Annotated in this window: 49 protein-coding genes, 1 tRNA gene and 1 pseudogene (1 of these 51 running past the window's edge); 30 read left to right on the top strand and 21 right to left on the bottom strand. The window is 59.1% G+C overall.

From position 1 onward, the window contains the following. The 5 genes from ACN0X7_RS17805 to ACN0X7_RS17785 form a co-directional block, all read left to right on the top strand. Nucleotides 1–2,399, top strand: the 3' portion of a protein-coding gene (locus ACN0X7_RS17805; protein WP_417519767.1) for a molybdopterin-dependent oxidoreductase. Its footprint begins 271 nt before the window's first position; only the last 2,399 of its 2,670 coding nucleotides appear in the window; the start codon falls outside the window, past its left edge; its stop codon occupies nucleotides 2,397–2,399. Nucleotide 2,400: 1 nt separating this feature from the next. After that, nucleotides 2,401–3,873: a siroheme synthase CysG gene (cysG, locus tag ACN0X7_RS17800; RefSeq protein WP_417519765.1), complete on the top strand. Its 1,473-nt coding sequence runs from the start codon at nucleotides 2,401–2,403 to the stop codon at nucleotides 3,871–3,873. 818 nt (nucleotides 3,874–4,691) lie between these two features. Further along, on the top strand, nucleotides 4,692–5,339 hold the full coding sequence (locus tag ACN0X7_RS17795; protein ID WP_417519763.1) for a TetR/AcrR family transcriptional regulator: 648 nt from the start codon (nucleotides 4,692–4,694) through the stop codon (nucleotides 5,337–5,339). Between the two features lie 101 nt (nucleotides 5,340–5,440). Further along, the gene (locus tag ACN0X7_RS17790; protein WP_417519761.1) at nucleotides 5,441–6,292 is read left to right on the top strand and encodes a TauD/TfdA dioxygenase family protein; all 852 of its coding nucleotides are present in this window, start codon (nucleotides 5,441–5,443) and stop codon (nucleotides 6,290–6,292) included. A 100-nt stretch (nucleotides 6,293–6,392) separates the two neighbouring features. Then, nucleotides 6,393–8,273: an alkyl/aryl-sulfatase gene (locus ACN0X7_RS17785; protein ID WP_417519759.1), complete on the top strand. Its 1,881-nt coding sequence runs from the start codon at nucleotides 6,393–6,395 to the stop codon at nucleotides 8,271–8,273. 115 nt (nucleotides 8,274–8,388) lie between these two features. On the opposite strand, the gene ACN0X7_RS17780 is transcribed toward ACN0X7_RS17785, so the two are convergent. Further along, nucleotides 8,389–9,483, bottom strand: a complete 1,095-nt coding sequence (locus ACN0X7_RS17780; protein WP_417519757.1) for a TauD/TfdA family dioxygenase — start codon at nucleotides 9,481–9,483, stop codon at nucleotides 8,389–8,391. Between the two features lie 250 nt (nucleotides 9,484–9,733). Here ACN0X7_RS17780 and tauD point away from each other — a divergent pair, with 250 nt between their 5' ends. The 6 genes from tauD to ACN0X7_RS17750 all read left to right on the top strand — a co-directional run bounded on the left by tauD (nucleotide 9,734) and on the right by ACN0X7_RS17750 (nucleotide 16,430). Then, the gene (tauD, locus tag ACN0X7_RS17775; protein WP_417519755.1) at nucleotides 9,734–10,579 is read left to right on the top strand and encodes a taurine dioxygenase; all 846 of its coding nucleotides are present in this window, start codon (nucleotides 9,734–9,736) and stop codon (nucleotides 10,577–10,579) included. Between the two features lie 85 nt (nucleotides 10,580–10,664). Continuing rightward, nucleotides 10,665–11,696: a TAXI family TRAP transporter solute-binding subunit gene (locus ACN0X7_RS17770; protein ID WP_417519753.1), complete on the top strand. Its 1,032-nt coding sequence runs from the start codon at nucleotides 10,665–10,667 to the stop codon at nucleotides 11,694–11,696. 682 nt (nucleotides 11,697–12,378) lie between these two features. Then, a complete protein-coding gene (locus tag ACN0X7_RS17765) occupies nucleotides 12,379–12,894 on the top strand; it encodes a hypothetical protein (RefSeq protein WP_417519751.1) in 516 nt (171 codons plus the stop codon). Beyond that, entirely contained in the window at nucleotides 12,894–15,065 is a 2,172-nt protein-coding gene (locus ACN0X7_RS17760) for a type IV secretory system conjugative DNA transfer family protein (protein ID WP_417519749.1), read from the top strand. Before ACN0X7_RS17765 ends, ACN0X7_RS17760 begins: the two co-directional genes overlap by 1 nt. Next, the gene (locus ACN0X7_RS17755; protein ID WP_417519747.1) at nucleotides 15,066–16,040 is read left to right on the top strand and encodes a replication-relaxation family protein; all 975 of its coding nucleotides are present in this window, start codon (nucleotides 15,066–15,068) and stop codon (nucleotides 16,038–16,040) included. It begins immediately after the preceding gene. 180 nt (nucleotides 16,041–16,220) lie between these two features. Beyond that, nucleotides 16,221–16,430, top strand: coding sequence for a hypothetical protein (locus ACN0X7_RS17750; protein ID WP_417519745.1), 210 nt, complete (start codon nucleotides 16,221–16,223; stop codon nucleotides 16,428–16,430). A gap of 76 nt (nucleotides 16,431–16,506) precedes the next feature. Here ACN0X7_RS17750 and ACN0X7_RS17745 read toward each other — a convergent pair whose 3' ends face one another. The 3 genes from ACN0X7_RS17745 to ACN0X7_RS17735 form a co-directional block, all read right to left on the bottom strand. Next, the gene (locus ACN0X7_RS17745; protein WP_417519743.1) at nucleotides 16,507–16,887 is read right to left on the bottom strand and encodes a YkvA family protein; all 381 of its coding nucleotides are present in this window, start codon (nucleotides 16,885–16,887) and stop codon (nucleotides 16,507–16,509) included. A gap of 163 nt (nucleotides 16,888–17,050) precedes the next feature. Continuing rightward, on the bottom strand, nucleotides 17,051–17,527 hold the full coding sequence (locus tag ACN0X7_RS17740) for a hypothetical protein (protein ID WP_417519742.1): 477 nt from the start codon (nucleotides 17,525–17,527) through the stop codon (nucleotides 17,051–17,053). A gap of 16 nt (nucleotides 17,528–17,543) precedes the next feature. Beyond that, nucleotides 17,544–17,894: a helix-turn-helix transcriptional regulator gene (locus tag ACN0X7_RS17735; RefSeq protein WP_417519741.1), complete on the bottom strand. Its 351-nt coding sequence runs from the start codon at nucleotides 17,892–17,894 to the stop codon at nucleotides 17,544–17,546. Nucleotides 17,895–18,874: 980 nt separating this feature from the next. On the opposite strand from ACN0X7_RS17735, the gene ACN0X7_RS17730 reads away from it, so the two are divergent. Next, complete coding sequence (locus tag ACN0X7_RS17730) at nucleotides 18,875–20,602, top strand: ParB/RepB/Spo0J family partition protein (RefSeq protein ID WP_417519739.1); 1,728 nt, start codon at nucleotides 18,875–18,877, stop codon at nucleotides 20,600–20,602. Nucleotides 20,603–21,154: 552 nt separating this feature from the next. Here ACN0X7_RS17730 and ACN0X7_RS17725 read toward each other — a convergent pair. The 7 genes from ACN0X7_RS17725 to ACN0X7_RS17695 form a co-directional block, all read right to left on the bottom strand. After that, a complete protein-coding gene (locus ACN0X7_RS17725; protein WP_417519737.1) occupies nucleotides 21,155–22,339 on the bottom strand; it encodes a hypothetical protein in 1,185 nt (394 codons plus the stop codon). Between the two features lie 98 nt (nucleotides 22,340–22,437). Next, the gene (locus ACN0X7_RS17720) at nucleotides 22,438–24,315 is read right to left on the bottom strand and encodes a hypothetical protein (protein ID WP_417519735.1); all 1,878 of its coding nucleotides are present in this window, start codon (nucleotides 24,313–24,315) and stop codon (nucleotides 22,438–22,440) included. Between the two features lie 13 nt (nucleotides 24,316–24,328). Further along, the gene (locus tag ACN0X7_RS17715; RefSeq protein WP_417519733.1) at nucleotides 24,329–25,522 is read right to left on the bottom strand and encodes a T6SS phospholipase effector Tle1-like catalytic domain-containing protein; all 1,194 of its coding nucleotides are present in this window, start codon (nucleotides 25,520–25,522) and stop codon (nucleotides 24,329–24,331) included. A 156-nt stretch (nucleotides 25,523–25,678) separates the two neighbouring features. Then, on the bottom strand, nucleotides 25,679–27,208 hold the full coding sequence (locus tag ACN0X7_RS17710) for an SAVED domain-containing protein (RefSeq protein WP_417519731.1): 1,530 nt from the start codon (nucleotides 27,206–27,208) through the stop codon (nucleotides 25,679–25,681). Nucleotides 27,209–27,217: 9 nt separating this feature from the next. Then, nucleotides 27,218–28,162, bottom strand: coding sequence for an AAA family ATPase (locus tag ACN0X7_RS17705; RefSeq protein WP_417519729.1), 945 nt, complete (start codon nucleotides 28,160–28,162; stop codon nucleotides 27,218–27,220). After that, nucleotides 28,162–28,674, bottom strand: coding sequence for a hypothetical protein (locus tag ACN0X7_RS17700; protein WP_417519727.1), 513 nt, complete (start codon nucleotides 28,672–28,674; stop codon nucleotides 28,162–28,164). Before ACN0X7_RS17700 ends, ACN0X7_RS17705 begins: the two co-directional genes overlap by 1 nt. A gap of 9 nt (nucleotides 28,675–28,683) precedes the next feature. Next, the gene (locus tag ACN0X7_RS17695; RefSeq protein ID WP_417519725.1) at nucleotides 28,684–29,649 is read right to left on the bottom strand and encodes a CBASS oligonucleotide cyclase; all 966 of its coding nucleotides are present in this window, start codon (nucleotides 29,647–29,649) and stop codon (nucleotides 28,684–28,686) included. A gap of 126 nt (nucleotides 29,650–29,775) precedes the next feature. On the opposite strand from ACN0X7_RS17695, the gene ACN0X7_RS17690 reads away from it, so the two are divergent. Beyond that, the gene (locus tag ACN0X7_RS17690; protein ID WP_417519723.1) at nucleotides 29,776–30,675 is read left to right on the top strand and encodes a helix-turn-helix transcriptional regulator; all 900 of its coding nucleotides are present in this window, start codon (nucleotides 29,776–29,778) and stop codon (nucleotides 30,673–30,675) included. 482 nt (nucleotides 30,676–31,157) lie between these two features. Continuing rightward, entirely contained in the window at nucleotides 31,158–31,445 is a 288-nt protein-coding gene (locus ACN0X7_RS17685; protein WP_417519721.1) for an integration host factor subunit alpha, read from the top strand. Between the two features lie 27 nt (nucleotides 31,446–31,472). Here ACN0X7_RS17685 and ACN0X7_RS17680 read toward each other — a convergent pair whose 3' ends face one another. Further along, the gene (locus ACN0X7_RS17680; RefSeq protein WP_417519719.1) at nucleotides 31,473–32,135 is read right to left on the bottom strand and encodes a hypothetical protein; all 663 of its coding nucleotides are present in this window, start codon (nucleotides 32,133–32,135) and stop codon (nucleotides 31,473–31,475) included. An 80-nt stretch (nucleotides 32,136–32,215) separates the two neighbouring features. After that, nucleotides 32,216–33,157 (bottom strand): nucleoside hydrolase, encoded by a 942-nt coding sequence (locus ACN0X7_RS17675; RefSeq protein ID WP_417519717.1) that lies wholly within the window; start codon nucleotides 33,155–33,157, stop codon nucleotides 32,216–32,218. 325 nt (nucleotides 33,158–33,482) lie between these two features. Between ACN0X7_RS17675 and ACN0X7_RS17670 the strand changes: the two genes are divergently transcribed. Next, nucleotides 33,483–34,100, top strand: coding sequence for a tyrosine-type recombinase/integrase (locus tag ACN0X7_RS17670; protein WP_417519715.1), 618 nt, complete (start codon nucleotides 33,483–33,485; stop codon nucleotides 34,098–34,100). A gap of 117 nt (nucleotides 34,101–34,217) precedes the next feature. Here the strand turns inward: ACN0X7_RS17670 and ACN0X7_RS17665 are convergent, their stop codons facing one another. Continuing rightward, nucleotides 34,218–34,598 (bottom strand): DUF3768 domain-containing protein, encoded by a 381-nt coding sequence (locus ACN0X7_RS17665; protein WP_417519713.1) that lies wholly within the window; start codon nucleotides 34,596–34,598, stop codon nucleotides 34,218–34,220. 254 nt (nucleotides 34,599–34,852) lie between these two features. Between ACN0X7_RS17665 and ACN0X7_RS17660 the strand changes: the two genes are divergently transcribed. The 5 genes from ACN0X7_RS17660 (at nucleotide 34,853) to ACN0X7_RS17640 (ending at nucleotide 41,895) form a co-directional block, all read left to right on the top strand. Then, on the top strand, nucleotides 34,853–36,067 hold the full coding sequence (locus tag ACN0X7_RS17660) for a type IV secretory system conjugative DNA transfer family protein (protein ID WP_417519711.1): 1,215 nt from the start codon (nucleotides 34,853–34,855) through the stop codon (nucleotides 36,065–36,067). Next, a complete protein-coding gene (locus ACN0X7_RS17655; protein ID WP_417519709.1) occupies nucleotides 36,064–36,210 on the top strand; it encodes a hypothetical protein in 147 nt (48 codons plus the stop codon). The genes ACN0X7_RS17660 and ACN0X7_RS17655 overlap by 4 nt, the downstream gene beginning before the upstream one ends. Before the next feature lie 19 nt (nucleotides 36,211–36,229). Continuing rightward, nucleotides 36,230–37,741: a recombinase family protein gene (locus tag ACN0X7_RS17650; protein ID WP_417519707.1), complete on the top strand. Its 1,512-nt coding sequence runs from the start codon at nucleotides 36,230–36,232 to the stop codon at nucleotides 37,739–37,741. Nucleotides 37,742–37,993: 252 nt separating this feature from the next. Continuing rightward, the gene (locus ACN0X7_RS17645; protein WP_417519705.1) at nucleotides 37,994–40,054 is read left to right on the top strand and encodes an ATP-dependent nuclease; all 2,061 of its coding nucleotides are present in this window, start codon (nucleotides 37,994–37,996) and stop codon (nucleotides 40,052–40,054) included. 5 nt (nucleotides 40,055–40,059) lie between these two features. Next, nucleotides 40,060–41,895 carry a UvrD-helicase domain-containing protein gene (locus tag ACN0X7_RS17640; RefSeq protein WP_417519703.1) on the top strand — a complete coding sequence of 612 codons (1,836 nt, stop codon included), beginning with the start codon at nucleotides 40,060–40,062 and terminating at the stop codon, nucleotides 41,893–41,895. 865 nt (nucleotides 41,896–42,760) lie between these two features. Here ACN0X7_RS17640 and ACN0X7_RS17635 read toward each other — a convergent pair. Next, nucleotides 42,761–43,863, bottom strand: a protein-coding gene (locus ACN0X7_RS17635; RefSeq protein ID WP_417519701.1) for an IS3 family transposase whose coding sequence is annotated in 2 segments (ribosomal slippage) — nucleotides 42,761–43,611 and nucleotides 43,611–43,863 — 1,104 coding nt in all. Because the reading frame shifts where the segments join, the coding sequence is not laid out codon by codon here. A 276-nt stretch (nucleotides 43,864–44,139) separates the two neighbouring features. Between ACN0X7_RS17635 and ACN0X7_RS17630 the strand changes: the two genes are divergently transcribed. Continuing rightward, entirely contained in the window at nucleotides 44,140–44,892 is a 753-nt protein-coding gene (locus ACN0X7_RS17630) for an inositol monophosphatase family protein (RefSeq protein ID WP_417519699.1), read from the top strand. An 18-nt stretch (nucleotides 44,893–44,910) separates the two neighbouring features. Here the strand turns inward: ACN0X7_RS17630 and ACN0X7_RS17625 are convergent, their stop codons facing one another. The 4 genes and pseudogenes from ACN0X7_RS17625 to ACN0X7_RS17610 all read right to left on the bottom strand — a co-directional run. After that, nucleotides 44,911–45,666, bottom strand: coding sequence for a phosphoribosyltransferase (locus tag ACN0X7_RS17625; protein WP_417519697.1), 756 nt, complete (start codon nucleotides 45,664–45,666; stop codon nucleotides 44,911–44,913). Between the two features lie 4 nt (nucleotides 45,667–45,670). Next, on the bottom strand, nucleotides 45,671–46,834 hold the full coding sequence (locus tag ACN0X7_RS17620) for a DegT/DnrJ/EryC1/StrS family aminotransferase (protein ID WP_417519695.1): 1,164 nt from the start codon (nucleotides 46,832–46,834) through the stop codon (nucleotides 45,671–45,673). Then, nucleotides 46,831–47,796, bottom strand: a complete 966-nt coding sequence (locus ACN0X7_RS17615; RefSeq protein WP_417519693.1) for a Gfo/Idh/MocA family protein — start codon at nucleotides 47,794–47,796, stop codon at nucleotides 46,831–46,833. Before ACN0X7_RS17615 ends, ACN0X7_RS17620 begins: the two co-directional genes overlap by 4 nt. Nucleotides 47,797–48,125: 329 nt before the next feature. Further along, nucleotides 48,126–48,416, bottom strand: a pseudogene (locus ACN0X7_RS17610) (integrase core domain-containing protein); the annotation flags it as partial. A gap of 137 nt (nucleotides 48,417–48,553) precedes the next feature. Between ACN0X7_RS17610 and ACN0X7_RS17605 the strand changes: the two are divergent. Next, the gene (locus ACN0X7_RS17605) at nucleotides 48,554–49,807 is read left to right on the top strand and encodes an IS110 family transposase (protein WP_417519691.1); all 1,254 of its coding nucleotides are present in this window, start codon (nucleotides 48,554–48,556) and stop codon (nucleotides 49,805–49,807) included. A gap of 128 nt (nucleotides 49,808–49,935) precedes the next feature. Here the strand turns inward: ACN0X7_RS17605 and ACN0X7_RS17600 are convergent, their stop codons facing one another. Both ACN0X7_RS17600 and ACN0X7_RS17595 read right to left on the bottom strand, forming a co-directional pair. Continuing rightward, entirely contained in the window at nucleotides 49,936–50,265 is a 330-nt protein-coding gene (locus tag ACN0X7_RS17600) for a DDE-type integrase/transposase/recombinase (RefSeq protein WP_417519808.1), read from the bottom strand. 805 nt (nucleotides 50,266–51,070) lie between these two features. Next, nucleotides 51,071–51,146, bottom strand: a tRNA-Phe gene (locus ACN0X7_RS17595). 156 nt (nucleotides 51,147–51,302) lie between these two features. Between ACN0X7_RS17595 and infA the strand changes: the two genes are divergently transcribed. The 8 genes from infA (at nucleotide 51,303) to ACN0X7_RS17555 (ending at nucleotide 57,597) form a co-directional block, all read left to right on the top strand. Next, on the top strand, nucleotides 51,303–51,521 hold the full coding sequence (infA, locus tag ACN0X7_RS17590; RefSeq protein WP_417519689.1) for a translation initiation factor IF-1: 219 nt from the start codon (nucleotides 51,303–51,305) through the stop codon (nucleotides 51,519–51,521). Nucleotides 51,522–51,542: 21 nt separating this feature from the next. Beyond that, on the top strand, nucleotides 51,543–52,127 hold the full coding sequence (locus ACN0X7_RS17585; RefSeq protein ID WP_417519687.1) for a Maf family nucleotide pyrophosphatase: 585 nt from the start codon (nucleotides 51,543–51,545) through the stop codon (nucleotides 52,125–52,127). Further along, on the top strand, nucleotides 52,124–53,497 hold the full coding sequence (locus ACN0X7_RS17580) for a ribonuclease E/G (RefSeq protein WP_417519685.1): 1,374 nt from the start codon (nucleotides 52,124–52,126) through the stop codon (nucleotides 53,495–53,497). Before ACN0X7_RS17585 ends, ACN0X7_RS17580 begins: the two co-directional genes overlap by 4 nt. A gap of 2 nt (nucleotides 53,498–53,499) precedes the next feature. After that, nucleotides 53,500–53,694, top strand: a complete 195-nt coding sequence (locus tag ACN0X7_RS17575; RefSeq protein ID WP_417519684.1) for a DNA gyrase inhibitor YacG — start codon at nucleotides 53,500–53,502, stop codon at nucleotides 53,692–53,694. 73 nt (nucleotides 53,695–53,767) lie between these two features. Beyond that, nucleotides 53,768–54,541: an enoyl-CoA hydratase-related protein gene (locus ACN0X7_RS17570; RefSeq protein WP_417519683.1), complete on the top strand. Its 774-nt coding sequence runs from the start codon at nucleotides 53,768–53,770 to the stop codon at nucleotides 54,539–54,541. A gap of 10 nt (nucleotides 54,542–54,551) precedes the next feature. After that, nucleotides 54,552–55,622 carry an acyl-CoA dehydrogenase family protein gene (locus ACN0X7_RS17565; protein ID WP_417519806.1) on the top strand — a complete coding sequence of 357 codons (1,071 nt, stop codon included), beginning with the start codon at nucleotides 54,552–54,554 and terminating at the stop codon, nucleotides 55,620–55,622. A gap of 108 nt (nucleotides 55,623–55,730) precedes the next feature. Continuing rightward, on the top strand, nucleotides 55,731–56,675 hold the full coding sequence (locus tag ACN0X7_RS17560; RefSeq protein ID WP_417519681.1) for an AAA family ATPase: 945 nt from the start codon (nucleotides 55,731–55,733) through the stop codon (nucleotides 56,673–56,675). Between the two features lie 28 nt (nucleotides 56,676–56,703). Continuing rightward, the gene (locus tag ACN0X7_RS17555) at nucleotides 56,704–57,597 is read left to right on the top strand and encodes a DMT family transporter (protein ID WP_417519679.1); all 894 of its coding nucleotides are present in this window, start codon (nucleotides 56,704–56,706) and stop codon (nucleotides 57,595–57,597) included. The last annotated feature ends 74 nt before the right edge of the window (nucleotides 57,598–57,671 follow it).

Genomic DNA, 57,671 nt, shown 5'->3' with positions numbered 1-57,671 from the left:
CCATCGAACAGCATGGGCCAGACTCGGTGGCATTCTACGTCTCCGGCCAGCTTCTGACCGAAGATTACTATGTCGCGAACAAGCTGATGAAGGGCTTCATCGGTTCGGCCAATATCGACACCAACTCGCGACTGTGCATGGCCTCTTCCGTCGCCGGTCACAAGCGTGCTTTCGGCTCGGATACCGTACCCGTTTCCTATCAGGATCTTGAGCAAGCCGATCTTGTGGTGCTCTCGGGGTCGAATCTTGCCTGGTGCCACCCGGTGCTGTTTCAGCGCCTGCTTGCCGCGCGTGATGCGCGGCCTGAATTGAAGATCGTCGTCATTGATCCGAGGCGGACCGTCACCGCCGAGCAGGCCGACTTGCATCTGCCGATCCGGTCCGGCGGAGACGTGGCGCTGTTCAACGGCCTGCTCTTCTGGTTGCTGGATCACGGCAAGGCCGATTTCGATTTCATCACGCGACATACGAATGGTGCCGAAGCGGCGATTGATGCTGCGGGCGGTCAGGATCTCGCAGAAATTGCCTCAGGAACCGGCCTGAGCGAAACACAGTTGCGATGCTTCTACGACCTGTTTGCCGAGCACGAGAAAGTGGTCACCGTCTACAGTCAGGGCGTCAATCAGGCCGCCGACGGGACCGATCGTGTCAACGCGATCATCAATTGCCATCTGCTCACCGGTCGCATCGGCCGTGAAGGCGCGGGACCATTCTCCGTGACGGGACAGCCGAACGCTATGGGTGGCCGGGAGGTCGGTGGTCTCGCCAATCAGCTCGCCGCCCATATGGACATCGAAAACCCCGAGCATCGAAGTCTGGTTCGGGATTTCTGGTGCTCTCCGACAGTCGCAGCCACACCGGGTCTGAAAGCCGTGGACATGTTCGGTGCTGTTGCCGACGGTCGGATCAAGGCGATCTGGATCATGGCAACCAATCCGGTCGTCTCGATGCCAGACGCAGATGTCGTGCGTGATGCGTTGGCGGCATGTCCCTTCGTTGTGGTCTCGGATGTCGAACGACACACCGACACGACCGATCTGGCGCATGTGCTGTTGCCGGCGGCAGCCTGGGGTGAAAAAGACGGTACCGTCACCAATTCCGAACGCCGCATTTCCAGACAACGCAGTTTTTTACCCTTGCCGGGCGAGACACGTCCGGACTGGCGGATCATCTGCAATGTGGCGCAGGCGATGGGCCATGGCGCAGGATTCGACTACGCTGACCCGCATGCGATATTCGACGAGCACGCCCGGTTGTCCGATGTTGCCAACCAGGGACGGCGTGATTTTGACATCGGGGGTCTCTCCGGGTTGGACCAACTTGACTATGACGGTCTGAAACCGGTCCGGTGGCCGGCACCAAAATCGCCAGAATCTGCTGCGCAGATTTTCTCTGACGGGCATTTCTTCACGGCAGATGGCAAGTCCCGATTTGTCGCTCTGCGCGTTGCCGCAATCTCCAAACCGTGTGCTGGCTCCTTCATTCTCAGCACCGGTCGCATACGGGATCAGTGGCACACAATGACCCGCACAGGACGTTCGGCCCGGCTGTCGCAGCATCTGGCGGAACCGTTTGTGGAGATCCACCCCACCGACGCATGGAGGCTCGCCCTTCGTCCTGCAGATTTGGTCCGCTTGTCGCGACGGGGGCGTCAGTATCTTGCCCGCGTTCTGATCACAGACGCTCAGCAGCAGGGCATCTTGTTCGCACCCATGCATTGGACGGCTCAGGGCAGCAGCGCAGCACGCGTGGATGTGCTCGTGGATGACATCACCGATCCCGTGTCTGGCCAGCCGGCGCTCAAGTCGACGCATGTCAGGGCCTCTCGACTAGAAGCAGACTGGTTCGGATTCGGAATAAGCCTTTCCCGGCCGGACCTGCGGCAGCAGGTCTATTGGGCGACCGCCCGCATTGAAACAGGTTTCCGCTTCGAATGTGCGAGCACAGGCCCGCTGCCAATTACCGATTCCACCGAAGCGTTCCTTGGTTTTGAACCGGATGCCGCCTGCGAGGTGCTGAACTATTCTGACCATCACCGGGGCATTTACCGGTTTGCCCTGTTTCGGAAAGATCAGCTGGTCGGCGCCTTCTTCTGCGCCGATACCGCGGTCGCCGTAGAGCGTGAATGGCTGATCGGGCAACTGGGCCAGACCATCACAGACCCTGCCCAGCAGCACAGGATTCTCGCTGGACGTCCGGGTGACGGCAATGCCGGACCGGGCGCCATGGTGTGTGCCTGCAACAACGTCGGTGCGCAGACGATAACCGAAGCCATTTCAGTTGGTGCGAATACGGTCAGATGCGTGGGCGAACGGACAGGAGCCGGAACAGGGTGCGGTTCATGCCAGGGCGAAATCGGAAGGATGCTCAGGCATTCCCGGAAATCGGAGACAGTCTGAAATGACGCCCAATCGAATAGAAGAATTGTCGATATTGCCCGTCTTCATGCGCCTCCAGGGGCGGCAGGTACTCGCAATCGGCGGAACGGAAGCAATGGCATGGAAGCTGGAGCTCGTGCTGGCTGCCGGTGCGCGGCCTGTACTCGTGGCAGATGCAGTCGACGAAGAAGTCCGGGCCCTCGTTGAAGCACATCACATTCGGGTTCTGGAGCAGATGCCGGGCGCGATGGATTTCGGACAGTTCGCGCTAATTGTTGCCGATATCGAGGACAAGGCGTCTGCAGCAAGTCTGCATGCGCGGGCCTTGTCCTGCGGTGTGCCGATCAATTTGATCGATCAGCCTGAGTTCTGCACGGTTCAGTTCGGGTCCATCGTCAACCGTTCCCCAGTGGTGGTCGGCATCTCGACGGACGGAGCAGCGCCGGTTCTTGGACAGGCCATCCGCCGGCGAATCGAGGCCATGCTGCCCAGAGAGTTGGGGGCATGGGCGCAACTCGCGAGGTCCTTGCGCAGGAAGGCTGCATCGCATTTTCCGTTGGCCAGCCTGCGCCGTGCCTGGTGGGGGCGCTTTGCAGAATCCGCCCTTTCCGGAGATTGTATTCCGGAAGAAGCAGAACGTCTGCCGGACTTCGGCGATCGCGGCGGCCATGTCACCCTGGTCGGTGCCGGACCCGGCGACCCGGACCTGCTCACTGTCAAGGCGATAAAGGCGCTGCAGAATGCCGACGTGATCCTGTTCGATGCGCTGGTTTCAGACGAAGTGCTGGACCTTGCACGGCGTGAGGCACAACGGATGCCCGTTGGAAAGCGAGGCGGCAAACCATCCTGCAAGCAAGAGGAAATCAATCGCTTGATGATCCGACTGGCGCGGGAGGGAAAGCACGTCGTTCGACTGAAAGGCGGAGATCCAGCGATCTTCAGCCGGGGCAATGAGGAAGCGCGCGCTCTCAGAGCGCTTGGAATTCCAGTGCGTATCGTGCCGGGCATCACTGCAGCTTCAGCCGCCGCGGCCAACCTCGGCCTGACGCTCACCGATCGGGCGCTTGGCAGGCAGCTTCTCTTTATATCCGGCCATGGCCGCAACGGTGAAACCGCCTCGGTCGACTGGACGGCCATCGCAGCAGGATCGACGACTGTTGCGCTCTACATGGGCAGAGAGCGTCTCACAGCGTTCGCACGACAGGCGATCGCGAATGGCGCTTCACCGGACCTGCCGCTTTCCTGTGGAGCCAGCATCTCAAGCCATAGGGAAAATTGGCAGCATACCAACCTGGCGGCTGCGGCCGGCAATCATTTGGCCGTGTCGAATGCGAAGCCCACCCTGATCCTCATCGGAGAGGTGCTCAGGGGGCTGGAAATTTATGAGCTCAGTTCCTCATTTACTTATTCAAATCGAGTGGTTTTTGCCTGTGAGTCTGCGCAGATCGCTGCAAAGCTACCTCTCGCTGGTTTGACCTTATCATCGGGTAGTTGAGGTAACGGAACGCAGCCTGAAGCGAGTCGATCATGACACTGCTTGAGCGTGTAGCGGACTTTGTGTTTACCGCTTTGCCGGTGCGAGATCTCGCTGTCCATCCTGGGGAGATACCGTCGAGAATCTTGCGCGGCACCTGTATCCCCCTTTCTCCGCGGCTCCGATCCCCCACCATCCATGCTCAAGGCTGACCACGGCGTCTCAGGTCCGGTCAGGCATGCTCCGCGACTTCATACACTTCTTCAGCTTCTGAACACCCGCCCGCCACCCTTCTTGCACGTTTCTCCCGCAAGAGCCTCACTTTCCATCTTGACGATCATGATCACTGTTTCACACTTCGTAAGGGAGGCTGTGACGAAACCCAAATCAGCGGGTTCAAGTTTCGAGTCCTTGTGCGCCCACCAATCTTTTCAGCGGGTTAGGGATGTTGTCTCAAGAGCTTAGGCTCTTTCTAGGCTCGGAAATGGCGTGCGCACGAACGCGCAGCTATGACAATCGATTTTCAGATTTTCGTTGGATGTACCGAAAGGACGGAATCTCGCGATGCTTCTCCGATACAGAGCCTCGTGATGAGGATGCTGTCGAATTGTCGGTTGAAGGAGCGGGCTCCATGCTTGCCTCAACACGTCGCGATGGAGACATTGGCCGATTTCATTGCGACCATGAGCCACTCAATTTACGATAAACAATGCCGTCCTCCGCAGAATTGACGGTTTAGAAGCCAAAACCAACAAGATGACGAGACTTCGGCACTGGACGAACTCATAGGCCGCGTTTTCCAGTAGCTCGAATCTGTTCATTGCGGAAAAGGACACGAGATGAATGTGAACGAGAAAGTGCAGGACAAACGGAAACTCCGTTCGGTGCGAACCCGAAATGCGATCATCGAGGCGCTGGCGGCCCTGCAGTCGGAAGGCAATCCCAAACCGAGTGCCGAACAGATCGCGGAGCGCGCCAAGACGTCCCGGCGGACGATCTTTCAGCACTTCTCCGACCGTGAAGAGCTGACGGCGGCAACGTTCGAGCATCTCCTCGAGAACGTATTGCCGCCTCAGAGCCGCGATACTGCTGCCACCGGCGACCTGACGTCCAGGCTCGATGAATTTCTCGATTTCCGCATTCCGTTGCTCGACGCAATCGCGCCGCATCGACGTGCGGCCAACCTGATACTTTCCAGTTCGACTGCCATCGCCGGCCGGCGAAGCGCTCTCAGGAAAAAGATGCGAGACGACCTGTCCAACTGGTTCATGCCGGAGGTCGAGTCCTGGCCAGACGACTGCCGCAACGCACGGTTGAATGCGCTCGCCACTCTCACCGACTGGGAAGTCTGGGACAGCCTGCGGCATCAATGGGGACATGACGCAAAGGATGCCCGCTCGATATTGAAGCGCCTTTTATTCGCAGCCCTCTGGCCCATGGATAGTCACGGTGGGCAGCAGAACAGCGAAGAGCCATCGGGTTCCTGACGGCGAGCCGTCGCGCTCGACCTTCCCATATAATATTGCACATATAGTGCAAAAATATTATCCTGCCTCCACTTGGCCGTAATGTTCGGGAGGAAACAGGCATGCCGTCATCCAGTGAGATCGCATTCGAACCGTCCGGCGGGGGTGTTGGCGCTTTCGTTCGGAACATTGACCTCAGCGAAAACCCGAGCGGCAACGTCGCCGGTGCCTTGCGAGCCGCACTCGGCGAGTACGGCGTGCTCTTCTTCCGGGACCAGCGGCTGTCGCCCGAACAGCACCTGTCGTTCGCAAGGAGCATGGGTCCCATCAACGTCAACCGTTTCTTCAAGCCGGTCGATGGACATCCCGAGATCGCCGAAGTCCGCAAGGAACCGGATCAGCGCGCCAACATTGGCGGCGGCTGGCACACGGACCACTCCTATGACACCGAGCCCGCCATGGGATCGGTTCTGCTTGCGCGTGAAACCCCGCCGCAGGGTGGCGATACGGCATTCGCAAACATGTATGCCGCCTTCGATTCTCTCTCGGAGGGTCTGAAGCAGACCCTGCTCGGCCTCCGCGCCGTACACTCCAGCCGCCACGTGTTCGGTGCCAACTCGGCACGCCGGACCGGCAAGGACATCGGCGAACGGGTCGGCAACGAGGATCTCGCCACCCAGGACGCGGTCCATCCGGCGGTCATCCGGCATCCGATCAGTGGTCGCCACGCCCTCTACGTCAATCCGGGCTTCACACTTCATTTCGAGGGCTGGTCCGTCGAGGAAAGCGCGCCACTGCTGAACTACCTCTACCAGCATGCCGCGCGGCCCGAGCACACATACCGGTTTCAATGGGAAAACGACTCCATCGCCTTCTGGGACAATCGTGCGACGTGGCACTACGCGGTGAACGACTATCACGGTGCCCGACGGCTGATGCACCGCATCACCATCGACGGCGGCCCGCTCTCGTAGGGCCGCTGCGCGCTGTCAACGGGCGCAAGCCCAAGACGGAAAATCCATCGAAGAGGGGGAGGCCCTAGTGGACCCGAAACTGCAAAAGGATGCCCAGGCCATGACGCGGGCGGTTCATGCCGCGCTGGCCGATACCCTGGACTTCACCGACCGCCGCGACGTCGAGAACGCGAACCGTGGCCTGGTGGCACCGGCCCCGGACGGCGGCCTGATCAGCATGGAAGACGGAACCGCGGCATGGAACCTGCGGAACTACGACTTTCTGGACGGCGAAGACGACATCGACACCATCAATCCGAGCCTGCTGCGGATCTCGCGTCTCAACATGGCGAACGGCCTGTTCAAGGTGACCGATCGGGTCTACCAGATCCGCGGGATGGATCTGGCCAACATGACCATTATCGAGGGCGATACAGGCCTCATCCTGATTGATTGTCTGACAACGGCCGAAGTCGCAAAGGCAGGGCTGGACCTCTACTACGCGAACCGTCCGAAGGTGCCGGTGAAGGCGCTTCTCTACACCCACAGCCACGGAGACCACTACGGCGGTGCCAAGGGGGTTCTCGATCAGGCCGAGGTGGATGCGGGGCGTGCCGTCGTCTACGCGCCTGACGGATTCATGGAAGCGATCGGCGGCGAGAAGATCCTTGCCGGCAATGCCATGGTGCGACGGGCGCAGTTCCAGTTCGGTGGTCTCTTGAAGCCGGGGCCCAGGGGGCAGGTCGATGCGGGTATCGGCAAGGTTACCCCTCGTGGCACGACCACGCTGATCGCTCCGACGCACATTGTCACCGAGTCCGTCGAGACCCATGACATTGATGGGGTGCGGATACAGTTCCATCTGGCACCCGGAACCGAGGCACCGGCGGAAATGCACATGTTCCTGCCGGAGATGGCTGTCCTGAACATGGCCGAGAACGCGACGCCGCTGTTGCATAACTTCTGTCCGCTTCGAGGCTCCGAAGTCCGCGATCCGCGCATCTGGTCCCACTATCTCGCCGATGCGGTGGAGCGGTTCGGCGACAGGACGGACGTGTTGATCTGTCAGCACCACTGGCCGACCTGGGGGCGGGAGGAAATTGTCGCCTTCCTGGAGCGTCAGCGCGATCTCTACAAGCACATCCACGACCAGACGGTCCGACTGATGAACAAGGGCTGGCGACCGGCCGAGATAGCCGAGGCCATGGATCTGCCGCAGTCGTTGCGGACCGACTGGCGGATGCGCGGCTATTACGGAACGGTCAGTCACAACGTCAAGGCCGTCTTCCAGCGCTATCTATCCTGGTATGACGGCAATCCGGCGAACCTGAATCCGCTGCCGCCGAAGCAGTCTGCTCTGAAATATGTCGATTACATGGGCGGCGCCCCGGCTGTACTGAAGCGCGCCCGGGACGACTTCGAGAAGGGCGAATACCGTTGGGTCTCACAGGTGCTTTATCACGTGCTCTTCGCAGATCCGGCAAACGAGGCCGCACGACATCTCGCGGCCGATGCCTTCGAACAGCTGGGGTATCAGGCCGAATCCTCGACATGGCGCAACGCCTACCTGTACGCGACCCAGGAACTGCGCCACGGAGTCATCCAGCTGCCGCCGCAGCCGATGATCAGTCCCGACCTGCTCGCGGCGGTCTCCACCGACATCATTTTCGACTTCATGGCTGTCCGTCTCGACGCCGAGAAGGCCTTGGGCAAGAACTGGCGGATCAACTGGCGGATCGAGGATCGCAATGAGGACGTATGTCAGACACTCGCCAACGAGACATTGACCCAGATCATTGGCAAACGCGCCCCGAACGCGGTGGCGACCGTGACCGCCCCAGTCAGCATCGCGGTGAGCCTGATCGTCAGGCAACTCTCCTTCGCTGACGCGCTGGACAGGGAGTTGCTGAAGGTCGAGGGCAGCAGCGATACCGTCGCTGATCTCTTCGAGATGCTTGATGACTTCGAGCCTCAGTTCGACATCGTTGCGCCGTCCGGCTGAATAGTGACCAGGGGTGAGCCACTAAGCCAACCGGTTCATCCCAAACGGAGGCCGGGCCTCTTCCCATCCTGCGGGGAGAGGCCCGGCTGCATGCCATGATCAGCAGCCTGTCAGGCTACTCGGCATCAAGAGGCGCGGAGAGCGGCACGCCGGGAACCAGAATGCCGTTCGGCCGTCCGCCTTCGGTCAGTCCCTCGTAATTCTCGATCAGGCTTTCCGGCAGGACAGGTCCGTCGTCACATGCCAGCCACAGGCGCAGCAGATGCCGCCGGCGTTCCGGCTCCGGCCAGTCCTCATAGGCCGTCCGGCTGTGAAAGACGTTGTAGTTGCACAGGAGCTGGATGTCCCCGGGCCGCAGTTCCATCTCCAGCGCGATGCCCTCCTCGGCCGTGATCTCATCGAGCAGATCCATGGCTTCGACCTGCTGGTCCGTCATTTTCGGAACACCTGGCAGATCCTGACCCTTCTGGATGCTGCTGCGGACATACCTGGCGACCATCCGTTTGCCGCTGGGCATGAAGATCGGCGCCTCGGCCCAGGGTTGCTTGCCCTCGGGAATCTCGCCCCACCGCGTCTGGCAGTAGGGTGCCATCAGAACACGCGCAAGGTCAGGTCTGCGGGCGGCAAGGACATTCCAGATCGCCGTCGAACTGGCGATGGAACTCAGGCCGCCGGACTTGCTGGCGCGCAGCGACAGAAGACCGACAATGTCGGAGAGATCCGTGTGGTAGTGCAGTCGGGCGTTGGTCTGATAGCCGCGGGTCTGCGGATCACTGTAATCCAGCCCCAGGTTCTTCACATGGCCGATGACGTGATTCTTGCCGTTCTGCGGACAGGGCTCGCCGAGATGCAGGCCGATACCCCAGAACGCGATCGCAGACTGCCGGTCACTCCATCGATCGACTGGCAGACCTCTGATCAGCACGAAACCACGACCGTGCAGCACGTCCTGCTTGAGCGCGGAAATACGCTCCGACGCAAGCTCTAGCGGGAAATCGTCTTTCGCGATATCGAGCAGATCAAGACCCCGCGTCTCGACCGCGCCAACCGCGTTTTCGATTTCCAGGATTTCATCCTTGGACCATTCCAGAAGCCATTCGTTCCGGCGCGTTTCCAACTCCGTTCCCATCCACGCCTGCTCGGTATCGTAGGCGTGCAATCCTTCCTCCAGTGCCGGGTCGCGCTTCGCAAGCGTCGCATTGATGTTCATCGCCATCCTCCTTCGGTTGGTGCTGCCCGGCTCGCGTGTCTTGAAGACAGTCGCAGCGACCAGTTTCATGGTTCGCATTCAGTCTATATATTTGCACTGGAAGTGCAATAATATTCATTGTCCAGGGTGACGCAGGGTGAGGAAAGTGTCGCCGCATTGAATTGTAATTGCACTGCAAGTGCAATTATATTAGATTGCAGCCTGCGGCGCGACGATCGTCCGCACCGGCCTTCAAGCGAGGAGATGTCATATGGGCTATGACCTGATCAATGTTCGACCGATTGCAGGGGCGCTCGGCGCCGAGATCGAGGGCGTGGACATGTCGAGGCCGCTTGGCAATCAGGCCTTCAAGGAAGTTCACGACGCTCTGATGGCACATCAGGTGATCTTCTTCCGGGATCAGGACATCTCGCCTGCCGACCACGTCGCGTTCGGACGCCAGTTCGGAACGCTGCATATCCACCCGTACTCACCATCTCTCCCCGAGCAACCGGAGGTGTTGATTCTCAAGTCATCGAAGGCCAACCGCTATTCCGCCAACGCCTGGCACTCTGACGTCACCTACCAGGAAGAACCGCCCCTGGGCTCGATTCTTCTCGCCAGGGAAGTGCCGGCGTACGGCGGCGACACGATGTGGGCGAACATGTACGATGCCTATGAGGCCCTGTCGCCCCCCATGAAGCGTTATCTCGAAGGCATGAAGGCCCGGAACACCGCGGGGCAGGCGAACTTCGAGAAGTTCTACGAGAAGATGTCGGAACGTGAGCGTGAGGAGATGCGCGCCCGGCGCACTGCGGAAGAAGGCTTCGAGCACCCGATCGTTCGGACGCACCCGGTGACTGGACGCAAGGCCCTCTACGTCAATTCGATCTTCACGCGGAAGATCGTCGGCGTGTCGGGCAAGGAGTCTCGCGCCGTTCTCGACTACCTCTTCGATCATCTCAAGAAGCCGGAGTTCACCTGTCGGTTCCGCTGGGAAAAGGGGTCGGTGGCGTTCTGGGACAACCGCTGCACGCAGCACTATGCGATCGCCGACTATGGCGACGAGACACGCCTTATGCATCGGGTGACGCTCTGCGGCGACCGCCCCGCCTGATCACGGCCGGGCCACTTCCGCAGACGCGCTGATTGGCCGATGCCAGAAGTACTGAAGACAACAATCTGAAACAGGGAGAAAACTGGTGATCAAGAGACGAGCATTCATGTCTGCCCTGGTCGCGTGCGCCGCGGCCGTGGGGCTTTCGCACGGAGCGGCTGCGCAGGAGAAGAAGTTCTTCACCATGGACAGCTTGCCGGCCGGATCAGGACCCGGACAACTGAGCATTGCCTTCTCACAGGTTGTGCAGAAGCATCTGCCTTACGAAATCCAGATCTCGATCGGGAAGCCGGCCACCAAGTCGGCGGTGGACGCTGCAAAGGGGCAGGTCGACTTCTTCCTGAGCGCGACCGGGATCAATCACTACATGCAAACGCAATCGGCGATGTTTGCGAAGGTGAACAACGCAAAGGAACTGAATTCGAAGCTGCGCTTGATCATGAACTACCCGATCGGCCCCTTCCATGTCGTCGTGTATGAAGAGTCCGGCATCACCTCGATGAAGGATCTGAAGGGCAAGAAGGTCTTTCTGGGACCGCCCGCCGGCGCGGCCACCAAGGTCGCCATGCAGTTTGTTGAGGGGGCGACCGGCCTCAAGCCTGGCGAAGATTTCGAAGTCATGCGGTACGATTGGCAGTCGGCCGAGACCGCGTTCCTCGACAAGCAGATGGACGCGTACATGATCCCGACGACACTGCCGAGCCCGGTCATCCAGCAGTTTGCCCTGGTGTCGAATATCCGGCTTCTGAGTATTCCCGATGACGCGTGGGACAATGAGGTCATGCAGAAGATGCTGGAGGTGCCAGGCAGGACGCCGACGACGATCCCTGCGGGTTCATACGAGAATCAGGTCAACACCGAGGACGTGACTACGGTGACCGGCTGGGTTGGCCTCGGCGTGGGCAGCCACGTGAATGACGAAGATGTCTACCGGATGACGAAAGCCTTCTGGGAAAACATCGACGAGGTCCATCAGACCGCGCCATGGATGAAGGTGTTCAAAAGGGATACGATTTTCACCGAAGCCAACCTCCCACTGCACGTCGGTGCCTACAGGTACTACCGGGAAATCGGCTGGGCGGTCCCCGACGACCTCGTTCCGCCAGAGGCGAAGTAAAAAACCGTCCCGGGGCGAAGCGTCCTTTGTCCCGGGACGAGTGCTGCGACGAATTTTGGCGACGAACAGCAGCCTTCGTTCTCGGCACATCAGCGGCTGGGCCGAGGTCTTGAGACATTTCTATAGCATACGTCTCGTTCGACACTCTTGACGTGACCCCCGACTTTTTAAGAGCCGGGCGATTTTTGCACCGAGCCCATGCATGAACCCATTGTTTGGACCGCCGGATACGCACCTGAGTAAATTGAATCTGCATGTAAGTGACCTGTGCTCCGCTCCCCAAGTCTGGACCGCCGGGCAATCTGAGTTGGATAGAGTCGCAGCTCTGACCACTCCGATCCTTCGGCTCATTCTCAGCCTGACATTGATCCTTCCGCTTCACTCCCGACGCTCAGAGTACCAGATCTCGCTGATCTTCCAGGGGAGATGCCGTCGAGAATCTTGCGCGGTAGCTGTATCCCCCTTTCTCCGTCGCACCGATCCCCCACCATCCATGCTCAACGCTGACCACGGCGTCTCAGGTCCGGCCGGGCATGCTCCGCGACTTCATACACTTCTTCAGCTTCAGAACACCCACCCGCCACCCTTATCTCGCGCGTGATCTGCCGGAGCTTCACTTTCCCGCTTGACGGTCATGCAGGCGAGCATGTTGAATGTTTTGCATCTTAAGAGGGTGGGTGTGATGGATCTGTTGTTTGGACGGTCGCAGACCGAGGGAAGATTCTCGAAGGTCCGGTTCAATCTCTGGTGCAAGATTGAGCTGGACGAGACGGAGGATGCGCTGGTCGGTCGCTACGGTTTCGACAATGCGGTGCTGATCGAGGCCTTCCAGCCCAGACTGTTGCGCACTGCCACGCTCATCGGGGTCGCAGTCTTCCTGATCGCCGGCGGCTTGCTTTCGGCCGTTGTCGGCACAAGCATCGCCGTCGCGCTCGGTCTGGCTGCGGGGGCCGGTGCCGGCTACTGGTTCTTCCATGAGAAGCGCGAGACCATCTTCGTGAAGGACCTGCTGCACGGACGGCATTTCGCCTGTCCGAGCGTCATCGAGCTGGCCCGCAAGGAAGCCTGGCTCGAGACCATCACCGGCTATCTCCGGCAGGTCATGGAGAGCGCCCGGCACTGGGATGGCACACAGAGACACAAGATCGAGCCCTTGCCGAAGGACGAGGCCCGGCAGGTGATCCTGAAGGGCCTCTGATGCCGCTGCATCTCGCCGCCCGGACCCACGCCTTCATCCACGGGCTGTTCCGGCCGGGCGACCTGCAGGAAGTGCAGTCTCTCCATGACGATGTCCGCCGCCTGTTCCGCCGTCACGGCCTGCTGCAGCCCCAGGGCAGGGACGGGCTGGTCCAGAACCTGGCCACCGAGGTGCTGCTGCGGCTCGGCCTGCCGGAGACCCACGTGCAGCGGGAGACCGTCGCCGGTCTGATCGACCGCTGCCTGGCCTATGAGACCCTCTTCATCCTGCCGGAGACCGGCTTGAGCGCACGGGCTTCGGTCACAGAGCTCTGGGACCTGCGGGACCAGCTCACGGCACAGAAGCACCTGCTGGAGAACTACCCGACCGTCAGAGAACAGCTGGCCGACACCTTCGCCGGGATCACCCAGCTGATGCACGACGCCTGTCCCGCACTGGCCTCCGATGCGTGCACGGCCGACGGCATGCGCATGCCGGTGCCGCTGATCCGCAGCCTCGGGGATGTCGGCCGCATCACCGAGGCCGTCTGCGCGTCGGTCTTCCGCGATGAGCTGAAGGCGCTCGGCCTGTTCAGCCGCCACAGGGACCGGCTGGAGCGCAACCTGATCGCGGCCTCGGGCGGCAACCCGGCGGCCGACCCGCGCAGCTTTCAGCGCACGCCCCGCCTGCCGTCGAAGTCCGACATCGCGGATCCCGCGGAACGGGTGAGCGCCTATCTGGGCGGCACCCCCTTACTCGATGTCTTCGATCAGGCAGTGCCTTTCACCATCCCGGCGGCCGCCCGCTTCGAGCATCACCACATCATCGCCGGTTCCGGACATGGCAAGACCCAGACCCTGCAATATCTCATCGGCCACGATCTGGAAGCGGTGGCGCGGGGCGAACGCAGCGTCGTGGTCCTCGACAGCCAGGACGACCTGATCCGCACCCTCTCCGGCCTGGCGGAGTTCGCGGAAGGCGGGGCACTCGCCGACCGCATCGTCATCATCGATCCGACCGATGTCGAATGGCCGGTCTCGCTCAACCTCTTCGATGTCGGCATCGAACGGCTGCAGGGTTACGCGCCGCTGGAGCGGGAGCGGCTGACCAACTCCATCCTTGAGCTCTACGACTTCGTGCTGGGCTCCCTGCTGGCTGCCGAGATGACCCAGAAGCAGAGCGTCATCTTCCGCTATGTCACACGGTTGATGCTGCATATCCCCGATGCCACCATCCACACGCTGCGGGAACTGATGGAACCAGGCAGCGAGGTACGGTTCGCCGCGCACATCGACAAGCTGACCGGCACCGCACGCCACTTCTTCGAGACCGAGTTCGCCTCCAGGGAGTTCGAACAGACGAAGAAGCAGGTGCTGCGCCGCCTCTGGGGCATCCTTGAGAACCAGACCTTCGAGCGGATGTTCTCCCATCCCAGATCGAAGCTCGACCTGTTTGCCGAGATGAATGCCGGCAAGATCATCCTGATCAACACGGCGAAGGACCTGCTGAAGGAACAGGGCACGGAGATCTTTGGGCGGTTCTTCATCGCCATGATCGCCCAGGCCGCACAGGAACGGGCGACGCTACCGGAGAGGGAGCGCATGCCGACCTTCGTCTATGTCGACGAGGCGGCGGACTATTTTGACCGCAACATCGGCATCATCCTGAGCCAGGCGCGCAAGTACCGGGTCGGCATGGTGCTGGCGCATCAGTATCTGGGACAGCTGGAGCCGAAGCTGCAGGACGCCTTCGCCGCCAACACCGCGATCAAGTTCGCCGGCGGGGTCTCCGCCAAAGACGCCCGTGCGCTCGCGCCGATGCTGCATTGCGATCCCGCCCTGATCGAGACAAGGCCCAGGGGCAGCTTTGCCGCCTTCGTCAGGGGCGAGACCCCGAATGCGGTGCCGCTGTCCTTCCCCTTCGGCGCGCTCGAGGATCGCGCGACGATGCCGCCGGAGGCACGGCAGAGCCTTCAGGCGCGGATGCGGGCCCGCTATGCGATCCACCACACCGAGCTCGGGCGGCCGAGTGTCGACACGATCCCCGCGGACGGCACTGCGGACATGGTCGATACTGACGACACGGCCGGCACCACCGGCACGGACGACGCGCCCGGCGTGTCTGCAGAAGAGTCCCCTGCCGCGACAGAGACCGGTGGCGCATCATCGACCGATGCGACAACGGACTGGTAGATGGCCGAGCCGGCACCCGGGTTCGACACGATCCGGCGCCGCAAGCGGTTGCAGCCGGTCTCGACGGGCAAGCGCATCCGTCCGCGGCCCCGCGATCTGCTCTGGTTCCGCAAGATCCACGAGCACGGGCCGTTGCCATCGTCATATCTCCACGCATTCTCGGCGCGTGAACACCGCAGCGAGAAACGGGCGAAGGAACGCCTGACCGACCTCTTCAACGAAGCGGAGACGCCGCACGGCGGTACCTATCTGTCGCGGCCGCTGCAGCAGTTCCGGACCATCGACAGCCGCTATAACCAGCTGGTCCATGATCTGACCCCTGCGTCCCTTGCCGCCCTGAAGCAAGCCGGGCTTCACTCGGACCATGTGTCCCGCCCCTCCGGGCCCTGGCTGCACGGCTTCATGACCGCCTGCATCACCGCCTCGATCGAGCTGGCCACCCTGGCGCGCGATGATCTCAGCTTCATACCGGGCTGGCAGGTGCTGGAGCGGGCAGGGGCGCCGTTGCGCTTCCCCACCCCGATCCGGGATCCCGGAACCGGCAGGACCGTCATCAAGGATCTCATCCCCGATGCGCTCTTCGGTCTGCAGTATCTGACAAGCGAAGGACCACGATACCGGTTCTTCCTGGTCGAGGCCGACCGTGGCACCGAGCCGATGCGGACGGCCAACGGGAACCGCAAGAGCTGGATGCGATCCCTGGCCCAGTACCGGGCCTATGTCGGCGGCGGCCTCTACAGGGACCACCTCAGGCTCACCGCCCCCCTGCTGGTGCTGATCGTCGGGACCGAGGAAAGAAAGATCGACCGGATGGTTCGGCTGACGCGCAATGAAGGCTCTGCCGAACCCTGGTTGCTGTTCACGGCCCTCGAGGGGTTCGGGCCGGTGTTCCGACCGCAGGACCCGATCGCCGACCTGCTGGACCGGCACTGGCTGAGGGCCGCGTCCGGCAGCTTCGATATCAGTCGGGTGTAGTGCGAGGGAGATGGATCGAGACTTGGTTCTGGTCCAAGCGTGATGTGCCAACCTCTGAGCGGGAGGAGTAAAGGCGGGCACCGGAAGTCAGTTTGGATATGTAGAATACAACACATGGTTGCAAATCATTGTGGTTTCACACATGATTGCAGGATCGAAACTGCAGGTATGAGGTATGAGATGCCCAGCTACTACGTGAACAAGAACGCGCAGGACAACGGTGACCATGAAGTCCATCAGGTTGATGTTTGCCCAACGCCCGCCGACGAGAAAAATCGTCTTTATCTTGGCAATTTTTCGGGCTGCCAAGGGGCTGTACGTGAAGCCAAAAAACATTACTTGAAAGCCAACGGATGCGCAAACTGCTCTCCAGCCTGTCACACGTCGTAGTCTCGCGAGCGAGAGGGAGCGGTAGGAAAACCCTTGAATACCGCGACCTGCATCAACGCTTGGTCTCTCCAGTGTTTCACAGAATCCGATATGCGGCTTGTATTGCTGCAGCGGAGAGGCCGAACCAGATCAGCACGACGACACCTGCCGCGACGCGACCGCCGGGGTACCCGGCCAGGTTCGTATCCTGGCGGCGGCTGTCTTCCATGACATCCGGCGGAATCAGTCTTATTGCCAGCCAGATCCCGAGTGGAACCAGCAGGAGGTCGTCGAGATATCCGAGTACCGGAATAAAATCCGGGATCAGATCGATTGGTGACACCGCATAGGCCACCGTCGCGATTGCCACGCCTTTGGCATACCAGGACGTACGTGGGTCGCGTGCTGCCAGATAAAGCGCGACCAGTTCCTGTTTGATCCGATTTGCCCAGACAATGATTTTCCGGCGCACACTCATTCTCCACAACCAACCGTCACACCAACGGGCCGATATTTCTGTGAACATGTCTGCATGGGGTCTGACCCTGGCAGAATATCCAAATGTTGTCTGCCGATCCCCGGCAGCCACCTCCATCTTCGTGCCAGCGGTACAGGAAGCCGCGCCATGATGCGGTCGTGGACTATGGCGTGCCGGTCGGGACGGCAGGCGCGGCAAGACCTGGATTGTCGAGCACCTGTGCGGCCATGGCCAGGGCCTCGAAGTAGAGAATGTCCCGTGGCGGGTTGGTTCGGGGCGGCCAGGGCTTCGGGCAGTGCGGCGCAATCGGCGGGAACCTGAATGCCATCGCCCGCGCCTCGGCCAGCCGGTTCTGGTAGAGCCGCAGCCGGCGCAGCCGGATCACGTGGAACGCCTCATCCTCGACGGTCTGGATCAGCACCTGCATGAGGGACCGGGACTTCAGGCCCTTGCGGCAGTGATCGAACGGGTTCTCGATGACAAAGGCGTCGATCTCGAACCTGAGGGCCAGCAGGCGAAGGCCCGAGCGCGCCTTCTGATGATCGGCCAGCAGCGCTCGCGAGAGCTGCCAGTGCTTCAGCGTCGCGCCGCTCAGGCAGACCGTCGCCAGGCCCTGGGTCGAGATGGCACAGACGATCATGCGCGGTCCCTTCGCCCTAGCTGCCATGGTCCCGGGCGTTATCGTCCGCCAGGCGCTCGGCGAGCGAGGAAAGCGTGAGCTGGCGGTTGTAGGTGGCGATCCAGTGCGACGGCGGTGGCGGCAGGGTGCCGAGGCGCGCGTCGAGCAGACGCACGGCGTCGGACAGGACCGCGGCGAACAGGCTTTCGAAGGAACGGTTGTAGAGCACACACAGGATTGCGGCCTCTTCTGGAGTCGGCCGGCGTTCAGCCTTTTCGATCCTGGAGACGAGCTGCTTGCTGAGGCCCAGAAGATGGGCGCAATCGGTCTGCGTGAGTCCCGCCTGACGGCGGGCGACCCGGAGGTCGAGTGACAATTCATTGAACATGGTTGAAAGAACGGGTTAGGGGCTAATGCCTCCCAGTGTACCGCCTGCCGGTGCATCCACAGCCCCGCCGCAGTCCCCATGGTGTTGACTGCGGCATCGTTGGTGGTGCTGTGCCCGGAACAGGAAGCAGCAGCTGAATGCCTGTCGGCGACGATGAACACCTCCGGTGTGCAGACCGCTACCGGACCCCGCCGGCCGCCACGGTCATGAAGGTGGCGAGAAGTGCGGGGCTTGCCGCCCCGCACCTCCGGTCCCGCAGCACCCGGCGGTTCCGGAGCGTCATCAGAAGTTCCTTCAGCCTATGCCGGCAGACAGCGCTGTCCAGACCGCCGCAGTCAACGCTGCGGGGACCGCCGGTCAACAGCGGCATGTCTCTGTTGTCGAAAGGCATGCCGTCCCGTCAGATAGCCCCTGTTCCAGCCCTGCAACCGGATGCGCCGGTCGCCGGAGCATGGCCCGGCACTCTCCCGATCGACGTGAAGCAGGCCGCCGCCGAAGGCGGTTATCCACAGTTTGTCACGGGTGCCCCGGCGTGTGCGGGCATCAGCACAGACGCAGGGGCCGATCGCTGACCGGCCAGGTGCCACCGTCCCGCCGGGCCGGCGTGGTCAAAGAAGGGCTTTCCCGGTGCGGCGGTATGGGCGGCGCGTCCTTCTGGACCGGGCCCGCCGTCCGGCAACTCTCCGCTCCGGCGTTCCGCCGAAGCGTCAAGTCCTCCGCTGGCGCTGCGGCCCCTGCGGGGTGCAGGCCGGCTCCCTGGCCCGGTCCGCCGGGACTTTCTCGCCGCCCACCCCGCCTGCCGGGGAAAGCTGCGGAGCGGAAGATGAGATGGCGTGCGACCCCATGGTCCGACTGCGGGACAGCCGAGAGGCGATCCTGCGCGGTGACAAGACATGGGGACCTACCCAGCCGAACTCATCCCTTCCGCACTCATCCGCAGACCGGAGGCGGCGCAACACCAACGGTAAGGAACCTGTCCCATGCAGCTCAGACACATCCCCCTCGATCAGCTCGACGTCTCCAGAGTGAACATGCGCCACGCCCGCGCAAAGCCGGAGATCGGCGATATCCTGCCCTCTGTCAGAAGCCGGGGTGTCCTCCAGCCCCTGCTGGTGCGGCCAACGGACTGTGAAGAACGCTATGAGATCGTCGCCGGACGACGGCGCTACTTCGCGGCCCTGGCCGTTGCGGAGGAGAACAAGGGCACGCCGGAACCGCTGCCCTGCGCGGTGATGGAACCGGGTGACGACGCGGCAGCGCTGGAAGCCTCCATCCTCGAGAATGTAGCGCGTCTCGCCCCCGACGAGATGAGCCAGTACGAAGCCTTCGCCAGACTTGTGAGACAGGGCCGGAGCGTCGGAGAGATCGCCGCGACCTTCGGCGTGACCGAACGCATGGTCGAACGGCGGCTGGCACTCGGCAATCTTGTGCCCGGCATCCGCAGCGCCTTCCGGGCGGGCAAGATCGACGCCACCAGCATCCGCCATCTGACGCTGGCGTCAAAGGCACAGCAGAAGGCATGGCTGGCGCTGTTCCGTGACCCTGAGAACCATGCACCGCGTGGACCGGCGCTGCGGGACTGGCTGTTCGGCGGTCAGTCGATCCCGGTCGCCGCCGCGATCTTCGATGTGGCAGCCTATGACGGTGGGATCGTCACCGACCTGTTCGGCGACGAGCGCTACTTCGCCGACACGGCGCTGTTCTGGCAGATGCAGAACGCGGCGGTTGCTGCACGACGGGAAGCACTGCTGGCCGACGGCTGGCAGGCGGTCCACATCCTCGAGCCGGGCCGCTACTTCGCCGGCTGGGAGCATGCTGAGGCGTCGAAGGCGGATGGCGGCCACGTCTTCATCGAGATCTCGCACCGGGGCGACGTGAGTGTCCATGACGGCTGGATCAGCCACGCGGAGGCCCGCAGGCGGGCGGCGGCCTCAGACGGGTCGGCAGCAGGTGCCGGAGAGGCGCAGCCGAAGTCCGAGACCACACGGCCCCTGCAGGACTATCTCGATCTGCACCGGCTGGCCGCCGTGCGGCTTTCGCTGCTGGACGATCCTTGTGTGGCGCTCCGGCTGCTGGTGGCCCACGCCGCCGCGTCCTCCGGTCACTGGCAGGTCCGGCCCGAACCGGGTACCAGCCGCAATGAAGCTGTGGCGGAAAGTGTGGCGGCAAGCCCTGCGGCAGCTCTGTTCCAGGCAGAGCAGAACGAGATACGGGCTTTGCTCGAGCGACCCGAAGGCGAGGGGCCTCTAACTCGGCCCGGCCATGAAGTCGCCCCCACCGTCGAACTGTTCGCACGGCTGCTGCGGCTCGACGATGCGGACGTGGGTCGTGTCGCAGCGCTGGTGATGGCCGAGACCCTCGAGGCGGGCAGCGCCATGGTCGAGGCGGCGGGCAACCGGCTGCAGACCGATCCCGCGCAGCACTGGCAGGCCGACCGGGGCTTCTTCCAGCTGATCCGGGACCGCACGGTCATGCAGGCCATCCTGACCTCGATCGGGGGCACGCAGGTGGCGGACGGCAACGCCGCAGAGAAACTGAAGACCCAGCGCCGGATCGCGCTCGATCTGGCCGAAGGCACCAACGGGCGGGCAATGGCAGAAGGCTGGCTGCCCGGCTGGATGCGCTTCCCGGCAGAGCGTGTCACCGACGACGGCGCGTGCGAGGCGGTGAGCCGTTGGGAAAGCGTTAGCGGGTTCTTCGAAGGCTAGCCGTTCGACGACAGAGCACTTGGCAGACGAAGCGCGAGGACCGGGTGGCGATGTCGTCGCTCGGCCTTTCGTGCACTCTCGGGTACGCCGGGTGTAAAGTATAGGCGGTATCACAGCATCCGTGTCTTCGCCCTGCCTGTCTGGAAAGGTGCTCGTATGCGTCACTGCCGTCCCATAAGCGCGCCGACCCGGATGAAATGTAAATGATCAGCGGAGTCTGCTTTCGGCCCAAAGCCGCCACTCATTGATCCAACCCGGGAAGCCTGTTATCGGCGGCAAAGCCGCCGTAAGGAATCGGTGTTTTCGGCAGAACTGCCTTTCGATGGTGGCCAAGATTATCGCGGCTCGGCGCGCTGTGCCGGCTCGTTATTCAGCTGCGCACGTATCGATATCGCGAGGCCGTCCGGAAAAGCGTCTTCTATATTTACTCCAAACTTCACTACGGCGCTGGGCCCAGAAAAATGAGAAGAGATTCCAACCGTCGGTTGCGAGACAAAATGATGAATTACAGAATAAACGAGACTGGCGAATATCGTTCCATGAGGCGTAGCATCAGAGCAGAAGCCTCGCGGCCCGTACATCCCAGAACACTGGCTCAAACTTCAACTTGATCCGAGCTCGGTCAAGGATTGCAAGTCCGTCAGGGAATACCGCCCCTTCGCCATCTTCCTCGCCCCGGTGTTCGCCCGCCGCACGTCTAACGCCTTCTTCAAGTGGCGAAACCTCTTCGGCGCCTGACGATCGGTCCCGCCCAAGAAAAGTCCGGAGGGCAGCAACCGCAACCGTCTCCTCGACGGCAAAGATGAGCGGCCCGCGCCAAGGCAATGAACTGGCATTCATCCCAAAGAAGTAAAGTAACTCGAAATCCAGCTCCACGTAACGCCGCAAATCGGACATACCCAGACCAATATAAGTGAGCCAGTACCGGCCTCGCCAATGTGTCCTGAGAAAGCCGATCCGTGAATAGCGGCTTTCGCCCAGCCGCAACTCAGCACCCAGCTGGGGACTGTGCGCCAGTGAAAAGGCGGTAGCGAAATTATGCCGCTGAATTGTTGCCAAAGGCGGCCTGGCGCCGGTGCCACCAGGCGTTGCCGGAACCTTGGTGTAGTGAACGCGAAGCTCGGCCTTGGTAGTCGACTTAAGCCAAGCGCCGATGCAGTAGCCATGCGTCGCAACCGCGCCGCCAACTGTGGAGCCCAGGTGCGGTTCGATCTGGCTAGTGTAACCGTCGAGCACGTCCCTATCGAACCCCGCAAGCGTTCCGCTCCGCGAGCCCTTGGATTCCATCAAGGCGACGCCAACACCATGGCCGCCGAATACGAAATCCGGCTTGCGTGTGTGGTTGGCCTTCCCTCCGCCTGCATTTTCGAAATGATCGCTCCAGACATAGCTCTCATTGATCATGGCGAGATAGGCCAATCCCGTCGCAACGGTCCCCGTGAAGTAGCTTTTGACGAAATCTTTCAACTTGTCGGCGGAAGCGAGAATGGCGAAATCATGGCTGATGTCATCCACATGGGGTTCGACCAGCTTCTTGACCGTGTCGGACTCGGCAGTAGAAATCGATGGATTGACAAAACTGAGGTGGCTGCAGCGAGCCGTAGCTCCATATAGGTCTAGTGGCGTGAATCTGACACTCGTGTTGGCAGGAACACGCCCGATGATATTGGGATCTGAACTCACATGACCGACAGTGTCAGTCGTGGCGAGGTTCTTTGGTTTGCTGGTCCAGGCCATGTTTCTCCCTTCCGAAAAGTATCAAGAACGCTGCGCCGCTCACTTTCCATTTAGCTCGCAACCAACCCTCCAGTAGACCCGGTACGGTTCAGTCGAGGTCAGGCTGCGTCGCTGACCACGATTAACTCGGCACCGAGGCCGAAGCAGTCAGCGGCGGCTCCTTGCAGGAGGGTATCGAGTTGTTTGAGACGCCGAGCATTAGCGCTGTCGTCACTGCCGTTTGCGATATTGTTTCGCAATGCGCTCCAGTAGGTTTGTCGAATCCTAGGTTGGAGGATGTAGACCTTGACGTCGTAATTGCTGCCGAAACTGGCCAGCACGTCCAAAAACCCGCTTCGATTAGCCTGGCGAATGCCATTGTGCCAGACGGTGTCGGCCAATGCATCGCCTTCATAGCTGGTCAGTTTTTGATGAAGGATACCCTGATCAAGATGCCGCAGGTTCTTGACCGACTGCCCAACGACGATTTCATAGTCGGATACTGAGATTTGCCGTCTTGCGGCATCGCTGCCGCTCCCCTTGACGTGGATCAGCGACAGTGTGCGGTTACCGTCGGTTTCATCTAGGTGAATGAAATCGGCCGACTCCATGGAACCGTCATCGCAAATGAGCCATCCGCTTGCTGGTTGGCGCGTGGCGACATGCGGCCAGAACCGTGCGACGAAACCGAATAGTGAGTCATCATCATCTGCGCCAATCCGTGCTGGATCGAAGGCTGCGTGGTCATTTTCATTGATGGTGGTGGGTTTCTCGCGGGTCAAGTCAAAACCGTCGAGTGCAATCCACTGCCAGCGATTAAACTTGGGATCGCGAAAGGCTGTTTGATACAGCGCGCCGCGCGAAAAGGTATGGCCAGTATCGAAATAGATCGTGAGTAGGTCTTGGTTGCGACACAGCTGCTGCAGCAAGTCTGCGTCGTCGCCTTCCTGCCAACGGGTGACTTCGGTGGCGAGTTTCACGGGCGCATCTGTGTCCTGACTGAACGAGAATCTAAGCTGACCCAGCTCGCCATCCGGCCACAGGACGCGGGCGTAGAAGCTGTGATCGTCGTCATCAGGTAAGACTTCAAATTGGACGGTATCGGCGAACAATTGCAGCCAGCTTTGATCGCCGTCTGGAACAGCTTCCGGAAATTGTGATTCGGGGATGATCAGCGAGACATCATATGGCGCGGCGATATCGCTCAAATGGCCGCCCTGTTGAGCAAGCATCGGCAGTACTGGCGGGACCGGCGAGGTATCAGCGTGCCGTGCGGCAACGTGGGTGAGAAGGGCCTTGGTGCGCTGGAGATAGTCATTCCATTCCGGCGTCGGGCCGATCCAAAAGCGGCTGTTGCGCGGGCTGGTGCCGATGATGACGTGGGTGTCTTTGGTTCCAACATTGGGCGCTGGGACGGTAGAACGAATAGAACTGAAATAGTAGCTTTGATCGCCGAGCGGATCGATGGCCGACTCCAGTTCCAGGCCGGACAGGGTTTTGCCATCGGCTTTGACGGCTGATTGCCGGTGGGTGCCGCTGAGCCAGAGCGTGCGAATATTGTCTGCGACCAAACACCGGTTCATCTCGTCATGTGAGAGCATCCGCAGGTCAGATAGCGGCGCGTCTTGAGCCGTTTTGATGCGCCGGACAATCTGGTTGCGCATGGCGTTGTCGCTGAAGTTGAGTACAACGTAGCCATCCCAGGCGGCAATTACGACAATGTGGTTCAAGCGATCGCGGATCACTTTACCGGTGTGCCAAGGCGGCGAGCGCAATTCCTCGTAGTGCAGGGAGGCCCATTTCAGTCCATCGACGGCACCCTCGGCCGGTGTGACGGGGATAAAGGTGCGCGGTATATCCTGCTTGTCGCTGATTTCTGCGATCAGCGTTTCGCAGCTGGTCTTGATGGCCGCGACTGTTGGCGCGTCGAGGGGAGTTTCGCTGTGGAGCAGGAGGCCGGAGAGATAGGGTTTCCAATGATCGGCTGGTGTGCTCATGGCGGATGTCCTCTCAGCTCGACGGCAGGTTCGGGTGCAGATCGTTGGGGTGGATGTCCTCGCAGGCATAGACCGACGGGTGGATCGCCGGGTCGGGCGGGATGATCCGCCGCTCTTTCCGCGGAATAAACCAACCACCGAGATCCTTGCGGTTGGTTCGGACGTGGCGTGACTTACGTCGTGGCAGATATTCAGCGAGGGCCCATCGCCAGTTCATGGACTCGTTGATCGGCGAACAGGGGTCGGGAGCTACATATTTACCCGGCTCATCGATATGGTTCTGGCCTTTGGCTATGGCACTGACGTTGCCCTGATGGAACTTGATCCCACAGGCCTGCGACTCTTCGATCATCCACACAAGCGGAAACTTGGTGAGAGCACTTTTATCTTCGGGATAGCCGCCACCGATGTCGCCATGGGACCCTTTGAACCAGACTTCTTTAGCATCTTGTGGGTGCGCGGAGTTGGCGACCCAGTACTGCGGGCGATGGACTTGGTTGAGTGGCCATAGTTGCGGTTGGAAACGGGTGCGGCGCTCGTCGATGGCAACAGCGTGGCGGACATGCGCCACGCTCCAGTTGTTGTCGGTGAATGCGTGGGTCTTTAGACCAACGCCGCCTTTCACCGGCTCGATCATGCTGGCGACGGTATCAAACAGTCCAAGAAAGTGGATGTGGGGGCGGGTGGTGTCGAACTTGCGCTCATACAAGCGCATTTCAGCGAAGGGGCTGTTGGCACCATCGTCTTCGGTCAGTCCGGTCGGTTCTCCAATGCGCTTGTAGGCGCGATAGGCATAGTCGAGCAGGTTCATGTGATTGGGTGGCAAGAGGCCCAATGCGTAGACGAACCCTGCCAGCACACGAGCCGTGTAGGCGCCACGACTGAAGCCATAGATAATGATCTTATCGCTGTTGCGCTTACCGTCTTCGTCTTCTTTGCCGTGATCATAGTGATCGACGATGAAGCGGTAGGCCTCTTTGACGTCCGTATCGAGGCCCCAGCCAGTTATCCGCCCCCACAACTCGGCAAGTTCGCTGCGGCTGCGAAAGAAAGTCCCATCCGCACCCAAGGTCCCAACGCCGGGGCTGTAGTAGACAACCGGATTGGCCTTTTTGTCGAGGCAGCTGTAGAGGCGGAGAATATTGGTCCGTGATTGCGAGACTTGGTTGGAGGTGCCGTCGCAAAGAATAATGATGTTCTTGCTCATTATGCGCCTTCTCTACAGCCAAATACAATCCACCTTCAGGCATCGGATATTGTCAGTTACACAGATTTATGACGCAACAGTATTTGCACAGCGGCCATATGCCGAGATTTCGGCATGCGGCAATAGAGATCGGAAATTGGATATCACGCATCGGTTCTACGAAGTGGTAACAGGAAGGGACAAAGAAGGACGATAAGTTCGATCACGCGACCCCTCAAAATCAAACTCATAGAGGCTAACACGTCCGAGCACTGGTGACTGCTGTCCTAGAAAGAACGTCAGCGCATTTGGAGCTGCAACAAAAATGTGAACGCGAGCTTCCCGTGATGTTCCACCCATCGCCGAACGCATAGCGTTCTTTGCGGCTTGAGCCAACGCAAACGCATGTCGTCCAGCCTCGACAGAATGGTACCCAGCGCCCGAAGAGGGGCCAAGAGACAGCAAACGCCCGACACTAGGCAAGTGATCGTCCAAAAAGCTCCGGACATCATCGGTGATGTAGTGCGTGATGCCTATGGCAACAGCAATATCAGGAGCGTCCGCGTTCAGATCGATGACCGTCTGTTCCAGTCCCGGCCAGTTCGAATCTGCCGGAACATCATCGGCGCTCCAAACATCTCGCTTCGGTGTTCGCTGCTCCAGTTCCACACGACGACCTGATTTCACATCAAGGATCCTACCAGCGGCAAACGCCAAGGTCGAATGCGCGTCAAGCGCCAACCGTAGCTCGTGCCGATCGCCAGCAGCATCGTGAAGAAACGTGGCGAGTTCCGGATATAACTTCGACGACCAATCAGCATCGTCATGGATAAACCTTTTGTCAAAAGCCGGTACAAGATTCAAAACCTCATCACACCGGTTCTCAAGCCGGTCGTAAGCGTGTTCGAACGACTTAACGCCATAAACTCTGGGTCTTTCCTGCGGGTCGCCGAACAGACCCTGTTCTGTGCAGGCCGCCCTTAAGGTCTGCTCATCGAACTCAAGGCGGCCCTGTGCCATCCACTGAAAGATCAGGTCATCGTAGAAAAATGCGCTCTCATGAGCTGGAACCCGGCGCAATCCGACCGACGCAAATAGAATGTCGAGCCAGCCACGCAGTTCGTCAAGCGTTCCTGACGTATGACCGAAGGCTAGAGTGCCGGCAAAGAGACGCAACTCGTCATCATCGAGTTCCAGATGGTCTCGCCAAGATTTTCGGATTCGCCCGGCTTTACTATTGTCGGTTCTCGTCCCAAAGAGGCGATCAAGGCGAATAGACCCGGATCGCTGACTGATAAGAGGATTGAGATTGTCATGGCGGTCGAGGTGCCAGTTCGTCACCAGTTTGAACTGAGCTCCCGAACCGAGAGGCGCATTTTGTAGTTGGGCGTCGCGAGCGCGCTGCAGCAAAGACCGGGCGTTCGCGTTGATGAAATCTGGATCAGTCAGATCGGCGTAGCCGTACGTTCCTGGCGTTGCATGCCATTTCGACTGAATGTGCTCTCGCTTCAGCGGATTACCCGACGCGTCCTTTGGCTCCCGACCGTCGGCGTATTCCGTCCACACGTCGTCGTAACTCTTAGGCCCGCTCTCAAAGCCAACACGAACAATTGGGCTTGCCGCGTCGAGCAACTGCCCGGCCCGGAGCCAAAACTGGCGAGCCTGGAAAGTATCGCCATCGCGTCGGGCCGAAACCGCTTGTGTCATCGCTTTGCGTCAACCGTTTGCAGATAGGTCCTGGAAGGGCGGTGTTGGGATCATTGCGCGCGCTATTTCTACGGCGCGTACGCCATCAACCGGTCGAGATGGATAGGCGTCGAGGACCAGTGAGGGAATGAGACGCTGTGTCAGATCGGAAAAGGTGAAGCCGTGCTTTCTCCCTTCGACCGTACCGGTCGCGTCAACCAGTGCCTTGAGATGCTGCGGAGTAAGGCCAAGGGGTTCGAGGCGCGTTGAGAGAACGAAGTGACGCTGGGCGTCGTCGGGACGAGAAAATTCCAGAATATCAGCTGCACGGCGCCGGACGGCTGGGTCAAGCGAGTTCAAGCGATTCGTGCACATGATGATGGCCGCCGGGACCTTGGAGTTCGTAATTTGATCGACGCCTCTTATGAAGGCGTTGACGCCGGCGCGGTCTTCATGGTGCATCTGGCTCGCCTCGCGCGACTGGGCCAAGGCGTCCGCTTCATCAACCAGCAAGATGACAGCGCCGCGGCTACGCCCTTTGCCCGCAGGCAGCCTACCAGCCTCCTGCAGCGTGTAGTCGAAAGCAGCCGAAATCAGCTGGGTCATCTCGCCGACACGGCCCTGACCACGGGTCGACAAACTCAGCGGAAAGAGCGTGATCTCTATCTTCTCCTGTCGGGCCACCGCATCACCGATCGTTTCGGCGAGTTCGGTCTTACCTGAACCGACATCACCGGCGAGGACGACCAGTGGCGGCCTTCGCACAACCGAATCCAAGAGCGCGGCCGCGCCCGGATGATGCCGATCAGCCCATTGAGTTAATCCAGTCGGGTTAACAAGTAGACCAAGGACTTTTGTCAGCCGGTCCTTCTGCTGATCAAGGCCAACCAGACGAGCAAGCCTCTCTTGCGGCTCAAAATCTGGATAAACCAGGCGCCGATCGAAAAGCTCATCAAGGGTCGGGGTTGTCTGCATCAAAAACTCCGTACAGTTGCACGCTCAAGGGCCCGCCCGCCGGATGAGTAGGTTCTGTCAGTCGACAGATAGCCGTTCACCGAAGGCTCGGCAGCACCGGTTCGGATGTACGGAAGGCCCCGTTTGAAGGTGTCCTGCTCAGCGGCGCTCAGCGCATACCAAGTTGGGCTGTAGGTCAGATAGCTGGAGAAGCACGCGCCGGAGACATCGGCGCCAGGACCGATCTTCCCAGGGTCATCGTCGACCGATCCGCTGCAAAGGTCCTGCGCGGTGTATTTCAGCGTCGGTTCGATCCAGAGCTCGTTGCGCTTGAAACCGTACCAGACGTAATTCAGATAGCCCGCCTTCATCAGCGCGATCGCTTCCGTTTCATAGTCTGCGATGCGGCCGTCGCTGGGCGACCCATAGAAACGTTGGACGCGCTTGAGGTCTGTCGCCACTTTGGCCGCCATGTGACGCGCGTGCGTAACGGTGAAGGTGGAGCTTTCAGCAATTGTGAGACTGAATGACATACCGCTACCTCAAACTTGGAATGTCGAGCCGAAGACCTTCTGCCAGTAGGCGACCGTCAGCTGCTTTGTAGGGGCCGCCAGCGCGCCATCAATGGCATCACCGGCATCAAGCGCGGCCTCCACAATCGCATCCGCATTAGACGGCGTGTAGAGACGCGCGACATTGTTCTCAGCATTGACCGGATCAATGATCTGCACCGTGTCGCAAGGCGAGCCGACACTAGACGGCGGGTAATAGTCGGCGAACACGATACGCTCGCGCAAATTGCTCCTCGCGATGTAGGTGAAAAAGTGCTGAAGCGCTTCGGGATAGTCACTGAGATCGAGACCATCATCGCAGAGTTTGGCCATGATCATCTCGATCATGAATGATTTGAACCGAAAGTCAGGATCCTCGTTCTTGAGGCGCCGTGCCCAGAATTTCACGAGCCGGACGACCTGAGCGAAGTGTGTCGCCTGCGCCTTCTTGCGCTTCGTCGCAAATTCGAGATGCAGCGGAATACTGGTCTTGAGGAAGGAGCCATCCTCCTGGCTCACGAGGTCACCATACCACTGCGGATCACCGCTGTAGAGTATGGGAACGATATCGACATCCAACCCCGTTCCCTTAAAGGAAACGGTCACCGAGTAGGTCTGCGGCTGAACCTGATCCGGCGAAAAGTTCGGGAATGCCTTACGCAAGCGCTCGACGATGTAGTCAAGGAGTTCGTCGATATCGCGGGGTGCGTCCGCTCCGCTGACGTAACAGGCCACATCAATGTCGTTCAGCGACCGAAGCGCGGTGCCTTTTGCCAAACTACCGGACAGCAACATTTTGCGCAGCGTGAAGTCGGGATGTTCGTCGAGGTAGCCCTCAAGCTTCTCCCTAAGCCGACGGGCCTGGGCCCGGTACTCGTTCGCCTTTTCCTTCGGAAGGTTTACCCGATCCGTCGCAAACTGCTCGATCTCGCGGTGGCCTACATGATCTCTATCCATCCTCCAGCCTTTCTTGCTGCAGCATCTTCGTTTCGATCCGAGGCTCCTCCCGCCAACCCGCATCAACACTATTGAAACTATATGGGTATAGCTACTATACCTGTCAAGAACCAATAGGGGTAGACCATGACCGATGACTCGCCATCTCCCAGCCGTAATCTGGCTCCTCGGTTCGAGTTCATCGAGTGGCGCCTAGTCTGGGAAGGTCATCTGAACCGGAGTGATCTCGAGGCACGCTTTGGTATTTCGACACCACAAGCCTCCATCGACCTGAGGAACTACCGGGAGGCTGCCGGCGACAACATCGAGTACAATGCGACAGAGAAAAGGTTTGTTCGATCGAGTGGGATGAAGCCCCGTTTTTTGCGTGTGTCGGCAAACCGCCTACTGTTGCAGCTGCGCGCCTTGGTAAACGGCGTCATAAAACGCGACGACGTGCCGTTCAGCCAGTTACCCAGTGTGGATGTTGCTCCAGAGATAGTCCGCGATGTGCGCATCACTGTTCTCCAGACAATCCTGACTGCTATTCGGTCAAAGAAGGCCATCTCCATTCACTACCGGTCGCTTACAAGCACGAGGTGGCGCGATGTCGCGCCGCACGCCTTGGCCTTTGATGGTCACCGTTGGCACGCGCGCGCCTATTGCTGCGAGCGCAGGGAGTTCCGCGATTTCGTCCTGACGCGAATCGAGCGTCTGGGCAGACTACGACCAGCGTCTTTTGATCCAGAGAATGACCTAGCTTGGCAAAACAAGATTGAACTTCTGTTGTGCCCGCATCCCGGCTTGAGCGAAGCACAGAGCGAAGCGATCCAGCGCGACTACGATATGCGCGATGGCGTCCGCAGGATCGAGATGCGCCTGTCTTTGGCATACTACTTCATCAAGCGCCTAAATCTGGACATAGATGTTCTCGAACCGGCGCGGGCGCAGATCCGTTTAGCAAACCTGTCTGAGGTGGAGGCTGCGATTGTCAGGGCAGGTAAAGAATCTAAAGAACTTTGCGCCGAGGCCAGAGGTTGTCGTTGACCAGCTGATGACGCGTCGGACGCCGAGCGCGTATAGCTCCCGACAAGACGTGCACAGCTCTGCTTGCATTTTTTTTGGTATCTGCTTTCGGAGATCGCGACCTGGGCACTTGCATCTGCAACGAACGACCGCTTCCCGCCCAGATTCACCATCGCCACGGCATTCATGCGGTTGCCATTCTATTTCGGCCTGAATGTCCAGGGTTTCAGGAAAGTATCAGATCGGAATGAGCCCTATTGATTGTAGACCAGTCGTACCGCCGCCATGCGCCTCATTGCACAGGTCAAACTCAGAGCCGGATCCGTTTGGGTGAATTTCTCGCGCATCCAGGCAGCAAGGATGCGTGTTGGTCTGGCCGCGCTGACCGCCGGCCTGTGAGCGGCAATCGACAAACACCAAGGCTTTGACAGTCTTCAAACACGCTGGCACGCACCATCGCCGTCCCATAGGCTGGACCGGGTGGTGGTATCGGAGTGCGTCCCATGAGTGGCAAGACCATAAGCAGAGCGCAGTTGAGTGAGGCCATCGCGATGCGGGTGGGACTGTCCCGGCAGGCCAGCCGTCAACTGCTGGACATGCTGATCGACGAGATCGCGGACGCGCTTGTTGCCGGTCATGACGTCAAGATCCATACGTTTGGCAATTTCTCTGTCCGGGAGAAGAGCCTGCGGATCGGACGCAATCCGAAGACCGGTGCGCCTGTGGCCATCGAGCCGAGGCGCGTGCTGGCCTTCAAGGCCAGCGGCAAACTCAAGGATCGGGTGCGCTGATTCTGACGATCGCGCAATTCCGGCCCATCAGCCCTCTGCTTTTTTCGGGAACCGCATGCCATCGAGGAAGCGCTGCACCTCGCCCGGTGTGACACCTGGCGTCTGCCACTGGTTGCGACCGAACAGCAGGCTCATTGTCCTGCCCGCGCTGTTGAAGGCGGCAGGTATGATGAGGATCGCAATGCGGTGGCTGGTGTCGCCGCTGGATTGCTGTCTTCCACGCCCGAAGACCGCCTCGACCTGGCGGCCATCGGCAAGGGACATCATCTGGCGGCGCTCCGCCACAAACGAGATGTTGGAACTGAAGTTCGCCGTGGCCGGACGGAAGAAGTAGCGCGCCAGCCAGTCCCGCATCTCGGCCTCGTCCGGTTCGACGTCACGCCAGAACTCGATGCGGATGATTCTGCCGCCGCTGTGGGCCATGGTGCAGGCCCAGCTCCACCGGTAGGCCGGGATGTCGGGTTCGCGGCACGACAGCTGCGTGGCGCCGGGCGGCGGCGTGAAGCTGACCCCGGCATAGTTCTCGAGGACCGCTGGTGCGGCGGGCCCCGTCACGGGCACCTGTTCAGGAGCAGCGTTGCCGCCCGTGGTCTGACAGCCGGCCAGAACAAGGACCGCAGCAAGCGTTGCAGCGATGATGGCGGCGGGAACCGGCACGGCCCTGCCGGTGTTCGAGGTCTCTCTCTTCATGATGTCGTTCCTCTGCTGATCTGTTGTTTGCTGTGTCTCTCATGGACGCGGCAGCTGGCGTGGTCCTGCCGGCAGGGTGTTCAGGACTGGAGCCTGCGTATCCGTTGCTTCAACTGCGGCGCATCCCGTGGCAGGCATCGCCGCAGCGTGGCGCGACCTGTCCCGCGATCCGGCCGCAGGATCAGATCCTGGCCGGCCTCGGCAATAACCGGCTCGAAGCCATAGAGGCCCGGCCAGAGCAGCAGGCCGGCCGCGGTCTGGTCGAAGGCGGGCAGGGTGCCACCGCCGCCCGCGAACCAGAGGATCAGCGCCCAGCTCCAGGCACGGTCGCGCAGCCGTTCCGGCATGCCGTCCAGATCGTCATAGGTGAGACGAACCCTGTTCCCCGCCGCGAAGGGGACGAGATCAACCGGCACACCGGACGTGAGCACTGCCCGGAAGGCTGCCCGGTCTGTCTCGTAGTTGAGATCGCGGAGTTCGATCCCGGTCGAACCACCACCAAGCCGGAACCGTTCGCCGGGATGGCGTCCCGCGACGGCGACAATCCGGACGATCCGGCTCCCCAGGCGCGGATGGCAGGCCAGCAGCTGGGCGATGTTGGTCAGGGGGCCGAGGGCGAGGATGGTCACTGCGGTCGCGTGCAGGACCGTGGCCAGACCCGCGACCGCAGGGTTCACGCATCCGGCTGCTGGCTGGCCCCGGTGCAGCGGCATGGTCTCGAACTCCGTCACAGCGCTCTGCCAGGTCTCTTCGGCTGATCCGTTGCCATGGGTGGTGGAGATGCCTTCGATCCGGATCCCGCTCGCCAGTATCATGCGAACCGCCAGCACATCGTCGATGTCGGCGGTCTGGTTGGGCCGGGAGACCGGGTCCGTGTCGATCCAGAGTGATGTCCCGGCATGTATGGGCAGAGGCGCAAGTTCTGCCAGACCGGTACGTCGCTCCTGTGTGCCGCAGGCGACGCACAGGCAGCACAGTGCCGCGATGGTGGTGACTGTCGTCAGGCGGATACACCGGTGCATTGCACCCCATGCCGGGACGAGCGAGCCAGATGACCGGTTCTTCACGTGTCCGGTCATCCCCGTCGCTCCCTCGATTGCCGGGTGCAGGACGGGCGCTGTCCCCAGGCCCAGTTTGCACCATTATTGCCAATTCTGTAGGATGAGATGAGGCGGCGCAGTTGAGCCTTGCCACGGGGAATCGGGGTTGCTACGATTCCGCTTCGAGCCGCGCGTTGAGCTGAATTATCACTATAGTTCAACGGGTTGCGCAGAATTGGCAATTCGGTTGCATGCCGCCGGACAGCTCTCTAGGAGAGGGCTTTTGCCAGTCTGATCTCACTCAATCATGATGCACACCGAACCCCGGGCGATGACGTCCGAGATGCGGCTCTACGACCGTCGCAAGCGCCGCCTCTATATCAACGCGGCCGAGCGCGCGCGCTTCATTGCTGCCGCACGGGGGGCCGACCCGCATGTCGGCAGCTTCTGCATGGTGCTGCTGCATACTGGCTGCCGGATATCGGAGGCACTGGAACTGACGCCTGCGTCCCTGCAGCTCCGGGCGCGTGTGATCAGCTTCCGGACACTGAAGAAGCGCCACCGCCACGAGATGCGGGAGGTGCCGATCCCGGCCGTGCTCGCCGACCTGCTGGCCGCGACGCACGGGATCGGAGGAGCCGGGACCCCGTCGGGCGAGCCGCTGTGGCGGCATCGGGGCCGGGCGCTCAACCGCTCCACCGGATACCGCTGGATCAAGGCGGTGATGGCGGAAGCCGGGATCGAGGGCGCGCAGGCCTCGCCCAAGGGCCTGCGGCACGGCTATGGCGTGCATGCCATCCGCCGGAGCGTACCGCTCAACATGCTCTCCAAGTGGATGGGTCATGCGGCCCTGTCGACGACCGCGATCTATACCAATGCCAGCGGACGCGAGGAGCAGGAGATCGCCGAGCGGATGTGGGACTGAGCGAGCCAGGCGAACGGGCAGGTCCGTGGACAGGTCCGGCCATTGCCGGACAGGAAAAAGCCACCCGCCGGAGACCGGCAAGGTGGCTTGTAGGGATAGGAACTGGAACAGAACGCTTTAATACTCGCTTGCGAGCAGGATGGTGAGCACACGGGTGGTGACCGTCTCGTCGGCCGGGTCCTCAGATCCGGTGTCGAGGGTCAGGCCGTAGTGATCGATCTTCCAGAAGATCGTCTCTCCGGCATGATCGAACGATCCGAAGTCATGTTCCCCGTAGGGGTCATTGTCTTCGGAGAAGTCATCGAAGGTCCGGACCCGCTTGAGGATCTCGACCCCGGCGGCGATGCCGAGCGCCTGGATCCCCGGTGTGATGAGGATGCGGCCCCTGCCGCTGCCAAGGGTGCGGAACCGGTCGTTCAGGTTCCGGATCCGTGCGGTCCGGTCCGCATCGTCGGTGGTGTCCCCGGTCTCCGGGTTGGCTGGTTCGTGATCTGTCATGATGGCCTCCTTTCGCCCGGAGGCTCCCGACCGGCACAGGGGTCAGGTGCCTCCGGGCGGCGGGAGACCGCCCGGTGGTGCAAGTGAGAATAAAAGAACATGGGAAGTAACCGTCGGGTGTGGCCAATTGAACCGCCGCGCGCCTCCCACAGACATCATCGCATGGAACGCGCTATCCCCAGCCGCGCCGGGGTCAACGCAGCGGAGACTGCGGCACCCCCGGGGACAGGTCGGGGCATGGGATGCTGGAGAGCATGCGTTCTCCAGATCCCTACATCACCCTGGGCGAGGCCCACCAGCGGTCGGGCCGCCGAAGCTTCCGGATGGGGCTCCGCGACCGGCTGATGCATCTCTACATCGTCGGTCAGACCGGGGCCGGCAAATCCAGCCTGATCGCGGATCTGGCGCGGCAGGACGCACAAGCCGGTACCGGCTTCTGCCTGCTCGACCCGCACGGCGATCTCGCATCCGAGCTGACCGGGACGATCGAAGCCCCGCACATCTACTGGGACGTCGCCGATCCGGCCTGTCCCTTCGGCTACAACCCGCTGACCCTTGTGGCCGAGGAACACCGGCCACTGGTGGCCTCCAGCCTGATCGACACATTGAAGAAGCAGTGGATCGACGCCTGGGGCGCCCGCATGGAGCATCTGCTGCGCTACGCCCTGCTGGCCCTGCTCGACCAGCCCGATGCCGATCTGAGGGACATCCTGCCGCTCTTCATCGACAGCACCGCGCGCGAGCGCATGATCACCAACATCACCGACGCCCAGGTCCGCGCGTTCTGGAAGGTCGAGTTCAAGGCGCTCCGCTACAAGGGCTCGACCGACGGTGTTGCGCCGATCGCCAACAAGCTTGGGGCCTTCCTCTCGCATGCCCTGGTTCGCCGTGCGGTCTGCGAACCTGAAACTCCGCTTCGCTTCCGCCGCATCATGGACCAGGGCCAGTGCCTGATCGTCAACCTCGCCACCGGACGGCTGGGGGCCGATACCGCCAATGTGCTGGGCGGTCTGATCCTCTCCGGCTTTGCCCATGCCGGATACAGCCGGGCAACGCTGGCCTTCGCGGACCGCCGTCCCTTCATCGTCTATGCCGACGAGTTCCATGCCTTCTCCAGCAGTGCGCTGGCCGGCATGCTGCCGCAGCTCCGCAAGTACGGTGTCGGTCTCGTGCTGGCGCACCAGTATCTCGATCAGCTGGATCGCTCGCTGCTCGCCGCCATCCTGGGCAATGCCGGCAGCATGATGGTGTTCCGCGTCGGTGCCACCGATGCACCGATGCTCGCCAACCAGCTGGGCGATGTGCATCCCCGCGATCTGATCGGCCTCGCCAACTTCGAATGCTTCGCCCGCGTCATGGTCGACGGTGCCCAGTCAAAACCCTTCTCCGCCTTTACGCGCAGCCGTGCCGGAGTCACCAGAACGGAGACCGCGGCGGGGCTGGGGACAAATGAACATGAGGCACAATGAAGAGCATGAACAAGGACCCCATCGATCCCCGCCTCGAAGCCTATCTCGCGCTCTGCCAGCGTATGTTCGAGCGCCTGCATCGTGACGGCAAATTGCCCTGGAAACAGGAGGACTTCGACGAGGAGGACACAGAGGACAATTAACCGATAACAATCACATCATATGAAAACTTGCTTTGCTTATGTCCGCGTCTCAACGGTGCGGCAAGGAGATGGCGTCTCCCTGGAAGCCCAGAAGGAAGCCATTGGGCACTTCGCGGCACAGAACGAGATCAAGATCTCGAAATGGTTTGAGGAGAAGGAAACCGCTGCCAAACGTGGCCGGCCGGTGTTCACCGATATGCTTCGATTGCTGAAGGCGCGGAAGGCAGACGGGCTTGTCATTCACAAGATCGACCGATCTGCCCGAAACTTCGCCGACTGGGCGAGAATCGGCGACCTGTCTGACGCCGGCATCGACATCCACTTTGCAACCGAAAGTCTTGATTTCCGCTCAAGGGGAGGGCGCCTCACCGCCGACATTCAGGCAGTCATAGCCGCCGACTACATCCGGAATCTGAGGGAAGAGACCCGCAAGGGCATCCGCGGTCGCCTGAAACAGGGCCTCTTTCCCTTCAGTGCGCCGATTGGATACCTCAACCAGGGCAAAGGCAAACCGAAGACCCCGGATCCTGAGCGGGCCCCGTTTGTGCGAGAGGCGTTTCAGCTGTATGCGACCGGAGAATACTCACTTCCATCACTCACCGATGAGATGGCGCTCCGCGGCCTCAGGAACGGCGGCGGCAAGCCAGTCTCGCGTCACTGTATTGAAAGGATGCTCGACAATCCCTTCTATCATGGCATCTGCCTGTTGCGTGATACAGGGGAGGCGTTTCAGGGCATCCATGAACCGCTGATATCGACTGCATTGTTCGAACAGGTTCAACTCGTCCGGTCGAACCGAACGAAGAAGAAAGTCACAAAGCACAATCATCGCTTTCGCGGGCTATTTGAATGCGCGATTTGCAGGACATCTATGGTGCCGGAATTGCAGAAGGCTCACGTCTACTATCGCTGCCACACGAAAGGATGCCCGACGCCCATTATGCGCGAAGACCGGTTGGAAGAGGCAGCTCATTCCGAACTGGCGAGACTGACACCGAGCAGCTCATCCATCGGCAAGTTGCTTGCCGGCCTGGAGGAGGTTCGAAAGGACAATCACTACGTACAGCGCGTGAGCGGTTTCGACATGCAGATACAGCGGGTTGACGAGAGGCACCAACGGCTCACCGACGCCCTCATCGACGAATTGATCGACAAGCCCGACTACGAAGCACGGAAGCTTGCGCTCATGAATGAGCGTAGCCGCCTGCAATATGCGCGATCCTGCGTCCTTGCAGGCGATGAGGTTCTCGATCGCATTGAGGAGGCGATCCGCACGGCAGGAAGCCTGGCGACGACCTTCACACATGCGAACCAACAGGAGCAGCGTGAGCTTCTCAGAATCGCATTCTCGAACCTTTTAGTGGCCGACAAAAAGCTAGAGTTAGAGCCGTCAGAATGGCTTTCTGAGGTCTCTGATGCTGTTTCCTGCACCAGTGGTGACCCACTTCGGGAGACAAATCGAACTTTGAGAGAAAATATTGAGAGATTGGCGAAGTGTATGTCGATGAATGATGTGCGTTTGTTCATGTAGGCATTGTGACATAGATGAAGTTGTTCACATGTGACAATTCAAAAAAAAGATCCGAATACATAGCTACCTTGCTTAGTTTTGCTTTGTATAATTCATTTGATCTTTTCAAAAATATTCTAATCTTTGAATTATTTACATTTGATTGCCGAGTTGGAAGCGAGAATTTGACAGTTAAGTAAAGACTGACAAAGTCAGACTCCTATCGTATCATCTAAGCTAAGCCCGATCACTATTTTATCCGGACAGGATTCTATGCAAATCGACCGAATCAACATTAGGAACTTCCGTCGCCTGGAAAGCGCAAGCTCTGCTATCGAAGAGCGAGAGACCGTTTTTGTTGGTCCCAACAACAGCGGCAAAACCTCGGCGACAGCAGTATTTCGGTGCTTCTTGGGGCAACGTAAGTTTCGAATATACGATTTCTCAGTTTCAAAGATTGAGGACATCGACGCCTTTGGCGAAGACGGAGACGCTGAAAAGCTACCTGTCATTGAACTCGATATTTGGTTTCGGATCGATCCAGAAACGATCGAATTTGGACGCGCATTTACGTTGCTTCCCAATCTCTCCGAAGATTTTGAACGGTTAGGAATTCGACTGAGCTTTGGCGCTACTGATCCCAATAAACTGCGTGACGCGTATCTAGGCACCTACCCGGTTCAAGGGGATGAACCACCTGCGAAGTCGCTGTCACATTATCTGACCCTAGATTCAAACTTGGCCAGATTCTTCGAGGTTTCCTACTCTTCACTTGAGGAGTCCGAGGGTGAAGTCAAGGCAGCCGGTCTCGACCAAAGTGAGGGTAAGAGCCTCCTCCAGAGCCTAATTCGGATCGACTTCGTTGATGCTCAGCGCAATATCGATGACGAAGAGGGACATCGCGCCAATAAGCTCTCGAGTGCATTCGCTGGTTTCTACAAGAACAATTTGGATCAACCGGAGATTGCAGCCGAGGCACAACAGGTCATTGACGAAAACAACGAACGCCTGACAGAGCACTATGCGGTTCAATTTGACCCATTGATGGTGGTCATACGAGGCCTCGGTGTTCCTTCGGTCAATGACCGTGACCTCAAAATTGTCTCAACACTCAACCCGGAAACTGCCCTTCGTGGAAGTACTGATCTACTCTATGTTGACGCTGCACGTAATCACGAGCTTCCCGAACTTTACAATGGGCTTGGTTTCAAGAACCTCATCTACATGGCCATTCAAGCCAAACACTTCCATGCCCAATGGCTCAAGACTCCCGCCAATCGACCGCTTTGCCATGTGATCTTCATCGAGGAGCCTGAAGTCCATCTTCACGCTCAAGTCCAACAGACATTCATTAGAAAGATCTGGGAGGTCCTGGAATCATCGGCGGCCGCCGAGGGGGAGGAGGGTCTGGTCCCGCAGCTTGTGGTGACCACCCACTCTTCGCATATTTTGGACGCCACCGAGTTCGAGAAGGTGCGGTACTTTCGTCGCTGCGCGCTGGCGGACGACGACGAGAACGCTGAGATTCTGAACGCGACAGAAATTCACAGCCTTAGAGATTTTCAGCCCACGGCAGTCGAAGTTGAAGGCCAAGCCGCCACTGAACAAGAGGCATTGGAATTCCTTCAGCGTTATTTGCGGCTGACACATTGCGATCTATTTTTTGCTGACGCTGCCATTCTCGTCGAAGGTGCGGCAGAAAAGCTGCTCTTGCCGAGGATGATCGGTGAGTCTGCCAGTAGGCTTGGAGCATCCTATTTGACTATTTTGGAGATTGGCGGCGCCTATGCCCATCGCTTCGACGAGTTGCTTACATTCCTAAAGATCCCGTACTTGGTCATCACCGATTTGGATTCTGTTGAGCCCGACGGACAGCATCCCGCATGTCGTGCAGACGAGGATGGAGCCTTAACGTCCAATGCGTCGCTAAAGCAATTGCTTGGTGTCAACTCAGTGGCCGAACTCATCGAGCTTTCAGCGGACCAGAAGACCGAAGAGGAAAAGGGCCGCTTCATTAGTTTTCAGCAAGACGTCCTGGTAGAGGAAGACGCCAAGAGTCTCTCCATGCGTCCTCGAACGCTAGAAGAAGCCATCGCCTATCAGAATTTTGATCTCTTACGAAATGGCGACCTAAACATAGGTAAAGAAATTCCAGATGAATTGGGAGAGGCTTTCGACACAATCTACAATCAGATTAAGTCGAGCAACTTCAAGAAGACCGACTTTGCAATGAGCTTGCTTGCCACGAACGCTGCTTGGCAAACGCCAGCTTATATCGCTGAGGGATTAAGGTGGCTTGAAGTTTGCCTACATGGTCCTGAGGGCGAAGCGTAACTGATATGTCTGATCGTATTCCAACAGAAGCAGATCAAAAAGTCGCTGCTTGCCTTGCGGAGGCGCGTAGTTTTGCTCTGATTGCGGGCGCGGGTTCCGGAAAGACGACATCGCTGGTCGATGCTTTGGCGATCATCCGGGAAGAGCATGGCGCCGAGTTGCACAAACATGGCCAACGCATTGCCTGTATCACTTATACGAATCGAGCGGTCGAGGTTATTCGAAGCCGCCTCGGATTTGACGAGCTTTACAACGTCACCACGCTGCATAGCTTCTTATGGGGAGAGATCCATCGCTTCCAGCGTGATATCCGTGAAGCTTTGCAAATCGATCGCATCCCCGCTCAGATCGCCAATGCAAAAGACAAGGATAATGGTGGAGCCTCTCAAACCGCTATCAGAGCAAGAGAGAGAGCCGCGCGTCTTGAAGGGGAGCTTAAATGCATCGGAGATGTCTCGAAGTTTTCCTACGAAGATGCTTCCTTCAGCGATTATGCCATCGGCCAACTAAGTCACGACGACATTATCGAGATTTCTGGCTATTTGCTGGCAGAGAGAGCCAACTTTCGCCGTCTTCTGGGAGCAAGGTATCCATATATCTTCGTTGATGAGGCCCAGGATACGTTCTTGCCAATTGTCTTAGGTTTGAACCTAGCCTGTGCGGACGTCGGTCTCCCAATAGTTGGCTACTTTGGCGACCCGTGGCAACAAATTTACGAGGGTCGTGCTGGCGAGTTTGAGCCGCCTGAAGGTGGTCAAACAATTACGAAGGTAGAGAATTTTCGCTCGGCGCCCGAAGTGATCAATTTTCTGAATGCCTTCCGCAAAGACGTCAAACAGGTTCCCGCTGGCATCAACAAGGACGTCCAAGGCAGTGTGCTAATTCGTCTTGTAGAGGCAGAAAAGCCGGAAGGACGTCGGAACCGATACACGGACGCCCAATTGAAAAATGCCCTCACTTCATTTGATAAGGCGATGGAGGCTTGGGGGTGGAAGGATCGGGATGATGTCATTCAACTCTTCTTGGTAAGGCAGATGATTGCACGGCGCCTGGGCTTTCAAGCGTTGAACCAATTATTCACTGGCGAATTTGCTTCTCAGCGAGCTCAAGACGACTACGAGTCTGGCGAGCATTATTTGTTGAAGCCTTTCGTGCGGGTGATATGTCCTCTGATACATGCATATCGAGCGGACGATCAGAGGACAGTGATAGATATCTTGCGATCCAGCAGTCCCTTCTACAACACGGGCGGACGCAACGCTTCCCGGACTCTAAAGGAAATGGTCAGGCACTCGAAAGAGCACATAGAAGAGCTAACCAAGCGATGGAATGATGGAACGGTGAAGGATGTCCTGATCTGTTGTAGAAACAATGAGCTGGTGAAGTTCTCTGACCGGATGATCGAACAGTTGGCCCGAGAACCACGCGAACAAGACTATAACGACGAAGAGCATAGCGCAGAAAAGGGAGAGTGGTTGGCTGATGCCCTTTTCGCCATGGGGACCGGCGAACTTCAAAACTATTGCGACTTCATCCAAGAGAACACCCCATATAGCACGCAGCACGGTGCGAAGGGTGAAGAGTTCGCAGACGTTCTAGTTGTGTACGATGATATCGAAGCAGGTTGGAATCTCTACAATTTCACCAAGCTGTTGACGCCCCAAACAGCTGGTGCCCCAACTGACGGTCAACGCGACAGAGGCAGAAAGCTTGCATATGTCAGTTTCTCGCGCGCTCAAGAAAACTTGCGGATACTGCTCTTCACGCCGAATCCAGAAGCTGCCAAGAAAGAGCTGATTGAGAGCGGTCTCTTCGAGGAAGGCCAGATCGAGTTGGCATGATAGTAACTTGCGGACTCTCTGACTGATTGCTCAGTTCACAATCCAGAAGAGCATGCTGCAACGGTTGAGGCGATCGAAGGGATCCGTGGGCCTCAGCATGCACAAAGTGGATCGTGGTGCCCGGAACCTCTTCTATGAAGGAACTGTGGTGTCAAAGGGAGTCGCGTATCCAGGCGTCCATCAGCCCTTAGTGTCACGAGAGCTGTTTGACGAGGTGCAGCGGATCTTCAAGCGCCGGCGACCAGGTCGAAAGTTCCACCACGCCTTTCGGTATCGCCGGCGACTCACCTGCGTTCGCTGCGGTCGATCAATGTGCGGCTCCCTCAAGAAGGGTCGCGTCTATTATCGCTGTGCGCATCAGCACCCTGGAGTGTCGGTGCGAGAAGACCGAATTTCGGTGTTTGATCCCCGATATACGATCCTTCCTGAGCATACCCGTCCCGAGCGTGGCTCGGTTGCAATCTGGACAAAGTTCGAGTCCCCGAAGGGTGTTGACCAACCTCCTCAACGTGTTCCCATCAACGGCTCAGTGGAGCCGTTCCGGAACGCAAAAGTCTCCGAAACGGAGACTTTTGGTTGGTGACCCGCTTCGGGAGACAAATCGAACTTTGAGAGAAAACATTGAGAGGTTGGCAAAGTGTATGTCCATGAATGATGTGTGATTTTGCATGTCAACATTGTGACAGGAATGGCGTTGTACACAGGTAGCCGGGAACAAAAGCAGCCTACAAGAGTGAACCCCATGGAACTTATGCTCTTGTGGGTTTCTAAGATGCTGCATTGCGACGTCTACCCCACGAAGTGGCCCGGTAATAGAAGGAGATCGGCCGTCCAACTGGAGCTCACCCCGTTTCTGGTCCGGTCTTCATGCGACCTTTCGAGTTTCGTTCAGTTGGGCCGCAAATTCGCTTGGCGTCAAGTTCCCTAGCGAAGAATGCGGCCTGGTTTCGTTGTAGTCGGTTCTCCAAGCGTTGATCCGGGCTCGGGCATCGTCCATCGATAAGAACCATGATGCGTTCAGACATTCCTGGCGCAGACGGCTGTTGAAAGCCTCGATGTAGGCATTGTCCGTTGGTTTTCCCGGCCTTGAGAAGTCCAGCTCGACCTTGTTCAAATAGGCCCACTGGTCAAGTAACCGACCAGCGAACTCCGGCCCATTGTCGACTCGAATGCTTCGTGGCTTGCCTCTGATCCGCGCTAATCGATCCAACTCATCAATGACCTGGTAGGCGCGGAAGTTTGTCCTCGCAGTGGTCGCGAGAGCTTCTCTCGTAAAGCAGTCCACGATCGTCAAAATCCGGAAGGGCCTTTCGTCGAACAGGCGATCCGACATGAAGTCCATGGCCCAGACATCGTTCATGCCATCAGCCTCGGATCGACCGGATCGATACCGGCAGGCACGGCGCAGCTTGGGGCTGCGCGTCCTCATCGACAGGCCTTCTTCGCAATATAGTCGGTACAACCGTTTATGGTTCACGTGCCAGCCCTCCCGCTGCAGAAGGATGTGCAGACGGCGATATCCGTATCGCACCCGGCTCTCCGCCAGTTCCTTCAAGCGCATCCGCAGCTCGACTTCTGGATCGCGCCTGGATTGATATCGGTGAGAAGCCCGCCCGAAGCCTATCGCCCTGCAAGCACGGCGCTCCGACACCTCGAACACATCCTGATAGTGCCGGACAACCTCGCGACGTCGGACAGGCTTCACCACTTTTTTCGCAAAGCATCCTGAAGCATGGTCTTGTCCAATGTCAGATCAGCAACCAGTCGCTTCAGTTTGCTATTCTCGTCTTCGAGCTGCTTCAGGCGCCGGATCTCCGACACGCCCATCCCGGCATAGACCTTCCTCCAGCGATAGAACGTCGCCTCCGCAATCCCCATCTTTCGACAGATCTCGCCGACCGTCGTTCCCGCTTCAGCCTGCCTCAAGGCAAAGGCAATCTGCTCATCGCTGAATCGTTTCTTCGGCATCGGTACACTCCTCTGTTGCCAGAAATGTACCCAAAATTTCGCACTCAGTTCAGACCACTTTCAGGGGGCAAGACCACAACCACAGCCGTACGCCAGCCCCGCTACAACCTATCTGGCGCGCCGATGTGCGAGACTATCGAAAAAATCGTGCTCTCCGTTTCCTCGTTGGTCACTTCAAGCCGAAACTCCATCAACCGGCAGATACAACGAGCGACAGCCAAAGACACAATGCCGCTCGACTGGTAATTCTTTGACCTACATGGTAAGATCTAAGAGATGACGGCCGAGAAAGATGTGCAGATATTGAAATATGCTGTCGAATCCGCACAGAAATTCATAGATAATAATTTGCCTTTGGATCAAAATATCGACGAGAAGGTCGAAAAGCTGATCCAGAAAATACTAATTCAGCGATCTCCATACAACATAGTTGGCGAAGAGTGCGGTGAAATTAGCAAAGGATCTGCGTTAACGTGGGTCATAGATCCGATTGATGGTACGCGAAATATGCTGAGAGGCATTCCTTTTTCAGCTGTGTCAATCGCCTTGCTGCACAAAAAGGATGCAATGATTGGATGTGTCGCCAATCTAGCAACAAAAGATGTGTATTTTGCACGAAGAGGCTTTGGTAGTTGGTTGAATGGCAAGCGAATATCGGTATCAGGCAATACTTTGCTCGGAGAATCTGTTGTATTTCAGTGCCATGGTAAGAGTATGCAAGACAAAATCACATTCTCACGTGTAAATTTTGATCTATGTACTCGAACAACTACCCGAAAAATTGGATCGACCGCGTTGGCGCTTTGCTATGTAGCAGACGGTCGGGCTGACGCTTTCATTTCTTCGGGAGACAGACTGTGGGACTATGCAGCTGGGTTGCTCATAGTGGAAGAAGCTAAAGGAAGGATATCGGATTGGTCCGGTCAGTTATTAGAGGCAGGACGGTCTGATATATTGGCTAGTAATCGTCTCCTACACAGTGAATGCCTCGACATCACAAGCAAGCATCATGGAAACATTCTTCCGTAATCACTTAACCTAATGAATTTATTGTCTCAGCCTATCGGACACTGGCATCATTCTTCTGTGACTTGAATGACTATATACCGAAAAGTCTGGCCGATATTCAGCTGTTGTTAAGGAGAACAGAGTCGCGCTCCTAATTTCTACAGTGCCCTGGCGAATGCTTGCGCTTGATTCATTCAGAAACTCAAGCGCGTCTTTGAGAGTAGAGCCGCTATAAACAACATCATCTACTACTAATATTCGATTTATTGCGTTCTCGGCGATAATTTGATCGAACTGAATCCTATTTATCGCTAGGGCCTGTCCAGAAAAGGCCGAATGGTGATTTGAGGTATGTCGGTTCGGCCAAATCGAAAGGCAGGGAACATGCCCGAGTCTTTTGCTGACAATATCCGCGATTACCAACCCACCACCACAGATTCCGATAACAAGATCAGGTCGAAATCCACTAGAGGCCGTTAGTTGCAGAACCAAGTCTCGAATCCCACTAAAAACATCGTTCCAATCTAGAAATTCCTCCCCTCCTGCGGTTGCATAGGCTTTTGAACTCGACTTGGGATTATGATTGTTGCCAAAAAGCTGTTTCAATATTATTAAAAAAGACATCACAGCGACAAATAATACCGCCAATCCGATGTTCGAGGAGCTGAAATTTTGCCCAAATATTGAAAACTCGGCTGTACCATCAGCCTTGGAAATGAGCAAAAAGCTCGAAACCGCAACAAGTGCAGCCGTTATTATCATGGAAAAGAATATAACTATTCGTCGGTCTTCCATAACATTATCTCATGGTTTCGGTTAGTGTGATTGCAATCGTTTCGGCTACGTCCCTTATTGTTCCCTCATCGCTCAGAAGGATATTATGAGCGAATCTGACGCATTCATTTTCGAATGCGTTTTGACAATTTGGATGCTCGATCTGCAAGTTTTGGTAAACAGTCGACCGATGATGCTTTTGCAAAGGTTGAAAATCGGCAACGTCGCTTAATGGATTGTATGGTGCGGCCGCCTTGAAATTGAGGTTTTTACTCAACTTCAGCCTAAATTCTTGAATCTCAGGATGACCTTTGACCAAAAATGCGAAATTATAGTACGACTGAACGTCAACACACGACGGTTGTGTCTGAGGGATTGCTACACCACCTGTAAATTCAGAAATGCAGTTCGCCAATACGCTTGCGCGTTCTGACATCAAATGCAATCGGTCTTTCAGTTTGCTCAGCTGCCCCAGTGCAACGGCCGCTTGGAATTCGCTAATTTTGTACGTTCCCGGTAGTGACAGCGGCGCTGTAGCTCGATTCGGTTGTATTAGTTGCAAGTATTTTAACTGCTGATAAGTATCTTGGGAGTTAGTAACGATGCATCCGCCTTCGCCACAGGCGAGTACTTTCCGATCATTGAAGCTATAAATCCCGACAGATCCCCAGGTTCCGCAACTCTTTCCACTTTGTATCGAACCAATTGATTGAGCTGAGTCCTCAATTACTACTATGCCAGTTTGTCGAGCATACTGATGAATTTGGTGCATATCACACTGGGACCCAAAAAGATGGGTAGCAAGCACTGCGAACGTCCGATCAGTGTGTGACCCTTCTAGTGTGTACTTGTCGATACATAGCGTGTCTGCGGAAATGTCAACTGTGCGGGGGACGCCTCCTGCCTTCACTATCGCATAAACGACGGATGGCCAAGTGAGTCCTGGGATGATAACTTCTTGTCCCTCTTGTATTCCGGCCGCGATGAGGGCCAAGTATATTGCGGCAGTACCGCTTGGTACTAGGAGGGCAAATTCGGTGCCGATGAAGCTCGCGAAGTTGCGTTCAAATTTTGAACATAGGTCAGTGTGCGACCAATCTGGGCTCGATAGCGCAGTCAGCAGGTTGTCTATTTCTTCTTGGCCAGTTTGATGTGGACCTGGCCAAATATGATTTGTAAAATCTCTCATGGCCTTCCTACTTCGGCACTCTGATGCCCTTTCCGTCCCATTTCTTCGATTGTTTTTATGATCTTTAAGTTACGCATTCCGTCTTGCCAACGTGGAATGTCTGAAGGCAGGCCGTCAACCCAAGATCGGTAGGCGTCAAACAGACCGAGGTACTCGGTCTCTCGATTGCTGGCGAAGCTTTTGACCGATTGGCCTTCGATCCGGATTGCGGTTGCGTGGTCTCTGTGGTCAGATTTCTGCCATGCAATTTCCGATGTACCTTGCAGGTAGGTGATCTTTTGGAGGCTAGTTTCGCTTGCCCAACCAAGCCTTATTTCTCCTACGGATCCGTCGGAAAAATTTAGTTTTGCTGCGACGTAAGCATCTGTTCCGTTGACGGTATGATACTCGGATAGGGTGACTGTGAAAATCGGGGAGATGCAATACTCAAGTAAATCAAGAACATGGCTGCCCAAATCCATTAGCACGCCGCCGCCGCTTATTTTTGGATCTATTTTCCAGTGTGATTTGCCAGGATGGGGAGCTAGGTATGTGTAATGAATTTGGCAAGGAGCCGATCTGGATCTTTGATGCATTTTCTTTATTTCATTAGCAAGCGGTGAGTATCGTTTCTTGAATGCTACCGCTACGATATCGTTGACATTATTCGCAATGTGTTGGGCTTCATCAATGTCGAGCAAAATTGGCTTTTCGACCAAACAAGGGAGATTGTATTGTACAGATTTTGAGATGAAATTAGAGTGTGATGCAACAGGCGTGGCAATATATACGCATTTGACTATGCGATTTTTAAAAAAAATGTCAGGATCGGGGAAAAAGGTAAATCGACCATTGCTTGCCTCAGGTTCTCCGAGATGGCTAATTGCTACCTTATTGTAGAAATTTAGTGCGGTCCGAGCCATTTGAACGGCGGTTCCAGCGCCGATGACGCCAATGTCAAATTCAGGATGATTTGTTTCCATTGTCTTTAGCGGGCTCACGCGGAATCTGGACGTGACTTTGTCGGAAGAGGTGAAGTGGCCATGGGACGCTCCTTGTTGCGGGAATTCTATCCAAGCACGCTTGAGGTTAATAGTGGAAAGCAAGCGGGCCGACTGGGGATACGCTGTCCGTCATTCGGCGGATATGCGGGGCGAGGCTTCGGCACAAAGCTTTGGTCGATTGCCTCCAATGTGACTGTCCAATCGTGATGACGTGACCCCCAGCTTTCTTCCAGCCGGGATTAGAGCCAAGCGGGTTTTGCACTGAGCCCATTGTCTGGACCGCCGGAGGTTAGATTTTTCCGGCTTGATCACGGCGACGGGCTGGTTTCGCCGCCGGGATTATGTACGGCGATCGGGACGTTGTATCCGATCGCGCTGTGAGGTCTGACCTCGTTGTAGTTTCTACGCCAATCCTCCAGCTTTTCGCGGGCATCGGCAAGCGTCATGAACCAGTGGGCATTCAGGCATTCGGTTCGGAACTTGCTGTTGAACGCTTCGATGAACCCGTTGTCCGTCGGCTTGCCTGGACGAGAGAAGTCCAGTGTCACGCCGTTCGCATAGGCCCAAAGATCCATTTCCCTGGAGATGAACTCGGTGCCATAGCACGTCGGGAAGAAGCGCTGCCGACAGGTTATGGCCACACGGGTAGCTCTCACACAGTGCAGCGTGTGGCCATAACCGAGTCTCAAGTCTCAACAGTGGATTTTTGTAAACCACATCGCTGAGGAGACCGGCTATGACCGCTAACCATTCCACCGCGACCTTGCTGGTCGCCATCGACATTTCCAAGCACCGCCATGAGGTGCTGATCGGCATCCCGCAAAAGTCGCGCCGTCGCCGCATGCCGATCACGAACACGCTGGAGGACTTCCAGCGCCTGTCTGCAGCCTTGGCCCGTTACGATTTGCCGGTGCGGATCGGGTTCGAGGCAACAGGCAATTATCACCGGACCCTCGCGCACCACCTCGGCCAGCAAGGCTTTGAGCTGAAGCTTGTCTCCTCCGTCGCGCTGGCTCGAACACGTGAGGCCCTGCACAACAGCTGGGACAAGAACGATCCGAAGGACGCCCAGGTCATCCTGCACATGCCGGAGATCGGTGCTGTGCAATTCTTTCACGACCCGATGTTCACTGGCACCGCTGACATCCAGGAACTGTCGAAGACCCACGAGATCGTCTCGCGCTCAAAGACCGAACTCTGGCGCCGCATCCTGACGCATTACCTTCCGCTGTATTTTCCCGAGGCGGAGCGATTCCACCGGAGTTCACGGACGGACTGGTTCCTGGCCTTCCTGGAGAAGTATCCGACGCCACATATGATCACGGCAATGGACCCCGATGCCTTCATTGCTGATGCTTGGCAAGTCGTTGGCCGCAAGGTATCCAAACAGCGCCTGCTTTCAGATATTTACGCTACTGCGGTAGGGTCAGTGGGGCTGCCGGTCCACCCGGATTCCCACGCTGTTGGCATGTTCCGCCTCGTTCTCGCAGAGGGGCGCAGCCTGATCCGCCAGCGCAACGAGATCGAGGCCCGGGCCATTGAGCTTCTGTCGGATCTGCCCGACTACCAATTGCTCACGACCATCCCGGGCATAGGTCCAATCAACGCCATGACGATACTCGCAGAGGCTGGTGACCTGCGCCGCTTTCGCCACCACCGGCAGTTCCTGAAGTTCTGCGGCATGGATCTGGCCACCGTCCAGTCCGGCATGTTCCGCGGTCAGAGCCGGATATCGAAGTACGGCAATGCCCGGCTCCGGCGCACGCTCTGGATGGCTGGCCAGACCGCAGTTCTCAAGCGCACGAACAGCTTCCGGGACAAGTTCGAACGCTACATCTCGAAGGATCGACACAATGCTCATCTGCGCCGGAAGGCTTACACCGCGATCGCGGCCAAGATGGCATGCACCGTACATGCCGTGGTCAAGCACGGCGAACCCTATCGCCCCTTCTTCGAGGGGGTGAGCCCAGGCGGAAGGACCTCTCTCTGACATGAGCCGTGGAGGCAGTTTCCTGACCTCGTAGATAATGTTCGGGCCTTCTGCTTGGGATTTGGGATCTCGTATTAAGGACGGTGAGGGCCGCCGCAGCGCGTACCCTGTGTTTGCTATGGAAGAGATCATTTCTTGACGGCAGAACCCGTCTGGGCAAACCTTTCAAGGTGTCCGGGTAGCCGGACACCGCATGACCTGCTGACCCAAGCAGACAGATTTTCCCGACATAGGACGTTGTCACTGACGATCGTTGTGGGCCGTGAGCGGCTCCAGATGAGCTGATCCAGCTCCCGGGCGACACGGACCCCGGAGAGCGAGCTGTCGGCCATCAATTCTTTGCATTCACCCGTGCGGTCATCGACGATCGTGAGAATGCGGAAGCGTCTACCATCGGAGATCGAATCCCACACGAAGTCCAGACTCCACCGCTGATCCGGTCTGCTGGGCGCGGACAGCGGCGCTCGCGTTCCAAAGGCCCGCTAGCGGCCACAACGCCAGAGGCACCTGCTGCTTCTCCTCACGATACAGGCGGCGAAGCTTCTCTGATTCATCATCATGCCATAACGTTCAATAAGCAGCCTCGGCCGCCCATAGCCAAAGCGGCGGCGATCTCCTGATAGTTCCCGAAGGTGCCTGCGCGCAGATGCATCATCTGGTCGGCGGGACCGATAGCGGATGCCGGAGCGATCTAAGATCGGAGTAGAAATCGGGTCTCAGGTCAATCGCTCTTGGGCGCGAGCATGTTCGAAGCACCAGCTTGTTGCTCAGGATGATCCCAAGAATGCCAGGTCGCTTCTTCTTTGTTGCTAGAGAATGTGTCTGGAAGTTCGGGCACAGTCGTTCCGAACCTGACCGCTGTTTGGCACTTCTCAATACTCTGTCTTGCGAATGCCAACCTGATTGATCGCGCTTTGGTCCTGGAAGGTGCTGCTGTGTTTGAGATCATCGTCGGTGGACGCTCCAACAGATCAGTGTCTTCCATCTGTGGGTCTCGCCAAGCACTCCAACCCGAACGGCTGTTATGGGATCCGCCGCAATTGGCGGGCAGCCATTAGAACAGCAGGTCCAAATCTGATTGATCAGATTCCACCCAACCACCGCACGGACGGCGGCAAGCCAATGTCGTTCGCACGTTCCCAGGGGGGATTAGAAACCAACTAGATCGAACCATATTCCGTAATTCTCTGGCGAATGTTACCTGTCGTGTTACCTATGAAGTTTTGCTGCCGGCGACTTCGAAGCATAACCATTTGAAAAGAATGGTGCCCAGGGGCGGACTCGAACCACCGACACGCGGATTTTCAGTCCACTGCTCTACCAGCTGAGCTACCTGGGCACACGACCGTTGGCATGGATTTCTGCCGGTCAGGCCGAGCGTATAGCCGAGCCTGTTTTACCTTGCAAGGGTCTGTTGCGCGCCTGAAGGCTTGATTAAGCGTGCGCTATTCATCATGTTGCGCACCAATCCTGATGAATTGGAAAACGGTACCCTATGGCGAAAGAGGAATTGCTCGAATTCGAAGGCCGCGTGGTTGAATTGCTGCCCAACGCGATGTTCCGGGTCGAGCTGGAAAACGAACACGAGGTCCTGGCGCATACGTCGGGCAAGATGCGCAAGAATCGCATCCGCGTTCTGGCCGGCGACAAGGTCATGGTGGAAATGACACCCTACGACCTGACCAAGGGCCGCATCACCTATCGTTTCAAGTAGCCGCCGGGATCGGAGGCCGCGGTGCCGCGCCTCATCCTAGCGTCCGCATCGCCGCCCCGCCGTGATCTGCTCGCGCAGATCGGCATCGTCGCGGATGCGATCATACCCGCCGATATTGACGAGAGTCCGCTGGACGGCGAACAGCCCCATCAACTGGCCCTGAGACTGGCTGCGGAGAAGGCTGCGGCCATCGCGCCGGATCATCGGGATGCCTTCGTGCTGGCCGCCGATACGGTGGTCGGTTGTGGCCGACGCATCCTCCCCAAGACCGGGACCGAAACCGAGGCGCGCCAGTGCCTCGATCTTCTGTCCGGCCGCCGGCATCGTGTGTCGACCGGCATCGCGCTGGCGGTTCCCGGCAAGTCCATTCTCAGTCGAAGGATCACCACCATCGTCACGTTCAAGCGGCTGTCGGTCGAGGAAACGGCTGCCTACCTGGCCTCCGGCGAGTGGGCGGGCAAGGCGGGCGGCTATGCCATTCAGGGCATGGCCGACGCTTTCGTGAAGGACATCAGCGGTTCCTATTCCAATGTCGTCGGCCTGCCGCTGCACGATGTCGCCGCGCTGCTGGGCGGCAATGGTTTTCCGGTCTGGGCCCGCCCGTGAACCGCAGCCTTTTCATCGACAGGGGTGTGCTGGAAACACGGGTCGCGGTGATCGAGGACGAACGGATTGTCGAGGTGCACATCGAACGGGACGGCCAGGCTGTCGCCGTACAGGGTGAAATCCGTGCCGCGCGAGTGACGCACGTGTCCAGCGAACTGCAGGCGGCGACAGTCGATGCCGGCGACGGGCTTTCGCTGTTTCTGCGTGCCGCTGATGCCAGGGTGCTGGCCGATGCGGATGCGCCGAAGAAACTGCCGATCAACAGGCTCGTCAAGCGGGGCCAGAACCTGCTGGTTCAGGTCGGACGACCCGCGACGGAGGGAAAGCAGGCGCGCTGCAGCGTGGATATCGTGCTGGGCGGGCGCTATGTCGTGCTGCATCCGATGCGAACGGGCTTCGAGCCGGGCAAGCGACCGGTGGACGAGGCACTGGCTGCCGCAGTGGCGGAACTGGCGGACACGGCACGGATCACGGTGCGCCCGCCCGCCCACCGGGTCGATCCCGAAACGGTCCTGCAGGAAGTCCGTCGCCTGCTGGATGAATGGAACGCCGTCGCCTCGGTTTCGGTGCCGAAACCGGCGCTGCTCCGGCCTGCGCCGGACCTGCTGCATCGCGCCGTGACCCATCTGGCGGGCCCGGACCCCGACAGCATCATGGTGCCCGATCGCGCCACGCAGTCAGAGCTGAAACTACTGGCCCGACAGATGGCGCCGGATCTGGCGGACCGGATCACGCTGACAGGACTGCAGCGTTCGATTGATCTGGATGACGAGATCGAGGGGGCGCTGGCCGTCGAGATCGGCCTGTCGGACAAGGCCGGTCTGTCCATCGAACCGACGCGCGCGATGACCGTGATCGACATCGACGGACAGGGGCAGGGCGTCGATGTGAACCTGACGGCAGTGCCGGAAATCGCGCGGCAGTTGCGGCTGCGCCGGATCGGCGGGCCGGTGGCCATCGACTTCATCAGCATGAGCCGTGCCCCCGAACGCAAGCGTGTCGAGACGGCGTTGAGGCAGGCCGTCCAGCGTGATCCGGAACAGGTCGATATCGGATCGATCGACCGCTTCGGCATATGCACGCTGGTCCGCCGCCGCAGCGGACTTTCGCTGCATGAAGATCTGGCGGAGACCCGGATCGGTGCCGTGACGCTGAAGCCCCGGACCGTTCTGGCGCAGGTTCTGCGCCGGGTCGAAGCCGAACTCGCGCAGATCGGCCCGCTACCGGTGGTGGTCAGCCTGTCCGATGCCTTGAAAGCCGACGCCCCCGATGATCTGCAGGACCGTCTGAACGATCGGCTTGGCCGTCCGCTGAGGATCGCGTTCGTCGAGAGCGCCATTGACGCCTTCTCGATCTCGCGGGAAAAATAGGCATGGCAAGGAAAACCGATCAGGACTGTCCGATCTGCGGCAAGCCCGTCGTCAAGGCGTCGCGGCCGTTTTGTTCGACCCGGTGCGCAAACATCGATCTGGGCAAATGGCTCGGCGGCGACTACACGCTGCCCGGTACCGAGGAAGCCGACCCGGAAGAGATGATCGAGCATCTGCAGGAGCAGACGCGGCACTGACCCGCAGCAACCGCGCTTGCCTTCGCACCGCCCATTGCGCGAACATCCCCGCAGTTATCTTGGGGAGGACATCATGGGCGAATTCGCCATCACCGAACAGGACGGTCACATCCTGACCGTGACCATCAACCGGCCGGAACGCATGAACGCCCTGCACCCGCAGGCCAATGCGGAACTGGGCGCGATCTTCGACATGTTCGAGGCCAATCCAGACCTCTGGATCGCGATCCTGACCGGGGCCGGGGATCGCGCGTTTTCGGCGGGCAACGATCTGGTCTATCAGGCCGAAGGCAATCCGAAATGGTATCCGCCCATGGGATTTGGCGGGTTGACCGGGCGTCATAACCGGACCAAGCCGGTGATCGCTGCCGTCAACGGTGTGGCCATGGGCGGCGGTTTCGAGATCGCGCTGGCCTGCGACCTGATCGTCGCATCCGAGAACGCCCGCTTCGCCCTGCCGGAACCGCGCGTGGGACTGGCGGCGCTGGCCGGTGGGCTGCAGCGCCTGCCGCGCCAGATCGGGCTGAAGAACGCGATGGGCATGATTCTGACGGGGCGGCACGTGCTGGCCGCCGAAGGCAAGGAACTGGGCTTCGTCAATGAAGTCGTGCCGCAGGGCGAGGCCCTGTCGGCCGCTCGCAAATGGGCCGACCTGATGCTGGAGTGTTCGCCGGTTTCCCTGCGCACCTCGCTGGAGGTCGTGCGGGAGAACTTCAATTATCCGAACCTCGAAGACGCCATGACCGCCGATTACCCCTCGGTCGAGGTGCTGCGCCATTCCGAGGACTTCATCGAAGGTCCCAAGGCGTTCGCCGAGAAGCGCAAGCCTGACTGGAAGGGCAAGTGATTTGACCGCGATGCAGGATCTGGTGGGTTTCGCCCGTCAGAAGGTTGCGCCACGAGCCGACGAGTTGATCCGCTCCACCGAGTTCCCGGCAGATCTCTGGGCCGAGATGGGGTCGAACGGCTGGCTCGGCTTTGCGATGGGTACATACGGCGGGATCGACGCGTCGCCGCTGGAGCTGTTCGATACCGCCGCCGCCTTTGCCGAGGCGGCGGAGGTCGTCGGCTTCTGCACGCCCTGGATGACCCACCACATGGTCGCGACCCGGATCGTCGGGCAGCACGCGGATGCGGAACAGGCGGCGCGCTGGATGGGCCGGTTTGCGCGCGGTGACTCGTCGGCCTGCATCGCGATCTCGGAACCGGGCGCGGGCGCGCATCCGAAGCGCCTGACGACCCGTGCCGAGAAGACCGCGACCGGCTGGCGGCTGAACGGCGAGAAGGCCTGGCTGACCAACGGTCCGCTGGCCGATGTCTTCGTGGTGGTCGCGATCACGGACGTTGTCGATGGTCGCAAGACCTTCGGGGCGTTCCTGGTGCCTGAAGATGCGCCGGGATTGAGCCGGACCGAAGGGATTGCCATCGACTACGTGCGGCCTGCCGGGCATTGCGGCCTGAAGCTGGAGAATGTCGATCTGGCCGACGACGCCTATCTGGCGGGTGCAGGCGATGCCGTCGAGACGGTCCTGAAACGGTTCCGCCGGGTCGAGGACACCATCGGGCTGGCGGTCAAGGCCGGAATCGCGAGGGTCCAGCTTCGGCGGCTCGGCGCGTTGTTGTCCTCGGAGCAGGCCGGTGAGCTGGGCGCGCTGGCCGCGGACCGGGACCTCTATCATGCGGCCGCCCGGCAACTGATGGATGACAGCGGGGGCGATCCCGTCTCGACGGAACATGAAGGCCGTCTGCTGGCCCTGCGTTCGCTGGGGCGGCGTTTCCAGGACCGTGTGATGGCACTGCTCGAACCGGTCAACGGACGCGATCCCTTCCTCGATCTCCTCTGTCGGGACATGTCCAAACTGGGCGGTGTCGCCGCCGGTGTCGATCAGGCCAAGCACGTTAAACGGGGCGCGGGGCTGATCGGCTAAGCACTTCTCGACCTTCAGCACCGAAAGATGCTGCCATGCGTCATGGACTCTTCCTTGGCGGAGCCGCGCGGGATAAGACATACCGCACAGTACAGAGGGAGGCATTTCGTGAGCGCAGAATGGCAGTCAAAGCTGGATGATCCGGCAAAGATCGACGCGGCATTCGCCGATCTTGGCTATATCTCAAACGACCGGATCGCGACGGCTGTCTATCTGGCACAGCAACTCCGCAAGCCGATCCTTGTTGAAGGCCCCCCGGGCGTGGGCAAGACCGAACTGGCGCTGGCAACGGCCGAGATGCTGGATATCCCGCTGATCCGGCTGCAGTGCTACGAAGGCCTGGACGAGGCGAAAGCGCTGTACGAATGGAAGTACGGCAAGCAGTTGCTCTACACCCAGGTGCTGAAGGAAAAGCTGGGCGATGTGATGGAGGACGCGCAGTCCCTGCCGCAGGCCATGGCCAAGCTGCACAGCTTCTCGGATATCTTCTTCAGCCACGAGTTTCTTGAACCGCGGCCGCTGCTGAAGGCGCTGCAGGCCGAAAACGGCGCGGTGCTGCTGATCGACGAGATCGACAAGTCGGACTACGAGTTCGAGGCCTACCTGCTGGAGATCCTGTCGGCCTACCAGATCAGCGTGCCGGAGATCGGTGTGGTGTCGGCCAAGGTGCCGCCGATCGTGTTCCTGACGTCGAACAACACGCGCGAGATGGGCGACGCCCTGAAGCGCCGCTGCCTGCATCTCTACATTCCGTTCCCCGACGAGAAGATGGAGCGCCGCATCGTCGCCTCGCGCGTGCCGGAAGCCTCCGAAAGCCTGCGCAAGCAGCTTGTCAGCTTCGTGCACGGCCTGCGTGAGGAAGAGCTGAAGAAGCTGCCCGCCATCAGCGAGACCATCGACTGGGCACGCACGCTGCTGCTGCTGAACGTCAGCGAACTGGATGTCGACGTCGTGCGCCGCACGATCAATGTGCTGCTGAAGTTCCAGGAAGACGTCGAATCAACCGACCGGCAGCTCTACAAGATGGTGCGGGCCGCCAAGGACGCCGTTTGACGCCGACGTCGCCCACGGGACAGGCGAGGTGAAATCCGGCGGCTATCTCGCCTCGCTGGCCATGGTCGTGGTGGTGGGTCTTCTCTGGGGCCTGAACTGGCCCGCGGTGAAGTTCATGCTGACGGAGCTGCCGCCGATCACCATGCGGGCCGTCGCCTTCCCCTGTGCCGGGATGCTGTTGCTGCTGATCGGCCGCGTCCTGGGGCATCGCATGTGGCCCGCCCCGGACGAGCGGCTGAAGCTGTTCCTCGTCGGCATGTTCGTGATCTTCGGGTTCAACATCCTGGTGACGTTCGGGCAGGTGCTGTCCGAAACCTCGACGACCGCGATCATCGCCTTCACCATGCCCGCGATCACTGCCGTGCTGTCCGCCGTCTTTCTGGGCGAGAAGCTGGATCGCCGGATCGTGCTGGCCGTGCTGATCGCGCTGGCGGGGCTGACCGTGCTGGCAAGCGAGGACTTCGGCAGCCTGATCGCGTCGCCGCTGGGCCCGCTGGTGACGCTGGCGGCGGCGACCTGCTGGGCCATCGGCAATGTCATTCAGAAGTCCCGTGTCTGGGCCATCTCGCCCATCGGTATGGCCGCCTGGTTCTTCGGGATCGCGACGGTTCTGAGCTGGCCGCTGGCGCTGGCGCTCGAATCGCCGTGGCAGTTGCCGGTGCCCACGCTGCCGGTCATGGCCACGATGGCGTTCCACGTGCTCGGGCCGATGATCCTCGCCTACATGATGTGGATGCTGCTGCTGGGTCGTCTGCCGGCCACGGTGGCGGCCATCTCCACGCTGCTGACCCCGGTGGTCGGCGTATTGTCGGCGGTGCTGCTGCTCGGTGATGTGCTGACCTGGCAGAAGGCGCTGGCCCTCGCCCTGATCGTCGCGTCGATCCTGCTGACCCTTGTGCGGCCCAGAACACCGGCGCTTTAGAGCGTTCCAATATTAGATTGAAGCGTATCCTGCATTGGTGATGTAGTTGGCGCACTCCTTTGGCGTGATGCTGT

Origin of the sequence: Minwuia sp. (genome assembly GCF_048263705.1) — a bacterium.
In the GTDB taxonomy this organism is placed as follows: Bacteria; Pseudomonadota; Alphaproteobacteria; order Minwuiales; family Minwuiaceae; genus Minwuia.
The sequence above is the reverse complement of the archived record's forward strand: the minus strand, read 5'-3'. Positions and strand labels throughout refer to the sequence as shown.

Bases quoted from the DNA above. Each gene is read 5' to 3' on its own strand.
- ACN0X7_RS17665 (WP_417519713.1), bottom strand. From the start codon at position 34,598: ATGACAGATCACGAACCAGCCAACCCGGAGACCGGGGACACCACCGAC.
- ACN0X7_RS17755 (WP_417519747.1), top strand. From the start codon at position 15,066: ATGGCCGAGCCGGCACCCGGGTTCGACACGATCCGGCGCCGCAAGCGG.
- ACN0X7_RS17615 (WP_417519693.1), bottom strand. From the start codon at position 47,796: ATGGAAACAAATCATCCTGAATTTGACATTGGCGTCATCGGCGCTGGA.
- ACN0X7_RS17655 (WP_417519709.1), top strand. From the start codon at position 36,064: ATGAAGAGCATGAACAAGGACCCCATCGATCCCCGCCTCGAAGCCTAT.
- ACN0X7_RS17620 (WP_417519695.1), bottom strand. From the start codon at position 46,834: ATGAGAGATTTTACAAATCATATTTGGCCAGGTCCACATCAAACTGGC.
- ACN0X7_RS17630 (WP_417519699.1), top strand. From the start codon at position 44,140: ATGACGGCCGAGAAAGATGTGCAGATATTGAAATATGCTGTCGAATCC.
- ACN0X7_RS17725 (WP_417519737.1), bottom strand. From the start codon at position 22,339: ATGGCCTGGACCAGCAAACCAAAGAACCTCGCCACGACTGACACTGTC.
- ACN0X7_RS17680 (WP_417519719.1), bottom strand. From the start codon at position 32,135: ATGAAGAGAGAGACCTCGAACACCGGCAGGGCCGTGCCGGTTCCCGCC.
- ACN0X7_RS17650 (WP_417519707.1), top strand. From the start codon at position 36,230: ATGAAAACTTGCTTTGCTTATGTCCGCGTCTCAACGGTGCGGCAAGGA.
- infA (WP_417519689.1), top strand. From the start codon at position 51,303: ATGGCGAAAGAGGAATTGCTCGAATTCGAAGGCCGCGTGGTTGAATTG.
- ACN0X7_RS17730 (WP_417519739.1), top strand. From the start codon at position 18,875: ATGCAGCTCAGACACATCCCCCTCGATCAGCTCGACGTCTCCAGAGTG.
- tauD (WP_417519755.1), top strand. From the start codon at position 9,734: ATGGGCTATGACCTGATCAATGTTCGACCGATTGCAGGGGCGCTCGGC.
- ACN0X7_RS17705 (WP_417519729.1), bottom strand. From the start codon at position 28,162: ATGCAGACAACCCCGACCCTTGATGAGCTTTTCGATCGGCGCCTGGTT.
- ACN0X7_RS17760 (WP_417519749.1), top strand. From the start codon at position 12,894: ATGCCGCTGCATCTCGCCGCCCGGACCCACGCCTTCATCCACGGGCTG.
- ACN0X7_RS17715 (WP_417519733.1), bottom strand. From the start codon at position 25,522: ATGAGCAAGAACATCATTATTCTTTGCGACGGCACCTCCAACCAAGTC.
- ACN0X7_RS17675 (WP_417519717.1), bottom strand. From the start codon at position 33,157: ATGCACCGGTGTATCCGCCTGACGACAGTCACCACCATCGCGGCACTG.
- ACN0X7_RS17575 (WP_417519684.1), top strand. From the start codon at position 53,500: ATGGCAAGGAAAACCGATCAGGACTGTCCGATCTGCGGCAAGCCCGTC.
- ACN0X7_RS17795 (WP_417519763.1), top strand. From the start codon at position 4,692: ATGAATGTGAACGAGAAAGTGCAGGACAAACGGAAACTCCGTTCGGTG.
- ACN0X7_RS17700 (WP_417519727.1), bottom strand. From the start codon at position 28,674: ATGTCATTCAGTCTCACAATTGCTGAAAGCTCCACCTTCACCGTTACG.
- ACN0X7_RS17785 (WP_417519759.1), top strand. From the start codon at position 6,393: ATGACGCGGGCGGTTCATGCCGCGCTGGCCGATACCCTGGACTTCACC.
- cysG (WP_417519765.1), top strand. From the start codon at position 2,401: ATGACGCCCAATCGAATAGAAGAATTGTCGATATTGCCCGTCTTCATG.
- ACN0X7_RS17605 (WP_417519691.1), top strand. From the start codon at position 48,554: ATGACCGCTAACCATTCCACCGCGACCTTGCTGGTCGCCATCGACATT.
- ACN0X7_RS17640 (WP_417519703.1), top strand. From the start codon at position 40,060: ATGTCTGATCGTATTCCAACAGAAGCAGATCAAAAAGTCGCTGCTTGC.
- ACN0X7_RS17570 (WP_417519683.1), top strand. From the start codon at position 53,768: ATGGGCGAATTCGCCATCACCGAACAGGACGGTCACATCCTGACCGTG.
- ACN0X7_RS17740 (WP_417519742.1), bottom strand. From the start codon at position 17,527: ATGATCGTCTGTGCCATCTCGACCCAGGGCCTGGCGACGGTCTGCCTG.
- ACN0X7_RS17750 (WP_417519745.1), top strand. From the start codon at position 16,221: ATGCCCAGCTACTACGTGAACAAGAACGCGCAGGACAACGGTGACCAT.
- ACN0X7_RS17645 (WP_417519705.1), top strand. From the start codon at position 37,994: ATGCAAATCGACCGAATCAACATTAGGAACTTCCGTCGCCTGGAAAGC.
- ACN0X7_RS17660 (WP_417519711.1), top strand. From the start codon at position 34,853: ATGCGTTCTCCAGATCCCTACATCACCCTGGGCGAGGCCCACCAGCGG.
- ACN0X7_RS17695 (WP_417519725.1), bottom strand. From the start codon at position 29,649: ATGGATAGAGATCATGTAGGCCACCGCGAGATCGAGCAGTTTGCGACG.
- ACN0X7_RS17735 (WP_417519741.1), bottom strand. From the start codon at position 17,894: ATGTTCAATGAATTGTCACTCGACCTCCGGGTCGCCCGCCGTCAGGCG.
- ACN0X7_RS17790 (WP_417519761.1), top strand. From the start codon at position 5,441: ATGCCGTCATCCAGTGAGATCGCATTCGAACCGTCCGGCGGGGGTGTT.
- ACN0X7_RS17625 (WP_417519697.1), bottom strand. From the start codon at position 45,666: ATGGAAGACCGACGAATAGTTATATTCTTTTCCATGATAATAACGGCT.
- ACN0X7_RS17745 (WP_417519743.1), bottom strand. From the start codon at position 16,887: ATGAGTGTGCGCCGGAAAATCATTGTCTGGGCAAATCGGATCAAACAG.
- ACN0X7_RS17690 (WP_417519723.1), top strand. From the start codon at position 29,776: ATGACCGATGACTCGCCATCTCCCAGCCGTAATCTGGCTCCTCGGTTC.
- ACN0X7_RS17685 (WP_417519721.1), top strand. From the start codon at position 31,158: ATGAGTGGCAAGACCATAAGCAGAGCGCAGTTGAGTGAGGCCATCGCG.
- ACN0X7_RS17720 (WP_417519735.1), bottom strand. From the start codon at position 24,315: ATGAGCACACCAGCCGATCATTGGAAACCCTATCTCTCCGGCCTCCTG.
- ACN0X7_RS17710 (WP_417519731.1), bottom strand. From the start codon at position 27,208: ATGACACAAGCGGTTTCGGCCCGACGCGATGGCGATACTTTCCAGGCT.
- ACN0X7_RS17765 (WP_417519751.1), top strand. From the start codon at position 12,379: ATGGATCTGTTGTTTGGACGGTCGCAGACCGAGGGAAGATTCTCGAAG.
- ACN0X7_RS17670 (WP_417519715.1), top strand. From the start codon at position 33,483: ATGATGCACACCGAACCCCGGGCGATGACGTCCGAGATGCGGCTCTAC.
- ACN0X7_RS17780 (WP_417519757.1), bottom strand. From the start codon at position 9,483: ATGAACATCAATGCGACGCTTGCGAAGCGCGACCCGGCACTGGAGGAA.
- ACN0X7_RS17565 (WP_417519806.1), top strand. From the start codon at position 54,552: ATGCAGGATCTGGTGGGTTTCGCCCGTCAGAAGGTTGCGCCACGAGCC.